This window comes from Microbacterium sp. LEMMJ01 (genome assembly GCF_002114135.1).
GTDB lineage: Bacteria > Actinomycetota > Actinomycetes > Actinomycetales > Microbacteriaceae > Microbacterium.
Genome location: NZ_NCTV01000034.1, coordinates 55813 through 103628 on the forward strand (window position 1 = coordinate 55813; position 47816 = coordinate 103628).

Sequence of the window (47816 nt, forward strand, 5' to 3'; positions counted from 1 at the left end):
GCCGCCGTGATCGCCGCCCCCTCGGCATCGGTCGTCGCGACGACGGACACGCTCGTGCACGGGCCCGACTTGCGGCTCGCCTGGACGAGCGGGTACGACCTCGGATGGAAGGCGGCGGCGGTCAACCTCGCCGACATCGCCGCGATGGGCGCACGCCCGACCGCACTACTCGTGGCCCTGGCCGTGCCGCGCGACCTCCGGGTGTCCTTCGTGGAGCGCCTGGCAGACGGCTTCCGCGAGGCCTGCGCGGCGCTCGCCCCCGGGTGCGCGGTGGTCGGCGGGGATCTCACGGTGTCCGAGGTGCTCACGGTCGCTGTGACGGCTCTGGGTGACCTCGAAGGCCGCCCCCCGGTGACCAGGGCGGGGGCACGACCGGGCGATGTCGTCGCCGTCGCCGGAGAACTGGGTCACGCCGCACACGGGCTGGCCGTGCTGTTCGGACGCTTCCGAGACGGCGAGACGCCGGTCCCGGTCGATCCCGCGGCTCTCGCACCCGGGGAGAGCGCTGCGGTCGCCGCGCAGCTGCGGCCGTCGCCGCCGATCGGCCTCGGCGTCGTCGCGGCCGCGGCCGGCGCGACCGCGATGATGGACGTCTCGGACGGCCTCGCCCTCGATGCGCGGCGCCTCGCGGAGGCCTCCGGCGTCACCCTCGCGCTGGACGGCGCCGCGCTCGGCGCGAGTCCGCAGCGGGCGCTCGCGGGCGGCGAGGACCATGCGCTGCTCGCGACGTTCCCCGACGGCGTGCTGCCGCCGGGCTTCCGTGCGATCGGCGTCGTGCGTCCGCGCGGCGAGGAGGACCTGCTCTGCGACGCCGGTCCCGTGGACGTCAGCGGCTGGGACCCCTACCGGGACTGGGACTCCGTCTCGGGCTGAACCTCCGCCGACGCGGCGTCCTGCGGGCCGGGCTCCGCCCACCACAGGGTCGTGTCGCCGTAGGTCTTCTCCCGGAACACCCGGAGCCCGGCGGCTGCGAAGTCGGGGGCGGTGGAGCGCCGGGCTCGTTCGACGACCACCACGGCATCGTCGCTGAGCAGCGGAGCGAGGGCGGCGAGGTCGCCGTCCATCGCCTCATCGTCGATGTCGTACGGCGGATCCGTGAACACGAGGTCGTAGGGCCCGGACGCGCGGCCGAGGAACGCCCGGACCGTCGCCTCCTGAACCCGTGCGGTCGCGGCACCGGAGGCCTTCGCGACGGCCGCGGCGTTGCGCCGCACGACGGCTGCGGCCTGCCGGCCCCGCTCGACGAGGTCGGCGCTCCGGGCGCCGCGGCTCAGGGCCTCGAGCCCGAGCGCCCCCGACCCCGCGTAGAGGTCGAGCACGCGGGCGTCCGCGATCGCGTCGAGCGACTCCAGGGCGCCGAACAGGGATTCGCGCACGCGGTCGCTCGTGGGCCTGGTCCCGGCGCCGGGGACGTCGAGCCGGGTGCCGCGTGCCGTTCCGGCGATGATCCTCGTCACCCGTTCACGATACGACAGGCCGCGGACGGTCGTGTCCGTGCGGTTCCCTAGACTCGGAGCATGTCGCTCACGCTCGAATCCTCGCTCGAGGAGGCCCTCGGCGCGGCGTCGGCCAAGACGCTCGACCGCGCCTTCGGCATGAAGACCGTCGGCGACCTGCTCGCGCACTACCCACGCCGGTACGCCGACCCGGGGGAGCTCACTCCCATCCGCGACCTCCCGATCGGGGAGACCGTCACGATCGTCGCCGAAGTCCTCTCGTCGAGCTTCCGCCGGATGCGCAATCGACCGGGGGCCATGGTCGACGTCGTCATCGGCGACGGCGTCGGTCGCATGTCGCTGACTTTCTTCGCGAAGAACGTCGGCGCGGCGGAGTGGCGCTCCAAGGACCTGGCGGTCGGGCGCCGTGGTGTGTTCTCCGGCAAGGTCGGCGAGTTCAACGGCATGACCCAGTTCGCCCACCCGGAGTACGAGCTGTTCGACGATGAGGACGCGGCGCGCCGGCGGGCGGATGCGAGGGCGGCGGTCCCGATCCCGATCTATCCGGCCACCTCCGCGATCCAGACGTGGCAGATCGCCCGGCTCGTCGGGCGCGTCCTCGACGACCTGTCGTCGGTCCCCGACCCGCTGACCCCGGAGATCCGCACCCGCGAAGAGCTGCTGACGGCGCGGGAGGCCCTGGAGGCGATCCACCGCCCGCGCTCCCGCGACGAGATCGATCCCGCGGTGCGCACGCTGCGCATGCACGAGGCGCTCACGCTCCAGACGGCCCTGCTCCAGCAGCGCGACGCGGTGCGCGCCCTGGCCGCCACCTCGCGGCCGGCGGCACCCGGCGGGCTGCTGGAGCGCTTCGACGCCGCCCTGCCCTACACGCTCACGCCGGATCAGCAGACCGTCGGCGCCCAGATCGCAGACGATCTCCTCGGCTCCTGGCCGATGAACCGGCTCGTGCAGGGCGAGGTCGGTTCGGGAAAGACGCTGGTGGCGCTGCGGGCGATGCTGCAGGTCGCCGAGAGCGGGGGACAGGCGGCCCTGATCGCTCCGACGGAAGTCCTCGCGGCGCAGCATCTGCGTTCGATCACGAAGATGCTCGGCCCGCAGCTCGCCCCGCTGCTGATGCCGACGCTGCTCACCGGGCAGATGCCGGCGGCGGATCGCCGCAAGGCCGCGCTGCGCGTCGCCTCCGGCCAGGCGCTGATCGTGGTCGGCACCCACGCGCTCCTCGGGGAGAAGACCACGTTCGCCGATCTCGGTCTCGTCGTGGTCGACGAGCAGCACCGCTTCGGAGTCGAGCAGCGGGAGGCGCTGCGGGCGAAGGGGTCCAGCCCGCACGCGCTCGTCCTCACCGCGACCCCGATCCCGCGGACGGTCGCGATGACGGTCTTCGGCGACCTCGACACCTCGGTCATCCGCACGATGCCGGCGGGGCGCGCCGGCATCGAGTCGTACGTGGCGCCGTTGGCCGAGCACCCGGGCTGGTTCAACCGGGTGTGGGAGCGGGCGGCGGAGGAGATCGCGCAGGGCCGGCAGGTGTTCGCGGTCTGCGCGGCCATCGACACCGCGGCGAAGACGGCCGAGGCGGGGGAGCAGGCGCTGCTCGCCCCGGAGGGCGGCAAAGGCCCTCGGTGGGGCGTCGTTCAGCTCGACGAGGCGCTGGCCACGCATCCGACCCTCGGCGGTCTGCGACGTGCGGTGCTCCACGGGAAGATGCCCTCGGAGGAGAAGGACGCCGTCATGCAGGCCTTCGCCCGCGGGGAGATCGACCTCCTGCTCGCGACGACCGTGATCGAGGTGGGCGTGGACGTCCCCAACGCGTCGACGATGATCGTGCTGGACGCCGACCGTTTCGGAGTGTCCCAGCTGCACCAGCTCCGCGGTCGGGTGGGACGAGGGGGCGTCCCGGGTCTCTGCCTGCTCGTGACCGAGGCCGAGGCCGGATCGGTGGCCCGCGAACGCGTCGATGCGGTCGCCGCCACCCTCGACGGGTTCGCGCTGGCCGAGGTCGACCTCGAACTCCGCGGCGAAGGCGACGTGCTCGGCGCGGCACAGGCCGGGGTGCGGTCGTCCCTCAAGCTGCTGCGTGTCGTGAAGGACGCCGCTCTCATCACCCGGGCCCGCGAGCTCGCGGAGGACATCCTCGCCGCCGACCCCGAGCTGGCCGCTCACCCCGGGCTCCGGGAGGCCATCGGACGGCGCGTCACCGACGAGGATCGCGCGGCGCTGGCGAAGAACTGATCGCCGTTCCGGGTGCCCTAGGCTGGATTCCATGAGCAGCCGGATCGCCGTCGTCCCGGGTTCCTTCGATCCGCCGACCCTGGGTCACCTCGACGTGATCCGGCGCGCGGCCGCCCTCTACGACGAGCTGCATGTGCTCGTGGTGCACAACCCGGGCAAGGAGGCGATGCTGCCGATCGCGCAGCGGCTCTCCCTCCTGGAGCGTTCGATCGCCGAGGACGGCATGGCGGGCAACATCGTCATCGGCTCCTGGAGCATGGGACTCCTCGTCGACTATGCGCGCGACGTGAACGCCGGTGTGCTCGTGAAGGGCATCCGCTCGCAGGTCGACGTGGCGTACGAGTCGCCCATGGCGATCGTCAACCGGCACCTCGCCGACATCGAGACCGTCTTCCTGCTGCCCGACCCCGCGCATGCGATGGTCTCGAGCTCGCTGGTGCGTCAGGTCGCCGGTCTCGGGGGCGACGTCTCGCCGTTCGTCCCGCCGGCTGTCGCCTCGTTCCTCGACACCGGCGCGCGCGGTATCTGATCCGCGACCACGGTCCCGTTCCCGGCGGTCTCCCGGCCCTCCTCACCGGTGACCCGGGTAGCATGGCGGGGTGCGTTCCCGACTCAACAGCCCTTTCGTCCTCCCCGTCCGTGACATCGTCCGGCGCCCGGGGGAGATGCGCGAGCACTCCTTCTCGGTGCCCCTGACGGAGCAGTGGGGGGAGGGCATCGTCTCGTTCGAGGCGGGCTCGGAACTCGATCTCGACGTGCGGCTGGAGTCCGTCCACGAGGGCATCCTCGTCACCGGAGAGGCGGAGGGCGAGTACGTCGGCGTGTGCGGTCGATGCCTCACCGACATCGCTCGGCCCGTCGAAGTCGAGTTCCAGGAGCTTTTCGCGTATCCTGGTGAGGAAGAAACTGACTTCGAGGTTCAAGACGACCACGTGGATCTTGAAACTCTCGTCAGGGATGCGGCCGTACTGGCCCTTCCTTTTCAGCCGGTGTGTCAGCCGGATTGCCTCGGGCTCGACCCGGTCACAGGCGAGAGGCTGACCGAGAGCACCGGAACGGAGCAGGCCGCTCCCATCGATCCTCGGTGGAGCGCGCTCCAGCAGATCACAGACCAGGACGGCACGGCAGAACGCGGTGCCGCCGAGAAAGAAGAGAGCTAGTCATGGCTGGTAACCCCCCGAAGCGCAAGGTCTCCCGTTCGAACACCCGCTCGCGCCGTGCGCAGTGGAAGGCCGAGGCCCCCGCGCTCGTCAAGACCATCGAGAACGGCAAGGTCGTCTACAGCCGTCCGCACCAGGCGAAGGTCGTCACCGACTCGCAGGGCACCGAGCTCTTCCTCGAGTACAAGGGCCGCAAGGTCGCCGACGTCTGAGTCGCGAACCGTGACGGAGGTCCCCGGGGGGACGAGGCCTCTCCCAGATAAGCTCCGCGTCGAGATCGACGCGGAGCTTCTGGAGTTGGCCCTCACCCACCGCTCCTACGCGTACGAGCACGGCGGCATCCCGCACAACGAGCGTCTCGAGTTCCTCGGCGACTCGGTGCTGGGTCAGGCCGTGACCGTCATGCTGTTCACGCGGCACCCCGAGCTCGACGAGGGGGAGCTGGCGAAGCGCCGGGCGAGCGTCGTGTCGACGGTCGCGCTGGCGGAGGTCGCTCGCGGCATCGATCTCGGCAGCCACCTGCTGCTCGGGCGCGGTGAGGAGCAGACCGGTGGGCGCGACAAGGACTCGATCCTCGCGGACACCATGGAGGCCGTCATCGGCGCCACCTATCTGTCCGCCGGGCCCGAGGCCGCGACGGCGCTCGTCCTGCGTCTGACCGAGCCGCTGCTCGCCGACCCCGCGCGGTACGGCGCGGCGATGGACCCGAAGACGAGCCTGCAGGAGCTCGCGGCCCGCCTCGGCGCCACGCCTCCGCAGTACTCGGTCGAGGCCAGCGGCCCCGACCACGACCGGCGCTTCACGGCGACCGTCGCCGTCGGCGACGTGCGGATGACGGGCGCCGGCAGCAGCAAGAAGACGGCGGAGATGGCCGCGGCCCTCAGCGCCTGGCGTACGCTCAGCGAGCGTGCCTGAGCTCCCCGAGGTCGAGGTCGTCCGCTCCGGCCTCGCCCCTGCCGCGGTCGACGCGGTCATCACAGGCGTCAGCGTCTTCGACGAACGCGCCCTCACCCGGCATACCGCCGGAGCTGCGGACTTCGTCCAGCGTCTGGAGGGTCGCCGCTTCACCGCGGCCGCGCGGAGGGGCAAGTTCCTCTGGCTCCCCGTGGACGATGGCGACTCCGCTCTGATCGCGCATCTGGGCATGAGCGGCCAGATGCTGCTCCGCGCGCCGGACGCGCCGACCGAGCGCCACGAGCGTGTCCGCCTCGGGATCGAGCATCCCCGACACGGCGAGCTCGCGATCGTGTTCGCGGATCAGCGGACGTTCGGCTCCCTCGCCGTCGACGCTCTCATCGCCGACGGCCCCTCCCGCATCCCGACACAGGTCGCGCACATCGCTCGCGACCCGCTCGACCCGTTCTTCGACGACCGGGTCTTCCGGGCCGCTCTCGCCCGGCGGCACAGCGCGATCAAGCGGGTGCTGCTGGACCAGGGCGTGGTGAGCGGCATCGGCAACATCTACGCCGACGAGTCGCTGTGGGCGGCCCGCATCCATCCGGAGACACCGGCCGACGCTCTGCCGACCCGAGCCGTGAATCGCCTGCTCGCGGAAGTGCGGTCGGTCCTGCAGAAGGCTCTCGCCGAGGGCGGCACGAGCTTCGACGCCCAGTACGTCAACGTCAACGGGAAGGCCGGTTACTTCGCGCACTCCCTGAACGCCTACGGGCGCGGAGGGAAGCCCTGCCCGCGCTGCGGCACGCCGATCACCCGTGCCGCTTTCATGAACCGCTCTTCGCACTTCTGCCCGCGCTGCCAACGGAGGCGCTGACCGGGGCCGAGTCGCGCGTGGCGGGTCGGACGGACCCGGCCCGCCACCGTCTCACGCCGGAGCGAAAGCCCGATCCAGCAGCGGGCGGGTCGCCCAGGTGCTCGCCCACACGACACCGATGCCGACGGCGACGACAGTCGCGATCGTCATCAGCGAGAGGGGCGCGACGATCAGCGCGATGCCCACCAGCGGGAACACGAGCACGGCAGCGCACAGCGCGGATCCGACCGCCGTGACCAGCAGTGGCGACATGATCGCGCGACGGCGCGCGCGGTCCACGGTCTCGACGGGCATGCCCAGATGGTGCAGGCTTTCGTGCAGGTCGCTCTTGTCGAGCACGTCCGAGGCCTGATTCACGCCGACGGAGGCGGCCACCATGAGGAACGACCCGATGAGGGTGATGATGAGCCCGGTGCGGATGTCCTCCGCGAGCGCAATGCTGGACGGATCGTCGCTCGCCCCGATCGTGTCGAGGAGCGCGACGCCGGTGCCCGCGAAGACGGCCATGAAGCTCGCCATCGCGATGCCGCCGACCTGACGCCAGGCCGCCTTCGGGGAGTCGAGAACGAGGCGGGCCGCGAGCAACCGCTCCGGGCGCTCCGCCCGCCGGAGCTGGCGCCCCGCCGAGACCTTCAGCACCCACGGACCGAGCAGATTGAGGACGCTCAGCGCGAGGGCGAACATCGCAGCGAGCACGGCGATCGTCGCCACGACCCCGCCGATCATCGGGAACACCTTGATGAGCGCGAACGCGATGGCGATGCCCGCGACCGCGATGACGGCGCGGATCCAGTGCACGTTCGTCGGCGCCGTGCGCGTGCGGACCCCGAGCGGCGAGATCACGACCCGACGCAGCCCCACGACGGCGCTGCCCGCGGCGAGCAGCAGGACGCCGCCCACGACGGCGGCGATCATCACCGGGGAGAGAACGACGGCAGCCAGGCCGAGCGGCTCGCCGCGGAACGGTATCAGACCGATGAGCGGACTCAGGGCCAGGTGACCCCCGATACCGATGACGGCGCCGGCGGCGGCGACGAGGACCGACTCGACCACCGTGGCCGTCGTCACACCACCCGGGGTCACCCCGAGCAGCCGCAGCGTGGATAGCCTTTCGTCGCGGCGCCGCGCGGACAACCGGGCGGCGGCGCCGCCGAGCGAGGTCAGCGGCACGACAAGCAGGACGAGAGCGATGGCGGCGAGGCCCTGATAGAGAACAGCCTCGTCGTCGGTCCAGGTCCAGAAGGCCTGGGCCCCGCCGACGACGGTGAGGACCAGGGTCGTGACCACCGCGAAGGCGACGATCGGCAGCGCGAGGACGCTGCGCTGGCCGGGAGCCGGGCGCAGGAGCAGGCCGAGGACGGAGAGATTCATGCGTTCACCGCCGAGCCGAGGATGCGGCCGTCCCTGACGGCGACGGTGCGCGTGCAGCGTGCGGCGACGTCGGCGTCGTGCGTGACGACGATGAGGGTGCGGCCCTGCCCGGTCGTGGACCAGAGGAGAGCGTCCATGACCTCGGCGGAGGTGTGCGAATCCAGAGCGCCGGTCGGCTCGTCGGCGAAGACGAGGTCCGCACCCGTCGCCTGGGCTCTGGCGATGGCCACGCGCTGCGCCTGTCCTCCGGAGAGCTCGCCGATGCGCCGTTCCTCCATACCGCCGAGACCCAGCGCCGCGAGCCACGACGCCGCGTGGGGGAGGGCGTCCTTCTTGGCGACGCCGTTGATCATCGAGGCGAGGGCGACGTTCTCCACCGCCGTCAGCTCGGGGATCAGCAGTCCCTGCTGGAAGACGAACCCGAAGCGCTCGCGACGCAGCCGGGAGCGCGCCGCCTCACCCAGCGCGGTCACGTCGATGGCCGTGCCCGTCGAGGGCTGGAAGACCACGCGCCCGCTGTCCGGTGCGGTGATTCCCGCCAGCACATGCAGGAGCGTCGTCTTCCCCGAGCCCGACGCGCCCATGATGGCGACGGACTCGCCACGGTGCACCGCGAGGTCGACACCGGCGAGGGCGTGGGTGACGCCGTAGGTCTTGACGAGGGCGTGGGCTTCGATCACGGGTGTGTTCATGTTCCCAGCCTCGCCGTGGGGCCGTGCCGGTGTCGTCGGCCCGGCGGATGAAGCTGAGCGGTGGCCGTCATCCGGGAGGATGACGGCCACCGCTCGTCGTCAGATCTTCTTCTGCCACGCCCCTGCGTACGACACGGGCACGAAGCCGATCGCCTCGTTGATGCCGAGCATCGGCCGGTTCTCCTCCGCATTGAACGTCGAGACCACGGTCGACCCGGGGACGAGCTCCCGCCAGCGCAGGAGGTTGGCGCATTTGACGATCGTGCCGAGGCGGTGACCGCGGTGATCCTTCGCGACCAGCGTCCCGAACTGGTGGGTGGTCCCGGTCTTCTCCGCGCCGATCAGCAACTCGTTGTACGCGACGAGCGTGCCGGAGGGGACATGCTCCACCGCCACGACGGAGACCGTCTGCCCGGCGCCGGTGAGACGCGCATCCCGGCGGATCACCCGCTCCGCGTCGTACACCTCGGCGACGAAATCCATATCGCCACTGGGCGCATCGGTCGACAGCCGGGCGAGGACAGCGGCATACCCGTCGCGGAGCTCCGGCGGGGTGGGCAGCTCCCACTCGACCACGCGGTAGTCCGGCCCCGCGGCCGCGAGGGCCGCATCCAACGCGCGGCGCAGGGGCTCCGGATCGGCGCGCAGATCGAGTTCGCTGTTGCGCTCGACCTGCTCCAGGGTGAAGCCGTGGGCCTCGACGACATCGCTCAGCGGTGTCGCCGGGATCCGTCCCCAGCCGGTCCGGGGCTGGAGCATGCGATCGGCCTCCTCGGGCCGGTGCAGGGTCCAGATCTGCAGGACGCTCCGGCCGCGCTCCCTGGCCTCGGCCTCGGCGCGGTCGAGCAGCGCGTCCTCGACACCGCGTCCGGCGTGGGCGGCCGGGACGAGGAGATCGAGCTCGGCGGCGCGCGCGTCCTCCTCCTGCGGGAAGGACACCGTCACCATACCTATGATCTCGTCCCCCTCCCTGGCGACGAATCCGAGGTCCAGCGCATCGGAGTCGTCCTGCCAGTTGGGCAGCATCTGCGCGGCGTCCGGGGCGAGCTCGGGGAGACCGACCTGCTCGTCGCAGATCTGTCGGTTCAGGGTGCCGTACGCGCGGAAGTCCGCGGCGTTCGCATCGTCGAGGGTGGCCGGGACGATCAGCGGCGTGATCGTCAGTGCGGCGGTCGTCATGTCAGGTCCTTCGTGTCGGAGGGAGGAGGAGGTGCCGGGTGTCCCGGCGCCCGTCCGCGGGTAAACGGACGGACGCCGGGTCGGCGTCGATGCGGTCGTCATCGCCCGGTCAGCGCATCCCGCGCTGCATGTCGTACATGAGGAGGGCGTGCGACTCCGCGGCCGAACGGTGACGCTGCTCTCCGACGAGGAACAGGTCGCCGGGATCGACGGTCCACGACCGGCGCGGACGACGGGGCCGCTGCGCCCGCTGGAACAGCCAGAGGCCGATCCGGAGCGAGAGGCGGTCCGCGATGCCGAGCTCGCGGAGCTCGTGGTCGCGGGGGATCTGGAGGACCTCGCGGTCCTCGGTATCGGGCGGATGGGTGGTGCTGCGTGACAGCGTGATGTTCACGATGGTTCCTTCGAAAGGGATGGATGGGGTGCGGAAGCACCACGTCAGGACCGAGTCGTCGGCCGCGGCGGGTGCGGACGAGAGCAGCGCCTGCGGGGCCGCGGAATGCGGAGGCCGGAGGCGGCGGGGATCCATGATCCGAGGGGATCAGAGGGTGGGACGCGATAGAACAGGCGGGAGAAGACCCGGATCGGGCCTGCGTTCCCAGGCTGCGGTTCTAGCCGAGCGAGCCGTGACGGACGCCGGCGGTCACCGATGCCGCGTGGCGCGGCGCAAAGTGCGCGGGCGCGGCGAGGCCAAAGACCTCTGCGGTGTGCTGAGTGATCATCATCGGTAACCTCCTTTCGTGTGGCGATCCGGAGGCCACCGTAGCGAAACTCTCAGGAGATCGTCAAGCATTTCGTGGTAGCACCGGCGTGTCGCGGTGCAGGCGGGGTCCGCGACGACCGCGCGGGATACCGGCCGTTCCGCGGGATTCCGGTAGCGTAGCGGCGTGAATCTCCCCGGACGAGCGGTCGCCCCATGCACCTGAAGAGCCTGACGCTCAAGGGGTTCAAGTCGTTCGCGCAGCCCACGACCTTCGTGTTCGAGCCCGGCGTCACGTGCATCGTCGGACCGAACGGCTCCGGCAAGTCCAATGTCGTCGACGCCCTCGCGTGGGTGATGGGGGAGCAGGGGGCGAAGACGCTCCGCGGCGGGAAGATGGAAGACGTCATCTTCGCCGGCACCTCGACCCGTGGTCCCCTCGGGCGCGCCGAGGTGCAGCTCACGATCGACAATGCCGACGGCGCGCTGCCGATCGAATACGCCGAGGTCACCATCAGCCGCACGCTCTTCCGCAACGGCTCCAGCGAGTACGCCATCAACGGCGAGAGCTGCCGTCTGCTCGATGTGCAGGAGCTGCTCAGCGACTCCGGCCTGGGTAGGGAGATGCACGTCATCGTGGGTCAGGGTCGGCTCGACACCGTGCTCCAGGCCTCGCCGGAGGATCGACGCGGCTTCATCGAGGAGGCGGCCGGCATCCTCAAGCACCGTCGTCGCAAGGAGAAGACGCTGCGCAAGCTCGACGCGATGGAGGCCAACCTCACGCGTCTGAGCGACCTCGCCGGGGAGATCCGCCGACAGCTCAAGCCTCTCGGGCGCCAGGCGGAGATCGCGCGCGAGGCGCAGACCATCGCCGCCGTCGTGCGCGATGCCAAGGCCCGCCTGTTCGCCGACGACGTCGTGGCGCTGCGCACAGCCCTCGCGGACCACACCCGGACCGAGCAGGAGCGGCACACCGAGCGTCTCGTGCTGTCCGACCAGGCCGAGACGGTGCGCGCCGGGATCGCTCGGCTGGAGAAGAACCAGAACTCGATCGCGGTCGACGAGGCACGCAGCGTCGCGTTCGGACTCGAACAGGTGCAGGAGCGGATGCGCGGGCTGTACACGCTCGCCAACCAGCGCCTCGCGCTCCTCGGGTCCGAGGAGGACGACGCGGCCGTGACCGCGGTGACCGTCACGCAGGCGACCATCGACGAGGCGAAGGAGGACATCGAGACGATCTCCTCCGGCCTCGGCGACGCCCAGGACGCCGCGGCCGCCGCCAGCCGCGAGGTCGTGAACGCCCGTGCCGAGCTGGACACTCTCGACGTCGACATCGCGGAGCAGAGCGCGCTCGTCTCCGAGTACGACATGCGGCTCTCCTCGCTCCGCGGGAATGCCGATGCGGCCGCGTCCGCATTGGCCGCCGTCCGTGGTGCGGTGCTCCGTCAGGAGAACGCCCTCGAAGCAGCGCACGCCCGGCGGCGCGAGGCTGAAGAGGCCCTGGAGGCGATCGACGACGCGGAAGCTCCCGAGGGCACGGCCGTCGAGTATGCCGCCGCTTACGAGAGCGCTCAGCGTGCGGCGACGGCGGCGGAGGCGGAACGGGAGAGCCTTCGCGAGCGCCTGCACGCCGCGGAGCGCGAGGTCGACGCCCTCACGGCGAAGGCCGCCGCGTTGAGCAGTGCGCTGTCGCTCTCGGGAGGTGCTGCCGAGATCGTCGCGGAGGGTGGCCCCGGAATCCGCGGTCTCGTCGGCGATGCCGTGCAGGTGCGGGCGGGATACGAAGCCGCGATCGCGGCCGTGCTCGGTCCGCTGGCCGAGGGTGTGCTGGTCGGTTCCGCGGAGGACGCGTTCATCCTGGCGGCGGAGGCCGCGGAGCGCCGCCGTGGGGTGGTCGACTTCGTGGTCGCCGAGGCCCCGAGGGAGCGGGCGCCGCACCCGGCCGTCGACGGCGTGATCGCCGCGACCGAGACGGTGACCGCGCCGGACGGCGTCCTCGGGATCCTGGCGCACGTGCTCATCGCCGACGACCTCGATGCGGCGCGGGCCGCACGGCGCGCCCTGGACGCGGCAGGTGACATCGCGACCACGATCGTGACGACCGGGGGCGACGTCATCACCGCCCAGACGCTGCGGACCGGCTCCGGAGGGGAGCGCTCTCGCCTCGAACTCGCGGCCGAGCGCGATGCCGCGACCGAGCGGCTCACCGAGATCCAGATCGTCGTCGACTCCCTGCGCGAGGCGCGCATCGACGCCGACGAGGCCGTGGAGGAGACGCGGCGGCAAGCGAAGGACGCGCTGCGCGCGCTCCGCGAGCACGACGCCGCCCTCGCGACGCACGCGGAGCAGGTCAACAAGGTGACCGTGCGCCATGAGGCCGCTGTCGCCGAATGCGACCGTCTCGAGACCGGCCTCGCCCAGGCGCAGGCCGCCGTGGCGGACGCGGAGGCGAAGGCGGAGACCGCGAAGGCGGAGCTCGACGCTGCCGTCGCGGCGCCGCGTCCGGTGCTCGACGCGTCGGCGCGGGATGGACTGCTCGAGGCGCTGGAGCGCGCCCGCGAGGGCGAGGTCCGCGCCCGCCTGGAGGTCGAGACCCTGCGTGAGCGTGTCCGTGCCGCGCAGTCCCGGGTGACCGCGTTGGAGCGGCAGCGCGAGCAGGAGCGGGACGCCGCCGCGGAGGCCGCCCGCCGCGCTGTCATCCGCCGGGCGCAGCGCGAGGCGGCGTCCGGAGTCGTGGACGAGCTGCCGCGCATCCTCGACTCCCTCGACCGCTCGGTCACCGAGGCCCGTGTCGCCCTGGCGGAGGCGGAAGCCGCGCGGTCGGCGCAGAACGAGGAACTGGTCGCTCTGCGCGCCCAGGAGTCGTCGCTGCGGGAGCGTCTGGCCGGGCTCACGGAGAGCGTGCACGGCCTGGAGCTGCAGATCCACGAGAAGAAGCTCCACCTGAACAGCCTCTTGGAGCGCGTGTCCTCGGAGCTCTCGCTGGACGAGGACGTGCTCGTCGCCGAGTACGGTCCTGATCAGCTCGTACCGCGGGATCCCGGGGCGGAGCCGGCCGACGGCGAGCTGCTCGACGACACCGCGATCCCGTTCGACCGGCGCATCCAGCAGCGGCGCCTCGCGGACGCGGAGCGGAAGCTCGCCCAGCTCGGGCGGGTCAACCCGCTCGCGCTGGAGGAGTTCGCCGCCCTGGAGCAGCGCCACGCTTTCCTCACCACGCAGCTCGCGGACCTGACGCAGACCCGGCAGGACCTCTTGACGATCATCGCCGACCTCGACGAGCGCATGCAGACGATCTTCGCCAGCGCGTTCGAGGACACCAAGGAGGCGTTCGGTCAGGTCTTCCCGCTGCTGTTCCCCGGCGGCACGGGCAGCATCTCGCTGACCGATCCGGAGAACATGCTGACGACGGGGATCGAGGTCTCGGTCCGTCCCGTCGGGAAGAAGATCGAGCGGCTGTCGCTGCTGTCCGGCGGCGAGCGGTCGTTGGCCGCGGTGGCGCTCCTGGTGGCGATCTTCAAGGCGCGCCCCAGCCCGTTCTACATCCTCGACGAGGTCGAGGCCGCCCTGGACGACGCGAACCTCGGCCGGCTCCTCACGGTGTTCGAGCAGCTGCGCGAGAGCTCCCAGCTCCTCGTCATCACGCACCAGAAGCGGACGATGGAGATCGCCGACGCGCTCTACGGCGTGTCGATGCGTCAGGACGGGGTCTCCGCGGTGGTCGGGCAGCGCGTCGGCGACCGCGCCGCCGCCGCCGTCTGACTCACCCCGGGCACGACTGCGGAGATCGTGGCCCCCACCTGGCGTGTCGACGGTCGGATCCGGCGTGTCGCCCGCGGTCTCCGAAGCTGTGCTCGGACGGACCCGGGGCGGGTCACATCGTGAGGGACTGTTCGAATGCGGTCACGGCGGCGGGGAACCCGGGGTGGTCCTGGGGGCGGTGAGCGAAACCGGAGAGGACGATGTGCTCGGCCCCGATATCGACGAGCCGTCGGGCGATGAGCTCGTACTCCTCGTTCCAGCCGCCGGTGACCACGAGGGTCGGCACCCCGGCGAGAGAATGCTCCCGGATGCCGTGTCCCCAAGGGAGATTCGCGGTTGCCCAGTGCTCCGCGACCGCGCGTTCGTCCGGCCAGGACTCGCGGTCCAGCGGGCCGCTGAACATGAGCGGGCGCAGGATCGACCAGAAGCCGTAGAGGTCGTCCTCGGCCGCGCGTGATCGCGCCTCCGTGACCACGGCGATATGCCGCTCGATCGGTGCGTCACCGCGAGCGATGTCGCACAGGGCGGGCTCGACGAGGACGAGGCCCGACACCCGCAGACCGTCGGCGAGGGCGCGGACGGCGGTCACCGCGCCGATGGAGTGGGCGAACAGGAGCGGCGTCCGGTCACGTTCTTCCTCGACGAGAGCGCCCGCCTGCGCTTCGACGGACGACTCCGGCGGGAAGCTGAGGAAGGTCCCCGACTCCGGACCCTGCGAGGGCCATGCGGCGGTGCCGAGCCTCCCGGCGCCATGGAGGAACACCCGGTGCGGGAGCGGCGCGCGGTGCATCCCTGGATGCTACCCGTAGGCTGGACGCATGGCAGAGAAGTCCTGGTCTCTCGGTCGCGCGCTGCGCGGCATGTTCGTGAAGCCCACCATCGACGAGACGACGTGGGAAGACCTGGAGACGGCGCTGATCACGGCGGACTTCGGCCCCGACATCAGCGAGCGCATCGTCGAAGAGCTGCGCGACAAGGTCGCGAAGTACCGCACCACCGACCCCAAGGACCTCCAGCGCATGCTGCGGGAGACCCTGGAGGAGCACTTCGCGAAGTTCGACACCACGCTCAAGCTCACCGAGCGCCCGGCCGTGGTCCTCGTCGTCGGGGTGAACGGCGTGGGCAAGACGACCACGATCGGGAAGTTCACGAAGTTCCTCCGCGGGTACCAGCGGAGCGTGGTCGTCGGCGCCGCCGACACCTTCCGTGCCGCCGCCGTCGACCAGCTCGCCACCTGGGCCCAGCGCGGGGGAGCGGCGATCGTCCGCCCGCAGCAGGAAGGCCAGGACCCGGCTTCCGTCGCCTTCCAGACCGTCGAGTACGCGAAGCGCGAGGGGATGGAGATCGCGATCATCGACACGGCGGGACGTCTGCACACCAAGGGCGGACTCATGGACGAACTGGGCAAGATCCGCCGTGTCGTGGAGAAGCAGGCTCCCATCAGCGAGGTGCTTCTGGTCCTCGATGCGACGACGGGGCAGAACGGCGTCATGCAGGCGGAGACCTTCCTGCAGCACGCCGGCGTCACAGGTCTCGTGCTCACCAAGCTCGACGGCTCGGCCAAGGGCGGCTTCGTGCTCGCGGTGCAGGAGCGCACGGGCATCCCGGTGAAGCTCCTCGGCCAGGGCGAGGGCATCGACGATCTGACCGGTTTCACGCCGCACGTCTTCGTGCAGGCGCTGGTCGGCTGACACAGGGCTTCCGCCCCGAGCACCAGGCTGGTTTCATAGCGTTATGGCGATCGAACACGACTACTTCGGACTGCTGTCGTCGGGCCCCGACGGCTCGATCTTCTGGTCGGAGACGGTCGAGCTCGGCGACCAGAGCGTGACCGTGGATCTGACGGCCCCGGACCAGGACGACGTCTCCGCCGACGCCCTCGACATCGCCGCCGGGCTCATCGCCGGCCTGGAGAACGTGGACGCGACCGCACGGCGCGGGATGCTCGCCGAGGTGGACGACCGCACGAGCGAGGTGACCGAGTACATCCTGCAGCAGCAGGAGGTGTTCGGCGACGACCTCCCCGACGTCCTCATCGACGTGTCCGGGGACGCGGCCGTGGACATCATCCGATCGCTGCGCCTGATGAGCATGACGATCCTCGCGGACGAGCACGGCGGCTCCGAGCCGTTCGCCGTGCTGGAGTACGCGCTCGATGACAGCGCCACGGACGACGTGCTGCTCGTGAACCTCGGATCCGACGGCAGCGTGCAGTCGGTCATGAGCGCCGACTGACCGCCGCTGGTCAGACCGCCTGCGCGAAGCCGAGGTCGGCGCTCTCCGCGATGTGCGCGAGGTGCGCGGGGATCTCCCGTCCCTTCGAGGTCATCGACTGCGCCCAGAGCCGTCCGGCCCGGTACGAGGAGCGCACGAGCGGACCGGCGAGCACCCCGAGGAAGCCGATCCGCTCCGCCTCCTCCTTGAATTCGACGAACTCGGCCGGCTTCACCCACCGCGACACCGGGAGATGACGCGGGGTCGGGCGGAGGTACTGGGTGATGGTGATGATGTCGCAGCCGGCGTCGTGGAGGTCCTGCAGCGCCTGGACGACCTCCTCCGGCTCCTCGCCCATGCCGAGGATGAGGTTCGATTTCGTGATGAGTCCGGCGTCGCGGGCCTGGGTGAGAACGTTCAGCGACCGCTCGTAGCGGAACGCCGGACGGATGCGCTTGAAGATGCGGGGCACGGTCTCCACGTTGTGCGCGAAAACCTCCGGACGGGCATCGAAGATCTGGCCGAGGAAGGCCGGGTCGGCGTTGTGCTCGTTGGCCAGCAGCTCCACGCCGGTGTTCGGGTTCAGCTCGTGGATCTTGCGCACCGTCTCGGCGTTCAGCCAGGCACCGGTGTCGGGGAGGTCGTCGCGGGCCACGCTCGTGACGGTCGCGTAGCGGAGGTTCATCCGCTGCACGCTCTCGGCGACGCGTCGCGGCTCGTCGGTGTCGTAGTCGGCGGGCTTGCCGGTGTCGATCTGGCAGAAGTCGCAGCGACGCGTGCACTGCGACCCCCCGATGAGGAACGTCGCCTCGCGGTCCTCCCAGCACTCGTAGATGTTCGGGCAGCCGGCCTCCTGGCACACCGTGTGCAGATCCTCGCTCTTCACGAGCGAGTGCAAGGCGGAGTACTCCGGCCCCATCTTGGCCTTGGTCTTGATCCACTCGGGCTTGCGCTCGATCGGGGTCTCGGCGTTGCGGATCTCGAGGCGGAGGAGCTTGCGCCCCTCGGGTGCGGCGGTCATGCCGGGACTCCTGTCAGGTCGGGTGCGTGCGCGGTGCGGAAGGCGTCCTGCACGGCGTCGACGAGGTCGAGCGGGCCGACCACGCGGCCGGACACCTCGCTCACCGTGGTCACGCCGGCGTCGGTGATGCCGCAGGGGATGATGTCGCGGAAGGGGGCGAGACTGTTGTCGCAGTTGATGGCGAAGCCGTGCATGGTCACGCCCTGCTGCACCCGCACGCCGATCGCGGCCACCTTGTCCTCCGAGAGCGGTCGGCGCACCCACACACCGCTGCGCCCCTCGACCTGGTGCCCGTCGACCCCGAACGGACGCAGCACCTCGATGAGGATCCGCTCCAGACGCCGGACGTGTGCGACCACGTCCATCGGCTCCGGTAGCCGGAAGATCGGATACCCGACGAGCTGCCCCGGCCCGTGCCAGGTGATCTTCCCGCCGCGGTCGACGTCGATGACCGGGGTCCCGTCCTGGGGGCGCTCGTGGTCCTCCGTGCGCTTGCCCGCGGTGTAGACGGCCGCGTGCTCGAGCAGGATGAGCGTGTCGGGGCGGGCACCGGACACGACGTCCGCGTGCACGCGGCGCTGCAGGGCCCAGCCGTCGGGATAGGGGACAGGGGTCGGCATGAAGCCGGGGGTGAGGATGTCGAGCATGCGTCGTCGCTTCCCTCTAATACATGGATTGCGTCCAACAATACATCCTCGTCCGGGGTGCGGCGCGGCGCGCGGTACCGTGAAGTCATGAACCGGACTGGTCGCGCCGGCCGCCCGAAGGCCTCCTCGCGCGAGACCCTCGCCGAGGCCGCCTGCGAGCTCTTCCTGGAGCGCGGGTACGAGGCCACGTCCATCGCCGACATCACGCAGCGGGCGGGGGTCAGCCGGTCGAGCTTCTTCAACTACTTCACGTCCAAGAGCGACGTGCTGTGGTCGGGTATCGACGAGCGCATCGGCGTCGCGATCGCCGCGCTGGACGACCTCGGCCGCGAGGCCACGGGGGAGCGGGTGCGGCTGATCCTCCACGGCATCGTGCAGGACTTCGCGCCGGATCCTCTGGCGCTGGCTCTGCGGAACGCGGCGGCCATGGCCCTCGAGGAGGAGCTGGTGCGGGAGACGGGCGTCCGTCTGGCCCGCCTCTCCGCCGCCGTCTCCCGAGCGGCGTGCGCGGCCGGGATCGACGTCATGCGCGCCGACGTGCTCGGGGCCGCGCAGGCGGCCGCTGTCATGTCGGCGCTCCGGGTGTGGGCGGAGGAGGGCGCCGGCCGCGGCACTCCGGAGTCCGTGCTGCACGAGGCCCTCGCCCGCGTGCACGATCTCCCGTGGCGGGACTGACCGCCCTCGCGAGACCCCGGTTTCGCGCCGAGGCCCCGGCGTGCTCACGCATGCCGGGCGGGGTCTCGACAGCGAGGCGGGGTTTCGGCGAGCCGCCTCCGTGCCGCGCTGAGCGTGGAGGCTCCGCTCGCGTAGAATCGTAGGCACCATGGCTACCTTTGGCACGCTCTCCGATCGGCTCACCGACACCTTCCGCAACCTGCGCACGAAGGGAAAGCTCACCGCCGCCGACGTCGACGGCACGGTGCGCGAGATCCGTCGCGCTCTGCTCGATGCCGACGTCGCGCTCGCGGTCGTCAAGGACTTCACCGCTAAGGTGCGCGAGCGCGCTCTCGGCGACGAGGTCAACAAGGCGCTGAACCCCGCGCAGCAGGTGGTGCAGATCGTCAACGAGGAACTCGTCCAGATCCTCGGCGGTGAGCAGCGGCGCCTGCAGTTCGCCAAGACGGCGCCGACCGTGATCATGCTCGCCGGCCTCCAGGGCTCGGGAAAGACGACGTTCGCCGGCAAGCTCGCCAAGCAGCTCGAGAGCGAGGGCCACACGCCGCTCCTCGTGGCCGCCGATCTCCAGCGTCCGAACGCCGTGAACCAGCTCCAGGTTGTCGCAGAGCAGGCCGGAGCCACCGTGTACGCGCCCGAGCCCGGCAACGGCGTCGGCGATCCCGTCAAGGTTTCGCGCGACGGTGTCGAGCACGCCCGCCGGCAGCAGCACGACGTGGTCATCATCGACACCGCCGGCCGCCTCGGTGTCGACGCCGAGCTCATGAAGCAGGCCGCCGACATCCGCAAGGCGGTCAACCCGGACGAGGTGCTCTTCGTCATCGACGCGATGATCGGTCAGGACGCCGTCAACACCGCCAAGGCCTTCCAGGAGGGCGTGGACTTCACCGGCGTCGTGCTCTCCAAGCTCGACGGCGACGCGCGAGGCGGAGCGGCGCTGTCGGTCGCCTCGGTCACGGGTCGCCCGATCATCTTCGCCTCCACGGGCGAGCGGCTGGAAGACCTTGAGCCGTTCCACCCCGACCGGATGGCGAGCCGCATCCTCGACCTCGGCGACATCCTCACCCTCATCGAGCAGGCCCAGCAGGCCTTCGACGAGGAGGAGGCACGCAAGGTCGCGGAGAAGCTCGCGAACGAGGCCTTCACCCTGGAGGACTTCCTCGAGCAGCTCCAGCAGATGAAGAAGATGGGCTCGATGAAGAAGATGCTCGGGATGCTCCCGGGCATGGGCCAGATGAAGCAGCAGCTCGAGGACTTCGACGAGCGCGAGATCGACCGCACCGAAGCCATCATCCGGTCCATGACGCCGGTCGAGCGTCGCAACCCCAAGATCCTCAACGGCTCGCGCCGTCTGCGCATCGCGCGCGGTTCCGGCATGACCGTCACGGACGTCAATCAGCTTGTCCAGCGCTTCGAGCAGGCCGCGAAGATGATGAAGACGGTCGCCCGTGGCGGCACGCCGAACATCCCCGGCATGGGCCCGGTGCCCGGCATGGGCAAGCCCGGCGCCTCGTCGAAGCGCGGCAAGAAGGGCAAGGGTGGCGGCGGCAACCGCTCCCGCTCCGGCAACCCCGCGAAGCGCGCGGCGGAGAACGCCGGCCTCGCGGCCTCGTCGGCACCGACCGGCTCGGGCTTCGGCCTCGGCGGGGGAGGCGCGGCCCCCTCGGAAGCGGACCTCGCTGAGATCCAGAAGCTGTTCGGCAAGGGCTGAGCGGCCGGTACCTCAGCGCACGGCGACCGGCGCGGCCGAAGGATCGACCGTGGTCGCGGGCGTGCCTCGCGGCCGTGCCGCGAACTGCCCGCCGACGAGGGCGGCGAGCGTGATCACGATGCCCGCCACCTGGACCAGGGTGAAGCTCTCGCCGACCACGAGCACGCCGAGCAGCGTCGCGACGATCGGTGAGAGCAGCGCGAGGAGCCCGGGCACGATCACGGGCAGGCGCTGGATCCCGCGGAACCACAGTGTGTACGCGACGATCCCGCCCGCCGTCGCGAGCCAGAGATAGCCGAGGAGCGCATCGGCGTCGAGGGCAGGAGGCGGGCCCTCGACCGCGAAGGTGAGGGGGAGCAGCAGCAGTCCCCCCGCGGTGAGCTGCCAGCCCGCGTAGGCCACGGGACCGACACCGGCGGGGCGTCCCCAGCGCTTGGTGAGGATCATCCCGAGGCCGGTCGCGGTCACCCCGCCGAGAGCCGCGACGAGGCCCCAGAGGTCCAGCGCAGCGGCAGGGCCGAGGACGACGAGGGCGACCCCCGCCGCTCCGGCGACGGCGGCGGCCGCGGAGACCGGTCGGACACGTTCCCCGAGCACGAGCGCCCCGAGTCCCAGGACGATGAGCGGCTGCGCACCGGCGACGGCGGCGGCGACCCCACCGGGCAGGCGCTCGGCCGCGAGGAACAGCAGCGGGAAGAACGCGCCGATGTTGAGGGCGCCGAGCACGAGGGCCTTGCCCCACCAGGCGCCGTGCGGCAGGCGCCGGGCCAGCAGCACCGCGAGGAGACCCGCAGGAAGCGAGCGGAGGAGGCCGGCGAGGAGCGGATGCCCGGCGGGGAGCAGCTCCGTCGTCACCAGGTAGGTCGTACCCCACGCCGCGGGTGCGAGGGCCGTGACGAGGGTGAGCGTGAGGCGGTTCATGTTCCCAGCCTGCGCGCCGCATGCAGATGAGTCCAACGCATTGTTGTCACGCTATCCATGACGAGCGATCATGGAACCATGGAACTCCAGCAGCTGCGATACGTCGTCGCCGTGGCGGACACCGGCTCGTTCACCCGCGCTGCGGAGCGCTGTCACGTCACGCAGTCGGCGCTCAGCCATCAGGTCGCCGCACTCGAACGTGAGTTGGGCGTGCGGCTGTTCGCGCGCACCAGTCGCAGCGTCCGTGCGACCGAGTCCGGAGAGGCGTTCCTCCGCTCCGCGCGTCTCGCCGTGCGCGCCGCGGATCAGGCGCGGGAGGATGCCGCGGCCGCTGCAGGCGAAGTCGTCGGAACGCTCCGGCTCGGGATCATCCCCACGGTGACCGCCGTCGACGTCCCCGCGCTCCTCGTGGCCTATCGCACCGCGCATCCGGCCGCCCGCGTGGAGCTCCGCGAGGGGAACAGCGACGGCCTCATGGCCGCGATCCGTCAGGGCGACCTCGATGTCGCCTTCCTCGGGCTTCGGGTGGGTGTGGAGCCCCAGGGCGTGGCGTCCCGACCCCTGTCCCACGAGCCGCTGGTAGCGGTGCTGCCTCGCGGGTACCACCTCGCCGCGAAGCGGAGGGTGCGGCTGAGCGACCTCGCGGACTCCGCTTTCGCCGACTTCCCCGCCGGAACATCGGGACGGGCGCAGAGCGACGCAGCCTTTCTCGCCGCACAGGTGCGGCGGGACGTGGCCTTCGAATCCGACACGGCCGCGAGTCTGATCGGCCTCGTCGCTGCGGGCCTCGCCGTCACGCTGCTCGCGCCCGGGGTGGTGCGGGGCTATCGAGACGTCGTCGACACGGTGGCCATCCAGGACGGCCCCGTTCGTGTCGAGCACCTGGCTTGGGACGCCGCCGCACCGCGCAGCGCCGCCCGCGCCTTCCTCGACATCGTCGCCTCGGCCTCCTGACACCGTGGTCCGGCTGCACGAGCCGCGAACGGATGCACGACGGAATCCCCGGAACGGGCGGGCCACCGTACCCGGATCGTGCAGGCGACTCCGTAGAACGTTGAGCCGGAGACGACGAAGCGGGCCCGGGAAGAACCCGGACCCGCCTCATCGTGTGGTGATCAGCGCACGTCGTCGTCGACCCAGTCCATCGACTTGGTGACGGCCTTGCGCCACAGGCGCAGCTGACGGTCGCGCTCGGCATCGTCGAGCGAGGGCTCCCAGCGGCGGTCCTCCTGCCAGTTCGCGGACAGGTCGTCGAGGCCGCTCCAGAAGCCGACCGCGAGGCCCGCGGCGTAAGCCGCACCGAGCGCGGTGGTCTCCGCGACCACCGGCCGCACGACCGGGACGCCGAGGATGTCGGCCTGGAACTGCATGAGCGCGTCGTTGGCGACCATGCCGCCGTCGACCTTGAGCTCGCTGAGGTCCACTCCGGCGTCCGCGTTGACCGCGTCGAGCACGTCGCGGGTCTGGAAGGCCACGGCCTCCAGCGCAGCGCGCGCGATGTGGTTCTTGTTCGCGTAGCGGGTGAGGCCGACGATCGCGCCACGGGCGTCCGGACGCCAGTACGGTGCGAACAGACCCGAGAACGCCGGGACGATGTACACGCCGCCGTTGTCCTCGACCTTCTCGGCCAGCTCCTCGACCTCAGGGGCGGAGGAGATGATGCCGAGCTGGTCGCGCAGCCACTGGATGAGCGAGCCGGTGACCGCGATCGATCCCTCCAGCGCGTAGTGCGTGGGCTGGTCGCCGAGCTTGTAGCCGACGGTGGTGAGCAGCCCGTTCTTCGAGCGGACGATCTCTTCGCCCGTGTTGAAGATGAGGAAGCAGCCCGTGCCGTAGGTGTTCTTGCTCTCGCCCTTCTGGAACGCGGCCTGCCCGAACGTCGCCGCCTGCTGGTCGCCGAGGATGCCGGCGATCGGCGTCTCGCGCAGCAGCGACGAGCTCTCGGCGGCACCGTAGACCTCGGAGGAGGAGCGGATCTCCGGCATCATCGAGCGCGGCACACCGAACGCCTCGAGGATGTCGTCGCGCCACTCCAGCGTCTCGAGGTCCATGAACATCGTGCGCGAGGCGTTCGTCACGTCGGTCGCGTGCACGCCGCCGTCGATGCCGCCGGTCAGGTTCCAGAGGACCCAGGTGTCGGTCGTGCCGAAGAGCAGGTCTCCAGCCTCGGCCTTCTCGCGGGCCCCCTCGACGTTCTCCAGGATCCAGGTGATCTTGGTGCCGGAGAAGTAGGTCGCCAGCGGGAGGCCGACGATCGACTTGAACCGGTCGACGCCCTCGTCGCCCGCGAGGCGGTTGACGATCTCCTGCGTGCGGGTGTCCTGCCAGACGATGGCGTTGTAGACCGGCTTGCCCGTGGTCTTGTCCCACACGACGGCCGTCTCGCGCTGGTTCGTGATGCCCACGGCGGCGATGTCGTGGCGGGTCAGATCGGCGCGCCCGAGGGCCAGACCGATCACCTCCTGGACGTTGCGCCAGATCTCGGCGGCGTCGTGCTCCACCCAGCCGGCCTTGGGAAGGATCTGCTCGTGCTCCTTCTGGCCGGTGGCGACGATGCTGCCCTTCTTGTCGAAGATGATCGCGCGGCTCGACGTCGTTCCCTGGTCGATCGCGATGATGTAGTCAGCCATGTGTTCTCCTTTGAATTCCCGAGCGGTTGAGGGGGATCAGCCGGCGAGGCTGAGCAGGCCGGGGGCGGCGAGGGCGGCGATGACACCACCGATGAGCGGACCGACGACGGGCACCCACGAGTAGGACCAGTCGCTGGAACCCTTGCCCTGGATCGGGAGGATCGCGTGGGCGATGCGGGGACCGAGGTCACGAGCCGGGTTGATGGCGTAGCCGGTCGGGCCACCGAGCGACGCACCGATGGCGACCACCAGCAGGGCCACCGGGAGAGCCGTGAGCGGGCCGAGGCCACCGGGCGTGCCGACCTCGATGTCGCCGTAGTCCGCGAACGCGAAGATGACGAAGACGAGGACGAAGGTGCCGATGATCTCGGTGACGAGGTTCCAGCCGTAGGAGCGGATGGCGGGGCCGGTGGAGAAGACGCCGAGCTTGTTGGCGGCCTCCGGCTCCTCGTCGAAGTGCTGCTTGTAGGCGAGCCAGACGACGATCGCGCCGATGATCGCGCCGAGGAGCTCCGCGGCGGTCGCAGTGAGGAACATCGCGAAGGTGATCTTGCCGGCGACCAGCAGGCCGATGCCGACGGCCGGGTTCAGGATGGCACCGGAGTACGCCGAGACGAGCACACCCGCGAACACCGCGAGACCCCATCCCCAGTTGACCATCAGGAAGCCGCCGCCGAAGCCCTTGTTCTTCGCCAGGGCGACGTTCGCGACCACACCGCAGCCGAGCAGGACCAGCATCGCGGTGCCGACGAGCTCGGAGAGGAAGTAGAGACCGAGATTGACGTCAGTCATGTCTTCGTTGACCTTTCTTGCGGGTCGGGGCCCCTCTGCCCCGACCCCTTATGGGGTAGCACCGCGAGGAGGGCGCGGTGGTCGGAGCCCCGTCAGCCGCGGGCGCGGGACGGGATGTGGAGTCCGTGTCGCTCGTTCAGCAGCACACGCGTCTGCTCCACCTCGGCGTCGTGACGCTCGCGGTCCCATCCGAGGAGAGGAGCCAGGGCGTCGGCGATCTCGTCGAGCACCTCTGCCCGGGCACCGCCGGTGAAGGCGATGCTGGTGCGGCGGAGGATGACGTCCTCGAGACGGGTGACCATCTCCTCGTTCACCATCCACTCCAGCTCGCGCGTCGACAGGTCGCCGCCGGCGAGGGGCGCGTCGTCCCCCTGCTCGACGAAGGCCCACACGGCCGCCGCCCGGGTGCCGTAGCGCGCGAGGAGCTGCTCGGCGCGAGTGCCGGCGCCGGGGAGGTTCTCCTGGATCCAGATCCGCTTCGCCTTCTCGGTACGCGGGAACTCGCGTCCGCCGCCGATCGCGCGACCCGCCGTGGACACGGTGCGCGTGCGGCCGAGGAGGCCGAGCACCGTGTCGGAGAGGGACTCGCCCAGGGCGCGGAACGTGGTCCACTTGCCGCCGACCAGGCTCACCAGCGGGACGGCGCCCTGGCGGTCGACCTCGACGCGGTAGTCGCGCGAGACGAAGCCGGGAGCGGTGTCCTCGTGGCGGGGGAGCGGGCGGATGCCGGAGAAGTTGTAGACGATCTGCTCACGCGTCACCGCGATGGACGGGAACACATGGTGGACGAGGTCGAAGAAGTAGTCGATCTCCTCCTCCGTGCACACCGGCACCTCGCGCGGGTCGGCATCGATGTCGGTGGTGCCGACGAGGACGCGGCCCTTGAGCGGGTAGATCAGCACGATGCGGCCGTCGGAGTGCTCGAAGAAGATCTCACGACCCCGCGTCGCCGCCAGCAGCTCGGGGTTGTCGAGCACGATGTGCGATCCCTTGGTGCCGCCCATGAAGTGCGTGTCGGTGCCGAGGGCGTCGTTCGTGAGGTCGGTCCAGGGGCCGGAGGCGTTCACGACGACATCGGCGGTCACGGTGAACTCGGTGCCGCTCTCGCGGTCCCGGAGCGTGATCTGCTCGCCGTCGCGGCCGATCGCCTCGACGTAGTTCAGTGCCACGGCACCGGGGTGCGCGGCGCGGCCGTCCTGCAGCACATCGAGCGCGAGGCGCTCGGGGTCGTGCATCGACGCGTCGTAGTACGTGGCCGTGTACTTGATCTTCGGATCCATCGACGGCAGCTCCGCGAGGGACTTCTTGCGGCCGAGGAAGCGGTGGCGGGGCACGGTGCCGCCGTCGCGGGAGAACGTGTCGTAGATCGTGAGGCCGACCTTGATGAGGAAGGCGCCGCGCTCCTTCGGCTTCCCGCTCTTGTGCGTGAGGAAGCGGAGCGGAGCGGAGAGGATCCCGGAGAACGTGGAGTAGATCGGGATCGTCGTCTGCAGCGGCTTGACGTAGTGCGGAGCGATCTTGAGCAGACCGTTGCGCTCCTCCACCGACTCCCGGACGAGGCGGAACTCGCCGTTCTCCAGGTAGCGGATGCCGCCGTGGATCATGTGGCTCGACGCCGCGGAGGCACCGGAGGCGAAGTCGCCGCGCTCGACGAGGACGACGTCGACGCCCTGCAGGGCCAGGTCGCGGAACGTGGAGATGCCGTTGATGCCGCCGCCGATGACGAGGACACTGGTGCGCCCGGATTCGCGGAGCGCGCGGACCGCGTCCCGCTCCGGGGACGTGTGGGTGGAATCGATCATCGTCGACCCTCTCTTTCTTGCTTGCCACCAGCATCGACCTCCGTGACGACGCGCGCAAGCTCGCTGCACATATGTGCAAGGATCGAGGGAGAGGAGGTCATCATGGCGGGATCCGGAGCGCCATCGCGCGACGGCAAGCTGGTCGCCGCGCTCACCGCTGCGCAGCTCTACTACATGCAGGACAAGACCATGGAGGTCATCGCGCAGGAGCTCGGCACCTCGCGATCGTCCGTGTCGCGGCTGCTCAGCTTCGCGCGGGAGAGCGGCCTCGTCGACATCCGCATCAACTCGCCGCTGGAGCGCCTCGGGATGCTCGAGCAGCGCATCAGGGACCGGCACCGGGTGGTGGCGCACGTGGTGCCGATGGCCGAGATCGTCAGCGAGGTCGAACGTCTGGAGCGCGTCGCTCTGACCGCGGGACGACTCCTCTCGCAGTTCGTGGACTCGAACATGATCGTCGGCGTCGCGTGGGGATCGACGATCAGCGCGGTCAGCCGCGGTCTCACCCAGAAGGAGACGCACAACACGACGTTCGTGCAGCTCAACGGCGCCGGGAACACCCAGACCAGCGGTGTGGAGTACTCCAGCGACATCCTGCAGCGCTTCGGGAGCGCGTTCGGGGCGCAGGTGCAGCAGTTCCCGGTCCCCGCGTTCTTCGACGACCCCGCCACTCGCGAGGCGATGTGGCGTGAGCGCAGCACCCGGCGCGTCCTCGACCTGCAGGCGAAGATGGACATCGCCGTGTTCAGCCTCGGGTCCCCGGCCGCGGAGGTGCCCAGCCGGGTGTACGTCGGCGGCTACCTCGGTCGGGAGGACTACCGCAGTCTGCGGGAGGACCACGCGATCGGCGACGTGGCGACGGTCTTCTTCCGCGCCGACGGCTCCTGGCGCGACATCCGGCTCAATGCGCGGGCGACGGGGCCGGGCCTCGATCGGCTGCGGCGCGTGCCGAGGCGGGTCTGCGTCGTCTCCGGCGTGCCCAAGCTCGCGAGCCTGCGCGCGGCGATCGCGGCCGAGCTCATCACCGACGTGGTCCTGGACGAGGGGCTCGCGCGCCGGCTCGTCGAGGATTGAGTCGCGTTCGCCTCACTCGCCTTCGATCGAGGACTGCGGTCCGGTCCGGAACTCCCGGATGAGGTGCTGGACCACGGCGCGGAGGTCGCCGTCCGTGGCGTCGGCGACCGCGAGCTGACGGGCGTAGCTCGCTCCGCCGTCGAGGATCGTCGCGATGCTGCCGAACTCGCGCACGCACCCGAGCTCGACGGCGACCGGGGCCAGTTCCTCGATCTTCTCGGTCAGGTGCTCGCGCACGGGGCGCTGCGTGCCGATCGTGTCGACGATGACCCGGGCGTCCAGGCCGTATCGGGCCGCGCGCCACTTGTTCTCGCGGTGGAACCACGCGGGGAGGTCGGGCAGGGCGGCCCCTTCATCCAGGAGCCGGGAGAAGTGCTCGACGAGGACCTGCACGAGCGCGGCCACCGCGGCCATCTCGGAGAGCGTGGACAGGCCGTCGCACGCGCGGACCTCGATCGTGCCCCAGCGCGGGGCGGGACGGATGTCCCAGCGCACTTCCGTGGCATCGGCCATGACACCGGTGCGGACCATGTCGTCCAGGTAGCGCTCGAACTCCGACCAGTCGCGCAGCGGCCAGGGAAGGCCCGCCGTGGGCAGCTGCTGGAAGACGAGAGCGCGATTGGAGGCGTACCCCGTGCGTTCCCCGGCCCAGAACGGGCTGGACGCCGACAGCGCCTGTAGGTGGGGGAGGTAGGCCGACAGCGCGTTGATGATGGGGAAGACCTTGCGCTGCTCGTCGACGCCCACGTGCACGTGGATGCCCCAGATCATCATGTTGCGCCCCCACCACTGGGTGCGCTCGATGAGGGTGTGGTAGCGGGTCTTGTCGGTCACCGACTGGTCGTACCACTGGGCGAACGGGTGGCTTCCGGCGGAGAGCAGCTCGATCCCTGCCGGATCGGTGGCCGACCGCACCGCTGCGATCGCGTTGGCGATGTCATCGACGGCGTGGGCCACGGAGTCGCCGATCCCGCTGGTCACCTCGATGGTGTTGGTGAGGAGCTCGCCGGTGACGGTGTGGCGTTCATCCTCGCTCTCCGCCTCCAGCGCGGCGAGGAGCTCCGGCGCGCGACCGACGAGATCACCGGTCTCGGGATCGGCGAGCATGATCTCCCACTCGAGACCGACGGTGGAGCGGGCCGAAGCGGCGAAGTCGAGCTGCACGGGGACAGTCTGACACGGGGCTGGGCCTGCTCCGCAACGCCGTGTCGCCGGGTTTCGCACCCGGCGCACGCATCTGGCAGAATAGAGGGTCGGACGACGTGCTCGACCCTCTATCCAGCGCTCGTCCTCCTCATTTGAGCTTCCGCCGGGTGTGCACCCCACGCTCCAGGCGACCGGTTCGTTTCCTTCCACACCATTCAGGAGAATCGTGGCTGTCAAGATTCGTCTCAAGCGCATGGGCAAGATCCGCGCGCCGTACTACCGCATCGTCGTCGCCGACTCGCGCACCAAGCGCGACGGTCGCGTGATCGAGGAGATCGGCAAGTACCACCCCACCGAGGAGCCCTCGTTCATCGAGGTCGACTCCGAGCGTGCGCAGTACTGGCTCTCCGTCGGCGCGCAGCCGACCGAGCAGGTCACCGCCATCCTCAAGATCACCGGCGACTGGGGCACCTTCAAGGGCGACAAGGACGCGAAGTCCACCCTCAAGGTCGCCGGCGAGAAGGCTGCGTTCGAGGCCGACGCCTCGAAGAAGTCGGTCATCAAGCCCAAGGCGGAGAAGAAGGAGGAGGCCCCCGCTGCGGAGGCCCCCGCCGCTGACGCCGACGCGGAGGCCGCTGAGGCTCCCGCCGCCGACGCCGAGTAATCCATCGTGCTCGCCGCCGCGCTCGAACACATCGTCAAGGGGATCGTCGATCACCCCGAAGATGTGCGCATCCACGAATCCTCGTCGCCCCGTGGCGACCTGCTCGAGGTGCGTGTGCACCCCGACGACCGTGGACGCGTGATCGGGCGCGGCGGCCGCACGGCCAAGGCCCTGCGCACTCTCGTGAGCGCCCTCGCCGACGGGCGCCGCGTCCGCGTCGACGTCGCGGACGACTGACGTGGTGTCGCAGGACCGCATCCAGGGCCGTAACCAGCTGCGCGTCGGACGCCTGGTCAAGGCTCACGGGCTCAAGGGCGCCCTGAAGCTCGAGCTCTACACCGACAACCCGGAGCGGCGATTCGTCCCCGGGGCCACGTTCACGTTGCAGGTGCCCGAGGCATCTCCGTGGCACGGCAAGGAGATCGTCGTCCGCGAATACCGCGTGATGAACGGCAACCCCGTCGTCTTCTTCGAGGACGTGGACGACCGCAACGCGGCCGAGAGCCTCGTCCGCGCCATCCTCTGGATGGACCAGGACGAGGACGAGACCGAGGACAACGCCTGGTTTGACCACCAGCTCGTCGGTCTGGACGTGGTCCGCGACGAGACCGTCGTCGGCCGCGTGGTCCGCGTCGAACACCTGCCGGCGCAGGACCTCCTGATCGTGAAGCCGTCGACCGGCGGCACGGACGAGGTGATGGTCCCCTTCGTCGAGGCCATCGTCCCCACCGTCGACGTGGCGGCCGGCCGCGTCATCGTGACCCCGCCGGCCGGGCTCTTCGAGGAGCTTCCCGAGTCGGAGGACGGGACCGCCGCCTCCGACGGCGCCGAGTGACCGCTGATACGGTTCCCCCGTGCGCATCGACGTCGTCTCCATCTTCCCCTCGTACTTCGACGGACTGACGCTCTCCCTGCTCGGCAAGGCGCGAGGCTCGGGTCTGCTCGACCTCCAGGTGCACGATCTGCGCGACTGGACGCACGACCGCCATCGCACCGTCGACGACACCCCGTACGGCGGGGGAGCCGGGATGGTCATGAAGCCGGAGCCCTGGGGCCTCGTCCTCGATGAGCTCACGGCGGACGCCACCCCCGCGCCGACCATCATCTTCCCCTCGCCGGCGGGCGAGGTGTTCACCCAGGCGACCGCGCGGGAGCTCGCGGGACGCGAGCACCTCGTGTTCGGTTGCGGGCGCTACGAGGGCATCGACGAGCGCGTCTTCGAGTACGCCGCCGAGCGTGGCGAGGTGCGGCTGCTGAGCCTCGGCGACTACGTGCTCAACGGCGGCGAGGTGGCGACGATGGCGATGATCGAGGCCATCGGTCGGCTGATCCCGGGCGTCGTCGGCAATCCGGAGAGCCTGGTGGAGGAGTCGCACGAGGACGGCCTCCTCGAGTACCCGTCCTACACGAAGCCGTCGGTCTGGCGGGAGCGCGCCGTCCCCGACGTGCTCCTCAGCGGCAACCACGGCGCGATCGCGGCATGGCGGCGTGAGCAGCAGCTCGTCCGCACCCGCCTGCGACGCCCCGATCTGCTGCCGGACGCGCCGACCGACGGCTGACCCTGCCATCCGTCGCGACGAGTGCTGTTAGCGTCGAGGCATGGTGGATGTGACACGCGCGCGATCGTTCGAGAGCATCGGCGAGGAGTACGACCGCTACCGGCCGGGGTTCCCGGAGCGCGCGGCCGACATCATCGTTCCGGACCGCGTGGCGACGGCGCTCGACCTCGGCGCCGGCACCGGGAAGTTCACGGGCCTGCTCGTCGCGCGGGCGACGCAGGTGATCGCGATCGAGCCGTCCGCGCCGATGCTCGCCGTGCTCGCGCGCACGCTCCCGACGGTCGACGCGCGGCCGGGGACCGCGGAGAGCATCCCCGTTCCGGACGGCTCCGTCGATGCCGTCAGCGTCGCGCAGGCGTTCCACTGGTTCGATCGGGACGCGGCGGCGGCTGAGATCGCCCGCACGCTCGTCCCTCACGGAACGCTCGGGCTGCTGTGGAATCGCGCCGACCCCGCCTGTCTCTGGGATCTCGCGTGCCACCGGGTGGCGCATCCCGTGGTCGGCGCGGACGACGACACCTCCGCGTCGGCGACAGACCTTCCCGGTTTCGTCCTGGAGATCCACGAGGAGGTGCGCTGGACCGAGCGGATCACCCGCGAGGACTACCTCCGACGGTGGGGCACGGTGAGCAGCTTCCTCGTGGCGGACGAGGCGGAGCGCACGGCGATGGCGGTGGCCCTGGAGGCGGTGCTGGACGGCACGGATGAGACGCGGGGGAAGGCGGAGTTCGATCTGCCGCACCTCACCGACGTGTTCCGTTACCGCCGCGCATGAGGATCTGGTCGCTGCATCCGGAGTACCTCGACCGTCAGGGGCTCGTCGCCTGCTGGCGGGAGACCCTCCTCGCTCAGGCGGTGCTCGCCGACGCCACGAAGGGGTATCAGCGACACCCGCAGCTCGAGCGCTTCCGGGCGACGGCCGATCCCGTGGCCACGGTGGGTGCGTACCTGGTGGGCGTCGCCGATGAGGCGGACGAGCGCGGCTACCGTTTCGACCGCACGCGTATCCGGCGCGCGGAGTCGGCGGTGCCGTCGATCCCGGTCACCACGGGTCAGCTGGCAAGCGAGTGGGCGCATCTGCGGGCGAAGCTCGCCGAGCGCAGCCCGGACGTGCTCCGTCGGCACGGGTCTGTGGAGCTCCCGAAGGCGCACCCGCTGTTCGTCGTCGTGCCCGGGCCGGTCGCGCCCTGGGAGCGCGCCGACCCCGCGACCGGAGTCAGTCGACGCCGAGGAACGAGCGATCCGTCAGGATGATCGGTCCGTCCTCGGTGATGGCGATGGTGTGCTCGGAGTGCGCGCCGCGAGAGCCGTCCGCGCTCCGCAGCGTCCACCCGTCGGGGTCGGTGATCAGCTCGTCCGTCGTCGCGAGGAACCAGGGCTCCAGGGCGAGCACGAGGCCGGCGCGGAGCGGGAAACCGCGTCCTGCGCGGCCGTCGTTCGCCACATGAGGGTCGCCGTGCATCGTGCGGCCGACGCCATGGCCCCCGAAGTCGGTGTTGATGGAGTAGCCGTCGCCGTGCGCGACGTCGGCGATCGCGGCGGAGATGTCGCCGATGCGCTTGCCGACCACCGAGGTCTCGATCGCGGCGGCCAGCGCGCGTTCCGTGGTGTCGATGAGACGGAGGTCCTCGTCCCGCGGCGTACCCACGACGAAGGAGACCGCGGAGTCGGCGACCCAGCCGTCGACCGAGACGGCGAAGTCCAGGGTGACGAGGTCGCCGTCCCGGAGCGCGTAGTCATACGGGAGGCCGTGCAGCACGGCGTCGTTCACCGAGGTGCAGATGACCTTGCCGAAGGGGCTCGCCCCGAAGGACGGGTGGTAGTCGATGTAGCAGGACTCGGCGCCGGCCTTGCGGATCATGTCATGGGCCCGGCGGTCGATCGCCAGGAGGTTGGTGCCGACCTTCGTCTCGTCGCGCAGGGTCGCCAGCGTCTCGGCGACGAACCGGCCTGCCGCGCGCATCTCATCGATCTCGGCAGGGGTGCGCAGTTCGATCATCAGTGTCCTCTCGTCGTCTCCATTCTCCCTGATCGGATGGGTGCCCGGCGCCTGCCGCTCTCAGCGAACACCCGTGACGCGCGGGCGCGGTCGCCGTAGCATCGGAGCATGTGGATCCGACAGGCCTTCTTCCGCTGGCTGCTGCCGTCGGCGTTCCTCCTGCCGCTGTGGCTGCTCATCGGCTGGGCCGTCTTCCAGGGCGGCTGGTCGATCCTCTGGGTGCTGCTCATCGCGATGCCCTCGGTGTTCCTGGGGCAGCTCCTGCTCACGCTGCTGACCCGCTCCCGCCCGTCGGTCCGCGCCGAGCGTGCCGTCTCGTGGTGGGACGTCGCCGGGTTCGGTCTCTGGCACGCGCTCACGATCGCGGTCGGCTTCTTCATCGACGGGGCGTTCGGCTGGCTCCTCGCGGCCGCCATCGTCGTGGGCATCGCCCTGGTCTGGCTGCAGCTGTGGCAGCTCTGGAACGAGGCGCGGGGGAGTGGGACGCGCATCCGCGAGACCATCTCCTGGTCGACGATGACGCCGCCGCGCACCGAGAGCCCGCAGACGAGCGTGCACGAGGTGATCGTGGTGCGGGAGACCGACGACCGGCTCTGACCCGCCGTTTTGGCCGGGCCTGTCATCCGTGGCAGAATGGTTCTTTGTGCCGTGACCGGCTCTGCCCCAGGGGAGCCCGCGGACGCGTCAGCGCCGTTCGGCACACTCCCATTCTTGTTCCTTCCTAATCCGTGCATCCGACCTGAGGCGAGTGCAGAGAGAGACGATCATGCAGATCCTCGACGCCGTCGACGCGGCTTCGCTCCGTTCCGACATCCCCGAGTTCTTCCCCGGTGACACCGTCAAGGTGCACGTCAACATCACCGAGGGCAACCGCTCCCGTATCCAGGTCTTCCAGGGCGTCGTCATCGGCCGCCAGGGTGACAGCGTCCGCGAGACCTTCACCGTCCGGAAGATCAGCTTCCAGGTGGGTGTCGAGCGTACCTTCCCCGTGCACTCCCCGGTGATCGACCACATCGAGGTCGTCACCCGCGGTGACGTGCGTCGCGCCAAGCTCTACTACCTGCGCGAGCTCCGCGGCAAGAAGGCGAAGATCAAGGAGAAGCGCGTCAACAACTGACGCGAAGCTTCTTCACAGCACCCCGGGACACGATGTCCCGGGGTGCTTTCGTTCTGTCCCCGGTGTGCGAACCTTGTTACTGCCGTGCGCTCACGGTGCACTCTTCGAGAAGGAACCAGATGACTGACTCTCCGTCCGCACGCCCGACACGACGGCGGCGCGGGTTCCTGGTCTTCCTCCGAGACGTGCTGGTCATCGTCGTCATCGCCGCGCTGGTGTCCTTCGTCATCAAGACGTTCGTCGTGCGCTCGTTCTACATCCCCTCGGCCTCCATGGAGCGGACGCTGCTGATCGACGACCGCATCCTCGTCGACGAGCTCACGCCGCGGTGGACCGGCTACGAGCGCGGCGACATCGTCGTCTTCAAGGATCCGGGCGGGTGGCTCGACCCGATGCCGCAGGCGCCGGCACAGCCGCCGCTGGTCAAGGCCGTCGACTGGGTTCTCACCTTCGTGGGCATCTCGGCGACCGACACCCAGGACCACCTCGTCAAGCGCGTGATCGGGGTCGAGGGCGACCACGTGGTGTGCTGCAACGCGCTGGGGCAGATCACGATCAACGGCGCCCCGATCGACGAGCTGAGCTACCTGAACCTCCCCGAGGGGGACACCGCGGCCTCCAACGAGCCGTTCGACGTCGTCGTGCCGGAGGACTCCGTATGGCTCCTCGGCGACAACCGGGACCGCTCCCGCGACGCCCGCGCACACCAGGAGCTGCCCAGCGGCGGTTTCGTCCCCGTCTCCAACATCGTGGGAAAGGCGTTCCTGACCACTTGGCCGCTCGACCGATTCGGACCGATCGACGGCCACCACGACATCTTCACCGGAGTGCCGGACCCCGAATGACCGTCATCACGCCTCGACTGACCCTGGAGCGGAAGCTCCTGGGGGAGTGCGACCTCATCATCGCCCTCGATGAGGTCGGTCGCGGCGCACTGGCGGGACCGGTGGCCGTCGGAGCAGCCGTGATGGACGCCACAGGCGCCCGCCGTCGGGTTCCGGAGGGCCTGCGCGACTCGAAGCTGGTCCCCGAGCGCCGGCGACCCGACGTCGCCGCCCGGGCGGCCTCCTGGGTGCAGGCCTCGGCCGTCGGCTGGGCGACCGCGGCGGAGGTCGACGAGGTCGGGATCATGCGGGCGCTGGGGCTCGCCGCCTCCCGGGCCGTGGAGGGGGTGGTGGCGCTGGGCGCGACGGTCGAGAACGCCCTGGTACTCCTCGACGGCAACCACGACTACGTCTCGCGTGTGCATCCCGTACCCCTGCGTGTGCGGCCCGTCATCAAGGCGGATCGCGACTGCGCCTCGGTGTCCGCGGCCTCGGTGATCGCGAAGGTCGCGAGAGACGGTCACATGGCGGAGCTGCACGAGGGTCACCGTGACTACCAGTGGGATCGCAACAAGGGGTACGCGAGCCCGGAGCACCGGGAGGCCATCCGCTCGTTCGGGCTCTCCCCGTTCCACCGGTCGTCGTGGGCGATCGCCGACGCGCCGACGCTGTTCTGAGAGGCCGCGCCCGGGATGCCGCGACCGGCGCCGGACGACCATAGGATGGACTCATCATGGATGAGGAAGCCTTCGACGACTACGACCGCGAGCTGGAGCTCGCGCTGTTCCGCGAGTACCGCGACGTCGTCTCTCAGTTCCAGTACGTCGTGGAGACCGAGCGTCGCTTCTACCTGGCCAACGAGGTCAACGTCGTGCGGCGGGACACCGAGCACGACTTCTACTTCGAGATCTCCATGAGCGACGTGTGGGTGTGGGACATCTACCGGGCCGACCGCTTCGTGAAGGCCGTCCGGGTGCTCACGTTCAAGGACGTGAACGTCGAGGAGCTCCAGCGTCGCGAGTTCGAACTGCCGCAGGAGCTCTCCCTCGACGGAGAGTGACGCGGCGCGCCGTTCCTGCACAGCGGTGACATTCTTCGCCGTTTCCACAGCCTCTGGACTGGTCGCGCGGGACCACGGCGGTGACGGGGTGCTGACGTCCATCCTTTCGGGATGGCAGCGAAAGACGACCTCGGACGAGCCGGGGAGCAGCAGGCAGCGGACTATCTGACGAAGCGCGGGTATCGGATCGTCGACCGCAACTGGCGGTGTCCCCAGGGCGAACTGGATCTCGTGGCGATCGTCGGGGCTCACCTGTCCGTCATCGAGGTGAAGACGCGGCGGTCGACGGCGTTCGGGCACCCGTTCGACGCCATCGACGACCGGAAGCGTCGGCGGCTGTGGCGGCTCGCTCATGCGTGGCGGGCGGAGCATCTCGATCTGGCGCGCGGACGGGTCCTCCGGGTGGAAGCGATAGGTATCACCGGTGCGTTCCCGGGGACAGCCACCGTCGAGCACCTCGAGGACATCGCATGAGCACCGCACGCACGTGGTCCGTGGCGCTCACGGGAGCGGACGGGCACGTGGTGGAGGTCGAGGCCGACCTCTCCCCGCAGACGCCGGAGTTCCGCATCATCGGGCTCCCGGACAAATCCCTCGGGGAGGCGGTGCAGCGCGTGCACAACGCCTGCGTGAACTCCAGCCTCCCGCTTCCGCGGCGGCGCCTGACGGTGAACCTCTCACCGGCGAGTCTGCCCAAGCACGGGGCCGCCTTCGACCTCGCGATCGCGGTGGCCTGCCTGGCCGCGAGCGATGTGATCGCTCGGCGCGCCGTCCGGCAGACCGTGCACCTGGGGGAGCTCGGGCTGGACGGGCGGCTGCGTCCCGTGCCGGGCGTGCTTCCCGCCGTCTTCGCCGCCGCGCGCGCGGGGTTCGAGCGTGTGATCGTGCCCCACGGCAACGCGACCGAGGCGGGTCTCGTCGCCGGCGTGGAGGTGCGCGCCGCCGCCTCGCTCGCGGAGGTCGCCGCCTGGCACGGCGCGGACGTGGACGTGCCCGACGTCGAGCCGGTCCCGGGGCCACAACCGCCGGAGGACGACCCCGATGAGCGCGATCTGAGCGATGTCCTCGGACAGGAGGAAGCCGTCGAGGCGCTCATCGTCGCGGCCGCCGGTGGCCACAACATGCTCCTGAGCGGTCCGCCGGGAGCAGGGAAGACGATGCTCGCAGGGCGCCTGCCCGGGATCATGCCGCCGCTGACCGAGCAGGAGGCCATCGAGGTGGCCTCGGTGCGCTCCCTCTGCGGTGAGGCCGTGACCGGGCTCGACCATCAGCCCCCGCTGGTCGCGCCGCACCACAGCGCCTCTGTGGCGGCGATGGTGGGAGGCGGATCGCGGACGGCGCGACCCGGAGCGGTGGCCCGTGCGCACCGGGGCGTCCTCTTCCTCGACGAGGCGGCGGAGTTCCCGCGGGTGGCCCTGGACGCGCTCCGTCAGCCGCTCGAGACCGGCTTCGTGGACGTGCATCGGTCCGGCTTCGTGGTGCGGTTCCCGGCGCGTTTCCAGCTGCTGCTGGCGATGAACCCGTGTCCCTGCGGCAACCGGGGCGTGCGTGATGGCGACTGCATCTGTCCGCCGCAGGCGCTGCGGCGTTACGCCACTCGGCTCTCCGGTCCGTTGCGCGACCGGCTCGACATCGATCTCCCGGTCACGCGCGTCGCGGCGTCGCGCTCGCTGGCGGGGGAGCGGTCGGGTGTCACGACCGTCGAGGCGCAGAACCGCGTCGGAGCGGCGCGCGCACGGGCCGAGCGGCGTTGGCGCGGTACGCCGTGGCGTCGGAACGCGGAGATCCCCGGCACCGTGCTTCGCCACGGCGGCTACCGTCTCCCGTCGGACGTGCGGGCGGGGCTCGATCGGGCGTTGGAACGCGGCGCGTTGACGCTCCGCGGCTACGACCGCGTCCTCCGGGTCGCCTGGACCATGGCCGATCTCTCCGGGCGGGACAGTCCCGGTTCGGACGAGGTCGGGCGGGCGCTCCTCCTGCGGACGGGGGCGGCACGATGATCGACGGACTCCTCTCCCAGAAGGATGCGCTCGACGCCGCGCGGGGCGTGCGCGGGACAGAGGAGGTGACGGAGGCGCTGGCGCGGGTCGCGTGGTCCGTCATCGCCGACCCGGGGGACGCCGTCGCCGCGACCCTCGTGCGCGAGTTCGGACCGGCCGACGGGCTGCGCTTCGCGTTGGACGGGGCAGGGCGGTCCTGGCCGGTGGTCCGCGCCCTCGGCGCCCGGCGGGCTCTCGACGAGGCGCGCGCACGGTGGCGGCAGCGCGCCGACCCGGTGGCTGTGGTCGCGGCCCTCCGCGGCGCGCAGAAAGCTGGTGCGCGGCTGCTGCTCCCCGGAGACCCCGACTGGCCGACGGCTGTCGACGATCTCGATGCGGAGGCGCCGATGGTGCTGTGGGTGCGCGGGCGCAGCGACCTCCTGACGAGCGCCGCGCGTGTCGCCATTGTTGGTGCCAGAGCGGCCACCGCTTATGGCGAGCGGGTCGCCGCCGACATGGCCGGAGATCTGGCCCTGGGCGACACGGCTGTCGTGTCCGGCGGAGCTTATGGCATCGACGGAGCGGCACACCGCGCCGCGTTGACCGTCGGCGGGGGAACGATCGCGGTCCTCGCCGGGGGAGTCGACCGCCCGTACCCCGCAGGTCACCGTAACCTCCTGGCCCGGATCGCGGTCGACGGGGTCGTCGTCAGCGAGGTGCCGTGTGGCACGGCGCCGACGCGGTGGCGCTTCCTCGCGCGCAATCGACTGATCGCGGCCCTGGGGCAGGCCACGGTGGTCGTCGAGGCGGGCTGGCGCAGCGGCTCCCTCAATACGGCGGGGCATGCGGCGACGCTGGGCAGGCCGCTCGGCGCGGTACCCGGTCCGGTGACGTCTGCGTCCTCGGCCGGCTGTCACCGGCTGCTGCGCGAATACGACGCGGTGTGCGTCACCTCCGCGGCGGAGGTCGCCGAGATGCTCCCTGTCGGTGCCCGGTCGCCCCGGGGACGTGAAGCTACGGACGAGGGGCGGGTGGGGCTCCTCCGCGCGCTGAGCACGCGGACCGCTCGGACGGAGGCGGAGCTCGCGCAGCGCGCGGGTCTCACCGTCGAGCGGACGAGGGCCCTGCTCGGTCTGCTCGACCTCGACGGGCTCGCTCGCCGCGACGGGGACGGCTGGCGCGGAAGGGGCGCGGCGCCCTAGGGGTACGCGCTGACGGGGTGCGGAGCGCTCGTCGTCGGTCGCGCCCGGCGGGGCGCGTCGCTCTGAAGGCGGGGGAGCGGCAGGCTGGGGATATGGACTTCGCGGTCGCCGTCGAGGCGTTCGCCGACCACCTCGAGAAGGTACGTCGGCTCTCTCCGGCGACCGTGAAGGCGTACCGCTCCGATCTGCGAGACCTCGGGGTGAGCGTCGGGGGCGGCCCGGTCGACCGGATCGACCTGGAGATGCTGCGCGAATGGCTCTGGCAGGCGACCCAGCGTGGTGACGCCCGGGCGACGCTGGCCCGACGCGCAGCCACCGCGCGGGCGTTCTTCGGCTGGGCGCGCGAGCAGGACATCGTCCCCCTCGACCCCAGCCTGCGGCTCGTGGCGCCGAAGCGCGCGAAGACGCTGCCGACGGTGGCATCGAAGGACGCGATGACGGAGCTGTTGGAGCGACACCGGCAGGCGGCGTCCTCGGGCGATCCCACCGCCCTCCGCGACCATGCGGTGCTGGAGCTCCTCTACGGCGCCGCGGTCCGCGTCTCCGAGCTCTGCGGCCTCGACATCGACGACCTGGATCTCGATCGGGGCACGGCCCTCGTGCGGGGCAAGGGCGACAAGGAGCGCGTCGTCCCGTTCGGCGCGCCGGCGCGGGATGCGCTCACCGCCTACCTGCGCCGCGCTCGACCGGCTCTGCTCGCGCGGTCCGGCGCCGCGTCGCCCGCCGTCTTCCTCGGCAGTCGCGGGGGACGTATCGGTCCGCGGACGGTCTACGAGGTGGTCGCCCGTGCGCTCGCGCCCGTCGTCGGCGCCGAGACCGTCGGTCCGCACGCCCTCCGCCATACGGCGGCGACCCACCTGCTGGACGGTGGTGCGGATCTCCGCGCGGTGCAGGAGATCCTTGGGCACGCGAGCCTGGGCACCACCCAGATCTACACGCATGTCTCGGCGGAGCGGCTGACGGCGACGTATCGTCTGGCGCACCCTCGGGCCTGAGCGCGAAGCCCGCGCGTCGGGTCATCCGTCGCAGCAGGGCAGGAGGCGCGCCCGCAGGAGACCGCCGAACAGCACCATCGGGTTGAGGTACTCGCCGTCGCGTCGTACCCCGATGTGCAGCGCGTCCGGGGGAGTGTGACCGCCCGTGGCGACACGGCCGATGTCCTGGCCCCGGCGGACCGGGTCTCCCGCGCGCAGGGGCGACTCCACCGGCTCGAACGTGCTCACGAGACCATCGGCGTGTCGGATCGTGAGCAGCGGGCGATCGACGACGACGCCCTGGTACGCGACCACCCCCTCCGCCGGGGCGAGGACGGCGTCGCCCGCGCTCGCGACGATATCCATACCGCGGTGCCCGGGACCGTAGGCGTGCGCCGGCGCGCGGTAGGCGACGCTCACGCGCCGAGTCCCGTCGACGGGCCACCGCCAGGGAACGTCGGAGACGAACTCGTCGGGCACGGGCGTGAGGCTGTGCGGTGCCGACAACGCTCGCGCGGCGGGAGGAGACGGGAACGGAGCACCGCCGCACAGGAGCACGACAGCGGCGAGCTCGGTGGCGATCAGCACCCGGAGCAGCGAGGGGTGCGGGAAAGAGCGAGGGCGAGGAGGGGATGGAGGAGTCATCACGCGAGTGTGCGTGGCCGGTGCGGGCCGGTGGAGCGGGTTCTCTCCGCCGGGGCCGGAGGCAGGGGAGAAGACCAGGAATTGCGCTGCTGGGGAGGACGAGCTGTGGGCGCATGATCCTGTATGCTGGACGAGCACCTCGATCTCGGGGTGACTACGCGTGCCCAGAGCGACTCCGTCGTGGCATCCACTCCCGCAGGTCCCGTCTCCGAACGGGTGGGCGTGAGCCGGGCACCAGGATGTCCGACCGTCCGGTCGGCATGACAACCTCAACGGCGCGTCCCGCGCCAGAATCAGGAGACGACCATGGCTGTGGTCACCATCCGTCAGCTGCTCGACAGCGGCGTGCACTTCGGACACCAGACCCGTCGGTGGAACCCGAAGGTGAAGCGCTTCATCCTCACGGAGCGCAGCGGCATCCACATCATCGACCTCCAGCAGTCGCTCGGCTACATCGACAAGGCGTACGACTTCGTCAAGGAGACCGTGGCGCACGGCGGCACGATCCTCTTCGTCGGCACCAAGAAGCAGGCGCAGGAGATCCTCGCGGAGCAGGCCACGCGCGTCGGCCAGCCCTACGTGAACCAGCGCTGGCTCGGCGGCCTCCTCACCAACTTCTCCACCATCGCGAAGCGTCTCGCCCGCATGAAGGAGCTCGAGGAGCTCGACTACGAGAACCCCTCCGCCTCCGGCTTTACGAAGAAGGAGCTGCTGCTCAAGAAGCGCGAGCTGGACAAGCTGCACAAGTCGCTGGGCGGTATCCGCAACCTCACCAAGACGCCGTCCGCCCTCTGGGTCGTCGACGCCAAGCGTGAGCACCTCGCCATCGACGAGGCCAAGAAGCTCGGCATCCCGGTGATCGGCATCCTCGACACCAACGCCGACCCGGACGACTTCCAGTACCCGATCCCCGGCAACGACGACGCCATCCGTTCGGTGTCGCTGCTGACGCGCATCATCGCCGACGCCGCAGCCGAGGGCCTGCAGCAGAAGCACAACCCGGAGTCGGGCGACGCCGAGCCGCTGGCCGAGTGGGAGAAGGAGCTTCTCGAGGCTCCCGTGCAGGAGTCCGCTGACGCCGCCGAGGTCGTGACCGCGGACGACGAGGCCGCCGTCGTCGAGACCCCGGCCGCCGACGCCACCGCCGCCGACGAGGCCGGTGCCCAGGCGCACGACGAGGCGATCGCCGCCGCTTCCGGTGAGGAGACCGCCGAGGTCGCCGCCGCCGAGGCCGCTGACGCCAAGTAATCCCTCGTACACCCACACAACGAAGCAAGGAGCCACCACACATGGCCAACTTCACCATCGCCGACCTCAAGGCGCTGCGTGAGCAGCTCGGCACGGGAATGGTCGACACCAAGAAGGCGCTCGAGGAGGCTGACGGCGACGTCGAGAAGGCCACCGAGATCCTGCGCCTGAAGGGTGCGAAGGGCAACGCCAAGCGCGCCGACCGTTCGACCAGCGAGGGCCTCGTCGTCGCTCGCGAGCAGGACGGCGCCGTGACGCTCGTCGAGCTCGCCTGCGAGACCGACTTCGTCGCGAAGAACGAGCGCTTCATCGCGCTGGCCGACAAGGTCGCCGACGCCGTCGCCGCCGTGAAGGCCGACTCGGTCGAGGCCGCCCTGGCCGCTCCGGCGGGCGACAAGACCGTCGAGCAGCTCATCTCGGAAGAGGCCGCCATCATCGGCGAGAAGGTCGAGCTCCGTCGCGTGCGCACCGTCACCGGTGACAGCGTCGAGGTCTACCTGCACCGCACGAGCAAGGACCTGCCGCCGCAGATCGGCGTCGTCGTCGCCTACACGGGTGACGACGCCGCGACCGCGCGCAGCATCGCCCAGCACATCTCGTTCGCCAACCCGTCGTACCTGTCCCGCGAGGACGTTCCGGCGGACGCGGTCGAGAAGGAGCGCGAGATCGTCACCGAGATCTCCCGCAACGAGGGCAAGCCCGAGGCCGCCCTGCCGAAGATCGTCGAGGGCCGTGTCGCCGCGTTCATCAAGCAGGTCGCCCTGCTCGAGCAGGACTACGCGAAGGACAACAAGCTCTCCGTCGCCCAGGTGGCGAAGGACGCCGGTATCACCGTGACGGACTTCGCGCGCTTCAAGGTCGGCGCGTAGCACTGTCGAAGGGGTTCGGATCACTCGATCCGAACCCCTTCTTCATGCCCACCAGGCACTATCTTGAATCGGGACGAGAGGACATCCCCCATGACTGAACGCACCGGACGCCGCCGCGTCCTCCTGAAGCTCTCCGGAGAGGCGTTCGGCGCCGGTCAGCTCGGCGTGAACCCTGACGTGGTCAGCCAGATGGCGCGGGAGATCGCCGCCGCGGTCGACCGCGTCGAGGTGGCCGTCGTCGTCGGCGGGGGCAACTTCTTCCGCGGCGCGGAGCTCAGCCAGCGGGGAATGGACCGCGGACGAGCGGACTACATGGGCATGCTCGGCACCGTCATGAACGCGCTCGCGCTGCAGGACTTCCTGGAGCAGGCGGGCGCCGCCACCCGCGTGCAGTCCGCGATCTCGATGACCCAGGTCGCCGAGCCCTACATCCCGCGTCGCGCAGAGCGCCACATGGAGAAGGGCCGCGTCGTGATCTTCGGCGCCGGCGCAGGCCTGCCGTACTTCTCCACCGACACCGTGGCCGCGCAGCGCGCCCTGGAGATCGGCGCGCAGGAGGTGCTCGTCGCCAAGAACGGCGTCGACGCCATCTACACCGCCGACCCGAACAAGCACGCCGACGCGGAGCGCATCGAGCGCGTGACCTACCGCGACGCGCTGCAGCAGGGACTCAAGGTCGTCGACTCCACGGCGTTCAGCCTGTGCATGGACAACAACATGGACATGCGCGTCTTCGGGATGGAGCCGGCGGGCAACGTGACCCGCGCGCTCCTGGGCGAGCCCATCGGCACGCTCGTCACGGCCTGAGCGCCTGCACGGGACGGGAGCCCGCTCCCGATAGAATTTCCAGAACACCCCGACGATAGGAGCCACCGTGATCGCGGACGTCCTCGCTGAAACCACCACCCGCATGTCCCGGGCCGTCGAGGCTGCCAAGGAGGACTTCTCCACGGTGCGCACGGGTCGTGCGAACCCCCAGCTCTTCCAGAAGGTGCTGGTCGACTACTACGGCACGCCGACGCCGCTGGCGCAGCTCGCCTCGCTCGCCAACCAGGAAGCGCGCACGCTCATCATCACGCCGTACGACAAGTCGGCGCTCAAGGCGATCGAGCAGGCGATCCGCGACATGCCGAACCTCGGGGCGAACCCCACGAACGACGGCAACCTAGTACGGGTCACGATGCCCGAGCTCACCGCCGAGCGGCGCAAGGAGTACGTGAAGCTCGTGAAGTCGAAGGCCGAGGACGCCAAGGTCCACGTCCGCGGCATCCGCCGGAAGGCGAAGGACGAGCTCGACGCTCTGAAGAGCGAGCTCGGCGAGGACGAGATCGCCCGCGGCGAGAAGGAGCTGGACGCGCTGACCCGTCAGCACGTCGACCTCATCGACGACGCGCTCAAGCGCAAAGAGGCCGAACTCCTCGAGGTGTAGCTCGTATGTCCGATGAAGCGCGCGGCGCCGAGGAGGGCACTCCGGTGACCCGCCGGGAGGCACAGCCGGACCGGGTCTCCGATGGGGGTGCCCCGCTCGGCGATGCGTCGTTCCCGGGATTCGACGCCGGGAGCGTGCCGCCGCGTCCTCCGCTCCCCGTCACGCCTCCCGCTCCATCCGTCACGGCGGAGCGGCTGGACGCCGCGGATCACAACGCGATCCGCGAGCAGTGGCGCCAGGCGCGGGATGAGTTCGGGACGCACGTGTCGCACGCCCGCGACCAGCTCGATCAGGCCAACGAACGCATCAAACAGCGCACCGGCCGCGACCTCGTGCTCGCGATCGTGATCGGGCTCGCTTTCGGCGCCGCCCTCCTCGGATCGCTGCTGTTCATCAAGGCGCTGTTCGTCCCGTTCGCGCTGGCCGCCGCTCTCCTCGGCGTCTACGAGCTGTCCCGGGCGCTGCGGGCGGCCGGACGCCGCGTGGATGTGATCCCGCAGCTGGTCGCGGCCACCTTCCTGGTGCTGTCCGCGTACTTCGCCGAGCCGTGGCTGAGCTGGGTCATGCTGTTCGTCGCCGTGGCCTTCGTCATCGTGTGGCGGCTGCTCGCCCAGATGGTCGCGAAGGACGGTCGCACCTACGGTGACGTGCTCACCGACGCCGTGATCGGCGGTTTCATCCAGGTGTACGTGCCGTTCCTCGCCGGCGTGGCCCTCATCCTGCTCGAGCAGGAAGGCGGCCAGTGGTGGGTGCTGAGCTTCATCGCGATCGCGGTGGCGGCCGACACCGGAGCGTACGCCGCGGGTCTGGCGTTCGGCCGGCATCCGATGGCGCCCCGGATCAGCCCGAAGAAGACCTGGGAGGGCTTCGGCGGCGCCGTGGTCGCCTCCCTGGCAGCGGGCGTGCTCCTGGCCCTGTTCCTGCTCGATCTGCCCTGGTGGGGCGGTGTGATCTTCGGGGCGGCGATCCTGCTGTCCGCGACCCTCGGCGACCTCGGCGAGTCCATGCTGAAGCGCGACCTGGGCATCAAGGACATGAGCTCCTGGCTCCCCGGCCACGGCGGTCTCCTGGATCGCCTGGACAGCATCCTGCTGTCGACCATCCCCGCCCTGTGCCTGTACTTCCTCCTCTCTCCCTGGTTGGTGCTCTGATGAACGACAGCGGTGCTGTGATCAACGACGACGGGGTCGACACCTCTGCGCGCAGCACGGCGAAGCCTGCGTTCGCGCTCACGAGCGGTCGCACCAAGGGCTACCACCGTGCGGCCGTCGACACTTTCCTCGCCTCGGCGCGTCAGGCGTTCGAGGGCGGAGGAGACGATCTCACCGCCGAGGACGTGCGCACCGCCTCGTTCCCCCTCGTGAAGGAGGGGTATGCGGTGGCGGAGGTCGATGCCGCGCTCGGCCGGGTCGAGGATGCTTTCGCGGCCCGAGAGCGCGAGCGCGCCGTGCGCGCCCGCGGAGCGGGAGCCTGGGTGGAACAGGCCAGGGCCGATGCACAGGTGATCCTCGACCATCTCGCGCGTCCGCGGCGTCATCGCTTCGCCCGCACCGGAATCCTCACCTTCGGGTACCGCGTCGACGAGGTCGATCACGTCACCTCCCGCATCGTCCGGTACCTCCGCGACGGCGACGCGCTGACCGCAGAACAGCTGCGGTCCGCGGCGTTCCGCATGCAGCGTGGCGGCTACCGCGAGGAGCAGGTCGATGCGCTGCTCGACGCCACGATCGACGTCATCCTGGCGGTCCGCTGAGCCTGCCTGATGGCCTGTTCAGGCAGGTATGCGTAGACTGTCCACCATCGTGAACTCCCGAAACGACATGATTCCCGAACGAAGCGACGCCGCGCTGGTACCCGCAGCGACGGCCACGTCCGCCTCCCGAGGCACGCGACGCTGGTCGCGTCGCCGGGGTGTCGCCGGTGTCTTCAGCTCTCTCGCGGTCGTCGGATTCGCCGCCGCGATGGTCGCTCCGACCGGCGTCGCCCTCGCGCAGCCGGTCGCCACGGAAGCTCCGGACTCCGTGTACGCGGCGGCTCTCGCGGACACGCAGAACCTCACCGTCACCGTGGAAGGCGCAGCGATCACCCCCGTCGAGCGCGGGTCCTTCGAGGTGTACGTCAAGCCGAAGCCCAAGCCCAAGCCGAAGCCGGCGGCTCCCGCGAGCACGCCGTCGTCCGGTTCGCAGGGCGGGTCCTCCGGCGGGGGTCTCCCGCCGTACAGCGGCGGCGGTGCGCCGGCGGAGTGGATGGCCGCGGCCGGCATCGCTCAGGGCGACTGGCAGTACGTCGACTACATCGTGTCGCGGGAGAGCGGGTGGAATCCGAACGCCACCAACTCCTCCTCCGGTGCCTGCGGGCTCGTCCAGGCTCTTCCCTGCAGCAAGGTGCCCGGCAACGGCTACAACCCGGTGGACAACCTGCGCTGGGCCACCGGCTACGCCACCGGTCGGTACGGCAGCTGGGCCGGCGCGTACAACTTCTGGGTCACCAACCACTGGTGGTGAGCCGGCACCATGCCCCGCTCACGTCGTCGTCCTTCCGCGCGCCCTGAGGGCGAGGACTCGTTCGATCGCCTCCTCGCCGGGTGGAAGCGCACCGAGGTGCGTCGTGGCGTGGAGTGGACGGTCCAGCCGGTCTCCGCCGTCCAGGCGCAGAAGGCCTACGTCTGCCCAGGCTGCGGCCGGTCCGTCGACCCCGGGACGGCGCATCTCGTCGCCTGGCGGGCGGATGGCATCCTCGGCGAGGCGGCGGCGCTGGCCGACCGCAGACACTGGCACACCCCCTGTTGGAGGATCGCATGACCATGGAGATCCGCGGACCGCTCGAGCTCCCCGCGACGCGTGAGGACATCGAGCTGTACACCGCAGACGGGCTCACGCTGGTGGGCGAGCTGGCGGTGCCCGAGACGGCCGCCCCGGTGGCCACGCTGGTGACGCTGCATCCGCTGCCGACGGCGGGCGGCTTCATGGACTCGCACATCAGCCGCAAGGAGTCCTCACGACTGCCTGCCCTGGCCGATCTCGCCGTCCTGCGGTTCAACACGCGCGGCACGACGTCGCCGCGCGGCACGAGCGAGGGCGCATTCGACGGTGGGGCTGCGGAGCAGTTCGACGTCGCCGCCGCCATGGACTTCGTGCGTGACCGCGGACTGCCTCGCCCCTGGCTCGTCGGCTGGTCGTTCGGAACGGAACTCGCGCTGAAGTACGGCGCCGACCACGACATCGAGGGCATCATCCTGCTCTCGCCGCCGCTGCACCGCGCGACGGCGGAGGAAGTCGCCGCTTGGG

At 70.6% G+C, this 47816-nt stretch carries 53 protein-coding genes (1 of these 53 running past the window's edge); 38 read left to right on the plus strand and 15 right to left on the minus strand.

Annotated features, from left to right (window positions below):
* Window positions 1-873, plus strand: the 3' portion of a protein-coding gene (gene thiL, locus B7W94_RS13085; protein ID WP_085606998.1) for a thiamine-phosphate kinase. Its footprint begins 123 nt before the window's first position; only the last 873 of its 996 coding nucleotides appear in the window; its start codon lies off the left edge, out of view; its stop codon occupies window positions 871-873.
* Here the strand turns inward: thiL and rsmD are convergent.
* Window positions 843-1457 (minus strand): 16S rRNA (guanine(966)-N(2))-methyltransferase RsmD, encoded by a 615-nt coding sequence (gene rsmD / locus B7W94_RS13090; RefSeq protein ID WP_085607000.1) that lies wholly within the window; start codon window positions 1455-1457, stop codon window positions 843-845. The two genes, thiL and rsmD, sit on opposite strands and share 31 nt — an antisense overlap.
* Before the next feature lie 60 nt (window positions 1458-1517).
* On the opposite strand from rsmD, the gene B7W94_RS13095 reads away from it, so the two are divergent.
* From B7W94_RS13095 to mutM, 6 genes are all read left to right on the plus strand, one after another.
* Window positions 1518-3692, plus strand: a complete 2175-nt coding sequence (locus B7W94_RS13095; RefSeq protein WP_085607002.1) for an ATP-dependent DNA helicase RecG — start codon at window positions 1518-1520, stop codon at window positions 3690-3692.
* A gap of 31 nt (window positions 3693-3723) precedes the next feature.
* On the plus strand, window positions 3724-4221 hold the full coding sequence (gene coaD, locus B7W94_RS13100; RefSeq protein ID WP_025103318.1) for a pantetheine-phosphate adenylyltransferase: 498 nt from the start codon (window positions 3724-3726) through the stop codon (window positions 4219-4221).
* 136 nt (window positions 4222-4357) lie between these two features.
* The gene (locus B7W94_RS13105; protein WP_025103319.1) at window positions 4358-4852 is read left to right on the plus strand and encodes a YceD family protein; all 495 of its coding nucleotides are present in this window, start codon (window positions 4358-4360) and stop codon (window positions 4850-4852) included.
* Window positions 4853-4854: 2 nt separating this feature from the next.
* Complete coding sequence (gene rpmF / locus B7W94_RS13110; protein ID WP_013586329.1) at window positions 4855-5064, plus strand: 50S ribosomal protein L32; 210 nt, start codon at window positions 4855-4857, stop codon at window positions 5062-5064.
* Window positions 5065-5074: 10 nt separating this feature from the next.
* Window positions 5075-5767, plus strand: coding sequence for a ribonuclease III (rnc, locus tag B7W94_RS13115; protein WP_085607004.1), 693 nt, complete (start codon window positions 5075-5077; stop codon window positions 5765-5767).
* Window positions 5760-6623, plus strand: a complete 864-nt coding sequence (mutM, locus tag B7W94_RS13120; protein ID WP_085607006.1) for a bifunctional DNA-formamidopyrimidine glycosylase/DNA-(apurinic or apyrimidinic site) lyase — start codon at window positions 5760-5762, stop codon at window positions 6621-6623. Before rnc ends, mutM begins: the two co-directional genes overlap by 8 nt.
* Window positions 6624-6674: 51 nt before the next feature.
* Here mutM and B7W94_RS13125 read toward each other — a convergent pair whose 3' ends face one another.
* From B7W94_RS13125 to B7W94_RS13140, 4 genes are all read right to left on the minus strand, one after another.
* Entirely contained in the window at window positions 6675-7994 is a 1320-nt protein-coding gene (locus B7W94_RS13125; protein WP_025103322.1) for an FtsX-like permease family protein, read from the minus strand.
* Entirely contained in the window at window positions 7991-8686 is a 696-nt protein-coding gene (locus B7W94_RS13130) for an ABC transporter ATP-binding protein (protein ID WP_025103323.1), read from the minus strand. The genes B7W94_RS13125 and B7W94_RS13130 overlap by 4 nt, the downstream gene beginning before the upstream one ends.
* 99 nt (window positions 8687-8785) lie before the next feature.
* Window positions 8786-9865, minus strand: a complete 1080-nt coding sequence (locus B7W94_RS13135) for a GNAT family N-acetyltransferase (RefSeq protein WP_085607008.1) — start codon at window positions 9863-9865, stop codon at window positions 8786-8788.
* Window positions 9866-9974: 109 nt separating this feature from the next.
* Window positions 9975-10394 (minus strand): hypothetical protein, encoded by a 420-nt coding sequence (locus B7W94_RS13140; protein ID WP_238695576.1) that lies wholly within the window; start codon window positions 10392-10394, stop codon window positions 9975-9977.
* A 387-nt stretch (window positions 10395-10781) separates the two neighbouring features.
* On the opposite strand from B7W94_RS13140, the gene smc reads away from it, so the two are divergent.
* Window positions 10782-14327: a chromosome segregation protein SMC gene (smc, locus tag B7W94_RS13145; protein ID WP_085607010.1), complete on the plus strand. Its 3546-nt coding sequence runs from the start codon at window positions 10782-10784 to the stop codon at window positions 14325-14327.
* 112 nt (window positions 14328-14439) lie between these two features.
* Here smc and B7W94_RS13150 read toward each other — a convergent pair whose 3' ends face one another.
* On the minus strand, window positions 14440-15117 hold the full coding sequence (locus tag B7W94_RS13150; protein WP_085607012.1) for an alpha/beta hydrolase: 678 nt from the start codon (window positions 15115-15117) through the stop codon (window positions 14440-14442).
* Window positions 15118-15145: 28 nt separating this feature from the next.
* Between B7W94_RS13150 and ftsY the strand changes: the two genes are divergently transcribed.
* Window positions 15146-16018, plus strand: a complete 873-nt coding sequence (ftsY, locus tag B7W94_RS13155) for a signal recognition particle-docking protein FtsY (protein ID WP_025103328.1) — start codon at window positions 15146-15148, stop codon at window positions 16016-16018.
* 43 nt (window positions 16019-16061) lie between these two features.
* Window positions 16062-16562 (plus strand): DUF2004 domain-containing protein, encoded by a 501-nt coding sequence (locus tag B7W94_RS13160; protein WP_060922216.1) that lies wholly within the window; start codon window positions 16062-16064, stop codon window positions 16560-16562.
* A 10-nt stretch (window positions 16563-16572) separates the two neighbouring features.
* Here B7W94_RS13160 and lipA read toward each other — a convergent pair whose 3' ends face one another.
* Window positions 16573-17562, minus strand: coding sequence for a lipoyl synthase (gene lipA, locus B7W94_RS13165; protein ID WP_025103330.1), 990 nt, complete (start codon window positions 17560-17562; stop codon window positions 16573-16575).
* Entirely contained in the window at window positions 17559-18209 is a 651-nt protein-coding gene (lipB, locus tag B7W94_RS13170) for a lipoyl(octanoyl) transferase LipB (RefSeq protein ID WP_025103331.1), read from the minus strand. Before lipB ends, lipA begins: the two co-directional genes overlap by 4 nt.
* Window positions 18210-18296: 87 nt before the next feature.
* Between lipB and B7W94_RS13175 the strand changes: the two genes are divergently transcribed.
* Window positions 18297-18884, plus strand: coding sequence for a TetR/AcrR family transcriptional regulator (locus B7W94_RS13175; RefSeq protein WP_085607014.1), 588 nt, complete (start codon window positions 18297-18299; stop codon window positions 18882-18884).
* A 148-nt stretch (window positions 18885-19032) separates the two neighbouring features.
* Window positions 19033-20595 carry a signal recognition particle protein gene (ffh, locus tag B7W94_RS13180; RefSeq protein ID WP_025103333.1) on the plus strand — a complete coding sequence of 521 codons (1563 nt, stop codon included), beginning with the start codon at window positions 19033-19035 and terminating at the stop codon, window positions 20593-20595.
* A 12-nt stretch (window positions 20596-20607) separates the two neighbouring features.
* Here the strand turns inward: ffh and B7W94_RS13185 are convergent, their stop codons facing one another.
* The gene (locus B7W94_RS13185) at window positions 20608-21516 is read right to left on the minus strand and encodes an EamA family transporter (protein ID WP_085607016.1); all 909 of its coding nucleotides are present in this window, start codon (window positions 21514-21516) and stop codon (window positions 20608-20610) included.
* Between the two features lie 78 nt (window positions 21517-21594).
* Between B7W94_RS13185 and B7W94_RS13190 the strand changes: the two genes are divergently transcribed.
* Window positions 21595-22470: a LysR family transcriptional regulator gene (locus B7W94_RS13190; RefSeq protein ID WP_085607018.1), complete on the plus strand. Its 876-nt coding sequence runs from the start codon at window positions 21595-21597 to the stop codon at window positions 22468-22470.
* Window positions 22471-22631: 161 nt separating this feature from the next.
* Here B7W94_RS13190 and glpK read toward each other — a convergent pair whose 3' ends face one another.
* The 3 genes from glpK to B7W94_RS13205 form a co-directional block, all read right to left on the minus strand.
* Window positions 22632-24146 carry a glycerol kinase GlpK gene (gene glpK / locus B7W94_RS13195; protein WP_085607020.1) on the minus strand — a complete coding sequence of 505 codons (1515 nt, stop codon included), beginning with the start codon at window positions 24144-24146 and terminating at the stop codon, window positions 22632-22634.
* Window positions 24147-24182: 36 nt separating this feature from the next.
* Complete coding sequence (locus B7W94_RS13200; RefSeq protein ID WP_025103336.1) at window positions 24183-24938, minus strand: MIP/aquaporin family protein; 756 nt, start codon at window positions 24936-24938, stop codon at window positions 24183-24185.
* Between the two features lie 92 nt (window positions 24939-25030).
* Window positions 25031-26740 carry a glycerol-3-phosphate dehydrogenase/oxidase gene (locus B7W94_RS13205; RefSeq protein ID WP_085607022.1) on the minus strand — a complete coding sequence of 570 codons (1710 nt, stop codon included), beginning with the start codon at window positions 26738-26740 and terminating at the stop codon, window positions 25031-25033.
* Between the two features lie 102 nt (window positions 26741-26842).
* On the opposite strand from B7W94_RS13205, the gene B7W94_RS13210 reads away from it, so the two are divergent.
* Window positions 26843-27814 carry a sugar-binding transcriptional regulator gene (locus B7W94_RS13210; protein WP_025103338.1) on the plus strand — a complete coding sequence of 324 codons (972 nt, stop codon included), beginning with the start codon at window positions 26843-26845 and terminating at the stop codon, window positions 27812-27814.
* A gap of 12 nt (window positions 27815-27826) precedes the next feature.
* On the opposite strand, the gene B7W94_RS13215 is transcribed toward B7W94_RS13210, so the two are convergent.
* Window positions 27827-28978 carry a glutamate--cysteine ligase gene (locus B7W94_RS13215; protein WP_025103339.1) on the minus strand — a complete coding sequence of 384 codons (1152 nt, stop codon included), beginning with the start codon at window positions 28976-28978 and terminating at the stop codon, window positions 27827-27829.
* A gap of 208 nt (window positions 28979-29186) precedes the next feature.
* On the opposite strand from B7W94_RS13215, the gene rpsP reads away from it, so the two are divergent.
* The 6 genes from rpsP to B7W94_RS13245 are packed head-to-tail and all read left to right on the plus strand — an operon-like array spanning window position 29187 to window position 32437.
* Window positions 29187-29624: a 30S ribosomal protein S16 gene (rpsP, locus tag B7W94_RS13220; protein WP_025103340.1), complete on the plus strand. Its 438-nt coding sequence runs from the start codon at window positions 29187-29189 to the stop codon at window positions 29622-29624.
* Window positions 29625-29630: 6 nt separating this feature from the next.
* On the plus strand, window positions 29631-29861 hold the full coding sequence (locus tag B7W94_RS13225) for an RNA-binding protein (protein ID WP_025103341.1): 231 nt from the start codon (window positions 29631-29633) through the stop codon (window positions 29859-29861).
* A gap of 1 nt (window position 29862) precedes the next feature.
* Window positions 29863-30459 carry a ribosome maturation factor RimM gene (gene rimM, locus B7W94_RS13230; RefSeq protein WP_025103342.1) on the plus strand — a complete coding sequence of 199 codons (597 nt, stop codon included), beginning with the start codon at window positions 29863-29865 and terminating at the stop codon, window positions 30457-30459.
* Window positions 30460-30478: 19 nt separating this feature from the next.
* Window positions 30479-31183: a tRNA (guanosine(37)-N1)-methyltransferase TrmD gene (gene trmD, locus B7W94_RS13235; protein ID WP_025103343.1), complete on the plus strand. Its 705-nt coding sequence runs from the start codon at window positions 30479-30481 to the stop codon at window positions 31181-31183.
* A gap of 40 nt (window positions 31184-31223) precedes the next feature.
* Window positions 31224-31958 carry a class I SAM-dependent methyltransferase gene (locus B7W94_RS13240; RefSeq protein WP_085607024.1) on the plus strand — a complete coding sequence of 245 codons (735 nt, stop codon included), beginning with the start codon at window positions 31224-31226 and terminating at the stop codon, window positions 31956-31958.
* On the plus strand, window positions 31955-32437 hold the full coding sequence (locus tag B7W94_RS13245) for a pyrimidine dimer DNA glycosylase/endonuclease V (protein ID WP_085607026.1): 483 nt from the start codon (window positions 31955-31957) through the stop codon (window positions 32435-32437). Before B7W94_RS13240 ends, B7W94_RS13245 begins: the two co-directional genes overlap by 4 nt.
* Here B7W94_RS13245 and map read toward each other — a convergent pair.
* Window positions 32400-33182, minus strand: a complete 783-nt coding sequence (map, locus tag B7W94_RS13250; RefSeq protein ID WP_085607028.1) for a type I methionyl aminopeptidase — start codon at window positions 33180-33182, stop codon at window positions 32400-32402. The genes B7W94_RS13245 and map overlap by 38 nt on opposite strands.
* A gap of 108 nt (window positions 33183-33290) precedes the next feature.
* Here map and B7W94_RS13255 point away from each other — a divergent pair, with 108 nt between their 5' ends.
* The 9 genes from B7W94_RS13255 (at window position 33291) to B7W94_RS13295 (ending at window position 40359) form a co-directional block, all read left to right on the plus strand.
* Entirely contained in the window at window positions 33291-33779 is a 489-nt protein-coding gene (locus B7W94_RS13255) for a hypothetical protein (protein WP_025103347.1), read from the plus strand.
* A 169-nt stretch (window positions 33780-33948) separates the two neighbouring features.
* Entirely contained in the window at window positions 33949-34299 is a 351-nt protein-coding gene (gene rplS / locus B7W94_RS13260; protein WP_025103348.1) for a 50S ribosomal protein L19, read from the plus strand.
* 119 nt (window positions 34300-34418) lie between these two features.
* A complete protein-coding gene (lepB, locus tag B7W94_RS13265) occupies window positions 34419-35144 on the plus strand; it encodes a signal peptidase I (RefSeq protein WP_025103349.1) in 726 nt (241 codons plus the stop codon).
* On the plus strand, window positions 35141-35800 hold the full coding sequence (locus tag B7W94_RS13270) for a ribonuclease HII (RefSeq protein ID WP_085607030.1): 660 nt from the start codon (window positions 35141-35143) through the stop codon (window positions 35798-35800). Before lepB ends, B7W94_RS13270 begins: the two co-directional genes overlap by 4 nt.
* Window positions 35801-35856: 56 nt before the next feature.
* Complete coding sequence (locus B7W94_RS13275; RefSeq protein ID WP_017204525.1) at window positions 35857-36183, plus strand: DUF2469 family protein; 327 nt, start codon at window positions 35857-35859, stop codon at window positions 36181-36183.
* 111 nt (window positions 36184-36294) lie between these two features.
* On the plus strand, window positions 36295-36657 hold the full coding sequence (locus tag B7W94_RS13280; RefSeq protein WP_085607032.1) for a YraN family protein: 363 nt from the start codon (window positions 36295-36297) through the stop codon (window positions 36655-36657).
* Window positions 36654-38183 (plus strand): YifB family Mg chelatase-like AAA ATPase, encoded by a 1530-nt coding sequence (locus B7W94_RS13285; RefSeq protein ID WP_085607034.1) that lies wholly within the window; start codon window positions 36654-36656, stop codon window positions 38181-38183. The genes B7W94_RS13280 and B7W94_RS13285 overlap by 4 nt, the downstream gene beginning before the upstream one ends.
* Window positions 38180-39364, plus strand: coding sequence for a DNA-processing protein DprA (dprA, locus tag B7W94_RS13290; RefSeq protein ID WP_085607036.1), 1185 nt, complete (start codon window positions 38180-38182; stop codon window positions 39362-39364). Before B7W94_RS13285 ends, dprA begins: the two co-directional genes overlap by 4 nt.
* A 92-nt stretch (window positions 39365-39456) precedes the next feature.
* Window positions 39457-40359 carry a tyrosine-type recombinase/integrase gene (locus tag B7W94_RS13295; protein ID WP_085607038.1) on the plus strand — a complete coding sequence of 301 codons (903 nt, stop codon included), beginning with the start codon at window positions 39457-39459 and terminating at the stop codon, window positions 40357-40359.
* A gap of 21 nt (window positions 40360-40380) precedes the next feature.
* On the opposite strand, the gene B7W94_RS13300 is transcribed toward B7W94_RS13295, so the two are convergent.
* On the minus strand, window positions 40381-40983 hold the full coding sequence (locus B7W94_RS13300) for a murein hydrolase activator EnvC family protein (protein WP_085607040.1): 603 nt from the start codon (window positions 40981-40983) through the stop codon (window positions 40381-40383).
* Between the two features lie 306 nt (window positions 40984-41289).
* On the opposite strand from B7W94_RS13300, the gene rpsB reads away from it, so the two are divergent.
* The 9 genes from rpsB to B7W94_RS13345 form a co-directional block, all read left to right on the plus strand.
* Window positions 41290-42231 (plus strand): 30S ribosomal protein S2, encoded by a 942-nt coding sequence (rpsB, locus tag B7W94_RS13305; protein ID WP_025103356.1) that lies wholly within the window; start codon window positions 41290-41292, stop codon window positions 42229-42231.
* A gap of 41 nt (window positions 42232-42272) precedes the next feature.
* Window positions 42273-43100 carry a translation elongation factor Ts gene (gene tsf / locus B7W94_RS13310; protein ID WP_025103357.1) on the plus strand — a complete coding sequence of 276 codons (828 nt, stop codon included), beginning with the start codon at window positions 42273-42275 and terminating at the stop codon, window positions 43098-43100.
* 90 nt (window positions 43101-43190) lie between these two features.
* Entirely contained in the window at window positions 43191-43907 is a 717-nt protein-coding gene (gene pyrH, locus B7W94_RS13315; protein ID WP_025103358.1) for a UMP kinase, read from the plus strand.
* A 67-nt stretch (window positions 43908-43974) separates the two neighbouring features.
* Window positions 43975-44529, plus strand: coding sequence for a ribosome recycling factor (gene frr, locus B7W94_RS13320; protein WP_062766584.1), 555 nt, complete (start codon window positions 43975-43977; stop codon window positions 44527-44529).
* A gap of 5 nt (window positions 44530-44534) precedes the next feature.
* On the plus strand, window positions 44535-45680 hold the full coding sequence (locus tag B7W94_RS13325) for a phosphatidate cytidylyltransferase (protein WP_172400122.1): 1146 nt from the start codon (window positions 44535-44537) through the stop codon (window positions 45678-45680).
* Complete coding sequence (locus tag B7W94_RS13330; RefSeq protein WP_139833330.1) at window positions 45680-46282, plus strand: DivIVA domain-containing protein; 603 nt, start codon at window positions 45680-45682, stop codon at window positions 46280-46282. Before B7W94_RS13325 ends, B7W94_RS13330 begins: the two co-directional genes overlap by 1 nt.
* Before the next feature lie 67 nt (window positions 46283-46349).
* Complete coding sequence (locus B7W94_RS13335) at window positions 46350-47033, plus strand: transglycosylase SLT domain-containing protein (RefSeq protein WP_025103362.1); 684 nt, start codon at window positions 46350-46352, stop codon at window positions 47031-47033.
* A 9-nt stretch (window positions 47034-47042) separates the two neighbouring features.
* On the plus strand, window positions 47043-47330 hold the full coding sequence (locus B7W94_RS13340; RefSeq protein WP_025103363.1) for a hypothetical protein: 288 nt from the start codon (window positions 47043-47045) through the stop codon (window positions 47328-47330).
* A 2-nt stretch (window positions 47331-47332) separates the two neighbouring features.
* Window positions 47333-47816, plus strand: a 484-nt coding sequence (locus B7W94_RS13345) for an alpha/beta hydrolase (RefSeq protein WP_085607041.1), incomplete at its 3' end; no start/stop codon positions are given.

Coding starts and splice junctions, on each gene's coding strand:
- B7W94_RS13095 (WP_085607002.1), top strand. CDS start 1,518: ATGTCGCTCACGCTCGAATCCTCGCTCGAGGAGGCCCTCGGCGCGGCG.
- coaD (WP_025103318.1), top strand. CDS start 3,724: ATGAGCAGCCGGATCGCCGTCGTCCCGGGTTCCTTCGATCCGCCGACC.
- B7W94_RS13105 (WP_025103319.1), top strand. CDS start 4,358: ATGCGCGAGCACTCCTTCTCGGTGCCCCTGACGGAGCAGTGGGGGGAG.
- rpmF (WP_013586329.1), top strand. CDS start 4,855: ATGGCTGGTAACCCCCCGAAGCGCAAGGTCTCCCGTTCGAACACCCGC.
- B7W94_RS13125 (WP_025103322.1), bottom strand. CDS start 7,994: ATGAATCTCTCCGTCCTCGGCCTGCTCCTGCGCCCGGCTCCCGGCCAG.
- B7W94_RS13130 (WP_025103323.1), bottom strand. CDS start 8,686: ATGAACACACCCGTGATCGAAGCCCACGCCCTCGTCAAGACCTACGGC.
- B7W94_RS13135 (WP_085607008.1), bottom strand. CDS start 9,865: ATGACGACCGCCGCACTGACGATCACGCCGCTGATCGTCCCGGCCACC.
- B7W94_RS13140 (WP_238695576.1), bottom strand. CDS start 10,394: ATGGATCCCCGCCGCCTCCGGCCTCCGCATTCCGCGGCCCCGCAGGCG.
- smc (WP_085607010.1), top strand. CDS start 10,782: ATGCACCTGAAGAGCCTGACGCTCAAGGGGTTCAAGTCGTTCGCGCAG.
- B7W94_RS13150 (WP_085607012.1), bottom strand. CDS start 15,117: ATGCACCGCGCGCCGCTCCCGCACCGGGTGTTCCTCCATGGCGCCGGG.
- ftsY (WP_025103328.1), top strand. CDS start 15,146: ATGGCAGAGAAGTCCTGGTCTCTCGGTCGCGCGCTGCGCGGCATGTTC.
- B7W94_RS13160 (WP_060922216.1), top strand. CDS start 16,062: ATGGCGATCGAACACGACTACTTCGGACTGCTGTCGTCGGGCCCCGAC.
- lipA (WP_025103330.1), bottom strand. CDS start 17,562: ATGACCGCCGCACCCGAGGGGCGCAAGCTCCTCCGCCTCGAGATCCGC.
- lipB (WP_025103331.1), bottom strand. CDS start 18,209: ATGCTCGACATCCTCACCCCCGGCTTCATGCCGACCCCTGTCCCCTAT.
- B7W94_RS13175 (WP_085607014.1), top strand. CDS start 18,297: ATGAACCGGACTGGTCGCGCCGGCCGCCCGAAGGCCTCCTCGCGCGAG.
- ffh (WP_025103333.1), top strand. CDS start 19,033: ATGGCTACCTTTGGCACGCTCTCCGATCGGCTCACCGACACCTTCCGC.
- B7W94_RS13185 (WP_085607016.1), bottom strand. CDS start 21,516: ATGAACCGCCTCACGCTCACCCTCGTCACGGCCCTCGCACCCGCGGCG.
- B7W94_RS13190 (WP_085607018.1), top strand. CDS start 21,595: ATGGAACTCCAGCAGCTGCGATACGTCGTCGCCGTGGCGGACACCGGC.
- glpK (WP_085607020.1), bottom strand. CDS start 24,146: ATGGCTGACTACATCATCGCGATCGACCAGGGAACGACGTCGAGCCGC.
- B7W94_RS13200 (WP_025103336.1), bottom strand. CDS start 24,938: ATGACTGACGTCAATCTCGGTCTCTACTTCCTCTCCGAGCTCGTCGGC.
- B7W94_RS13205 (WP_085607022.1), bottom strand. CDS start 26,740: ATGATCGATTCCACCCACACGTCCCCGGAGCGGGACGCGGTCCGCGCG.
- B7W94_RS13210 (WP_025103338.1), top strand. CDS start 26,843: ATGGCGGGATCCGGAGCGCCATCGCGCGACGGCAAGCTGGTCGCCGCG.
- B7W94_RS13240 (WP_085607024.1), top strand. CDS start 31,224: ATGGTGGATGTGACACGCGCGCGATCGTTCGAGAGCATCGGCGAGGAG.
- B7W94_RS13245 (WP_085607026.1), top strand. CDS start 31,955: ATGAGGATCTGGTCGCTGCATCCGGAGTACCTCGACCGTCAGGGGCTC.
- map (WP_085607028.1), bottom strand. CDS start 33,182: ATGATCGAACTGCGCACCCCTGCCGAGATCGATGAGATGCGCGCGGCA.
- B7W94_RS13255 (WP_025103347.1), top strand. CDS start 33,291: ATGTGGATCCGACAGGCCTTCTTCCGCTGGCTGCTGCCGTCGGCGTTC.
- rplS (WP_025103348.1), top strand. CDS start 33,949: ATGCAGATCCTCGACGCCGTCGACGCGGCTTCGCTCCGTTCCGACATC.
- lepB (WP_025103349.1), top strand. CDS start 34,419: ATGACTGACTCTCCGTCCGCACGCCCGACACGACGGCGGCGCGGGTTC.
- B7W94_RS13270 (WP_085607030.1), top strand. CDS start 35,141: ATGACCGTCATCACGCCTCGACTGACCCTGGAGCGGAAGCTCCTGGGG.
- B7W94_RS13275 (WP_017204525.1), top strand. CDS start 35,857: ATGGATGAGGAAGCCTTCGACGACTACGACCGCGAGCTGGAGCTCGCG.
- B7W94_RS13280 (WP_085607032.1), top strand. CDS start 36,295: ATGGCAGCGAAAGACGACCTCGGACGAGCCGGGGAGCAGCAGGCAGCG.
- B7W94_RS13285 (WP_085607034.1), top strand. CDS start 36,654: ATGAGCACCGCACGCACGTGGTCCGTGGCGCTCACGGGAGCGGACGGG.
- dprA (WP_085607036.1), top strand. CDS start 38,180: ATGATCGACGGACTCCTCTCCCAGAAGGATGCGCTCGACGCCGCGCGG.
- B7W94_RS13295 (WP_085607038.1), top strand. CDS start 39,457: ATGGACTTCGCGGTCGCCGTCGAGGCGTTCGCCGACCACCTCGAGAAG.
- B7W94_RS13300 (WP_085607040.1), bottom strand. CDS start 40,983: ATGACTCCTCCATCCCCTCCTCGCCCTCGCTCTTTCCCGCACCCCTCG.
- rpsB (WP_025103356.1), top strand. CDS start 41,290: ATGGCTGTGGTCACCATCCGTCAGCTGCTCGACAGCGGCGTGCACTTC.
- tsf (WP_025103357.1), top strand. CDS start 42,273: ATGGCCAACTTCACCATCGCCGACCTCAAGGCGCTGCGTGAGCAGCTC.
- pyrH (WP_025103358.1), top strand. CDS start 43,191: ATGACTGAACGCACCGGACGCCGCCGCGTCCTCCTGAAGCTCTCCGGA.
- B7W94_RS13325 (WP_172400122.1), top strand. CDS start 44,535: ATGTCCGATGAAGCGCGCGGCGCCGAGGAGGGCACTCCGGTGACCCGC.
- B7W94_RS13330 (WP_139833330.1), top strand. CDS start 45,680: ATGAACGACAGCGGTGCTGTGATCAACGACGACGGGGTCGACACCTCT.
- B7W94_RS13335 (WP_025103362.1), top strand. CDS start 46,350: ATGATTCCCGAACGAAGCGACGCCGCGCTGGTACCCGCAGCGACGGCC.
- B7W94_RS13340 (WP_025103363.1), top strand. CDS start 47,043: ATGCCCCGCTCACGTCGTCGTCCTTCCGCGCGCCCTGAGGGCGAGGAC.